51 protein-coding genes and 1 other annotated feature (1 of these 52 running past the window's edge) are annotated in these 57,671 nt (G+C 35.8%); of the genes, 13 read left to right on the top strand and 38 right to left on the bottom strand.

What is annotated here, in order from left to right; all coding sequences use genetic code 11:
- The 5 genes from D9842_RS25545 to D9842_RS25525 all read right to left on the bottom strand — a co-directional run.
- A protein-coding gene (locus D9842_RS25545) for a sensor histidine kinase (RefSeq protein ID WP_121664881.1) crosses the window boundary here: on the bottom strand, positions 1-346 show its 5' portion. The gene continues 1,427 nt to the left of window position 1, outside the view; the window shows 346 of its 1,773 coding nt (coding positions 1-346); its start codon is at positions 344-346; the stop codon falls past the left edge of the window.
- A 15-nt stretch (positions 347-361) separates the two neighbouring features.
- Positions 362-1,915: a response regulator transcription factor gene (locus tag D9842_RS25540; RefSeq protein ID WP_257535953.1), complete on the bottom strand. Its 1,554-nt coding sequence runs from the start codon at positions 1,913-1,915 to the stop codon at positions 362-364.
- A gap of 122 nt (positions 1,916-2,037) precedes the next feature.
- On the bottom strand, positions 2,038-3,297 hold the full coding sequence (ilvA, locus tag D9842_RS25535; protein WP_121664880.1) for a threonine ammonia-lyase: 1,260 nt from the start codon (positions 3,295-3,297) through the stop codon (positions 2,038-2,040).
- 1,344 nt (positions 3,298-4,641) lie between these two features.
- Positions 4,642-5,544: an acetamidase/formamidase family protein gene (locus tag D9842_RS25530; protein ID WP_121664879.1), complete on the bottom strand. Its 903-nt coding sequence runs from the start codon at positions 5,542-5,544 to the stop codon at positions 4,642-4,644.
- Between the two features lie 151 nt (positions 5,545-5,695).
- Entirely contained in the window at positions 5,696-6,058 is a 363-nt protein-coding gene (locus D9842_RS25525) for a transcriptional activator HxlR (protein WP_098796490.1), read from the bottom strand.
- 202 nt (positions 6,059-6,260) lie between these two features.
- Here D9842_RS25525 and hxlA point away from each other — a divergent pair, with 202 nt between their 5' ends.
- The 3 genes from hxlA (at position 6,261) to D9842_RS25510 (ending at position 8,264) form a co-directional block, all read left to right on the top strand.
- A complete protein-coding gene (hxlA, locus tag D9842_RS25520; protein WP_098796491.1) occupies positions 6,261-6,905 on the top strand; it encodes a 3-hexulose-6-phosphate synthase in 645 nt (214 codons plus the stop codon).
- A 7-nt stretch (positions 6,906-6,912) separates the two neighbouring features.
- On the top strand, positions 6,913-7,470 hold the full coding sequence (gene hxlB, locus D9842_RS25515) for a 6-phospho-3-hexuloisomerase (RefSeq protein ID WP_121664878.1): 558 nt from the start codon (positions 6,913-6,915) through the stop codon (positions 7,468-7,470).
- 77 nt (positions 7,471-7,547) lie between these two features.
- Entirely contained in the window at positions 7,548-8,264 is a 717-nt protein-coding gene (locus D9842_RS25510; RefSeq protein WP_121664877.1) for a 3-ketoacyl-ACP reductase, read from the top strand.
- Positions 8,265-8,339: 75 nt separating this feature from the next.
- On the opposite strand, the gene D9842_RS26460 is transcribed toward D9842_RS25510, so the two are convergent.
- From D9842_RS26460 to D9842_RS25475, 8 genes are all read right to left on the bottom strand, one after another.
- Positions 8,340-8,468, bottom strand: a complete 129-nt coding sequence (locus D9842_RS26460) for a hypothetical protein (RefSeq protein WP_257535952.1) — start codon at positions 8,466-8,468, stop codon at positions 8,340-8,342.
- Positions 8,469-8,813: 345 nt separating this feature from the next.
- Entirely contained in the window at positions 8,814-9,770 is a 957-nt protein-coding gene (gene manA, locus D9842_RS25505; protein ID WP_121664876.1) for a mannose-6-phosphate isomerase, class I, read from the bottom strand.
- Positions 9,771-9,797: 27 nt separating this feature from the next.
- Positions 9,798-11,708 (bottom strand): PTS fructose transporter subunit IIABC, encoded by a 1,911-nt coding sequence (locus tag D9842_RS25500; RefSeq protein ID WP_121664875.1) that lies wholly within the window; start codon positions 11,706-11,708, stop codon positions 9,798-9,800.
- Between the two features lie 138 nt (positions 11,709-11,846).
- On the bottom strand, positions 11,847-13,772 hold the full coding sequence (locus tag D9842_RS25495) for a BglG family transcription antiterminator (RefSeq protein ID WP_257535951.1): 1,926 nt from the start codon (positions 13,770-13,772) through the stop codon (positions 11,847-11,849).
- A 165-nt stretch (positions 13,773-13,937) separates the two neighbouring features.
- On the bottom strand, positions 13,938-15,317 hold the full coding sequence (locus D9842_RS25490) for a VWA domain-containing protein (protein WP_121664874.1): 1,380 nt from the start codon (positions 15,315-15,317) through the stop codon (positions 13,938-13,940).
- A 235-nt stretch (positions 15,318-15,552) separates the two neighbouring features.
- On the bottom strand, positions 15,553-15,915 hold the full coding sequence (locus D9842_RS25485; protein WP_162987562.1) for a hypothetical protein: 363 nt from the start codon (positions 15,913-15,915) through the stop codon (positions 15,553-15,555).
- Positions 15,916-16,758: 843 nt separating this feature from the next.
- The gene (locus D9842_RS25480; protein ID WP_121664872.1) at positions 16,759-17,556 is read right to left on the bottom strand and encodes a fumarylacetoacetate hydrolase family protein; all 798 of its coding nucleotides are present in this window, start codon (positions 17,554-17,556) and stop codon (positions 16,759-16,761) included.
- A 211-nt stretch (positions 17,557-17,767) separates the two neighbouring features.
- Positions 17,768-19,720, bottom strand: coding sequence for a lipoteichoic acid synthase (locus tag D9842_RS25475; RefSeq protein ID WP_121664871.1), 1,953 nt, complete (start codon positions 19,718-19,720; stop codon positions 17,768-17,770).
- 265 nt (positions 19,721-19,985) lie between these two features.
- Between D9842_RS25475 and D9842_RS25470 the strand changes: the two genes are divergently transcribed.
- The 4 genes from D9842_RS25470 (at position 19,986) to sleB (ending at position 22,274) form a co-directional block, all read left to right on the top strand.
- Positions 19,986-20,411: an ASCH domain-containing protein gene (locus D9842_RS25470; protein ID WP_121664870.1), complete on the top strand. Its 426-nt coding sequence runs from the start codon at positions 19,986-19,988 to the stop codon at positions 20,409-20,411.
- 169 nt (positions 20,412-20,580) lie between these two features.
- Entirely contained in the window at positions 20,581-20,784 is a 204-nt protein-coding gene (locus D9842_RS25465) for a Spo0E family sporulation regulatory protein-aspartic acid phosphatase (RefSeq protein ID WP_373995085.1), read from the top strand.
- A gap of 291 nt (positions 20,785-21,075) precedes the next feature.
- Positions 21,076-21,360 carry a hypothetical protein gene (locus tag D9842_RS25460; RefSeq protein ID WP_121664869.1) on the top strand — a complete coding sequence of 95 codons (285 nt, stop codon included), beginning with the start codon at positions 21,076-21,078 and terminating at the stop codon, positions 21,358-21,360.
- A 230-nt stretch (positions 21,361-21,590) separates the two neighbouring features.
- A complete protein-coding gene (gene sleB / locus D9842_RS25455; protein ID WP_121665187.1) occupies positions 21,591-22,274 on the top strand; it encodes a spore cortex-lytic enzyme in 684 nt (227 codons plus the stop codon).
- A 115-nt stretch (positions 22,275-22,389) separates the two neighbouring features.
- On the opposite strand, the gene D9842_RS25450 is transcribed toward sleB, so the two are convergent.
- The 4 genes from D9842_RS25450 to proV all read right to left on the bottom strand — a co-directional run bounded on the left by D9842_RS25450 (position 22,390) and on the right by proV (position 27,328).
- Positions 22,390-24,024, bottom strand: a complete 1,635-nt coding sequence (locus D9842_RS25450; protein ID WP_121664868.1) for a Na/Pi cotransporter family protein — start codon at positions 24,022-24,024, stop codon at positions 22,390-22,392.
- A gap of 301 nt (positions 24,025-24,325) precedes the next feature.
- The gene (locus D9842_RS25445) at positions 24,326-25,237 is read right to left on the bottom strand and encodes a glycine betaine ABC transporter substrate-binding protein (RefSeq protein WP_121664867.1); all 912 of its coding nucleotides are present in this window, start codon (positions 25,235-25,237) and stop codon (positions 24,326-24,328) included.
- Positions 25,237-26,085 carry an ABC transporter permease gene (locus D9842_RS25440; RefSeq protein WP_121664866.1) on the bottom strand — a complete coding sequence of 283 codons (849 nt, stop codon included), beginning with the start codon at positions 26,083-26,085 and terminating at the stop codon, positions 25,237-25,239. The genes D9842_RS25445 and D9842_RS25440 overlap by 1 nt, the downstream gene beginning before the upstream one ends.
- Position 26,086: 1 nt before the next feature.
- Positions 26,087-27,328 (bottom strand): glycine betaine/L-proline ABC transporter ATP-binding protein ProV, encoded by a 1,242-nt coding sequence (gene proV / locus D9842_RS25435; protein ID WP_121664865.1) that lies wholly within the window; start codon positions 27,326-27,328, stop codon positions 26,087-26,089.
- 256 nt (positions 27,329-27,584) lie between these two features.
- On the opposite strand from proV, the gene D9842_RS25430 reads away from it, so the two are divergent.
- From D9842_RS25430 to D9842_RS25420, 3 genes are all read left to right on the top strand, one after another.
- Entirely contained in the window at positions 27,585-28,127 is a 543-nt protein-coding gene (locus tag D9842_RS25430; protein ID WP_285843010.1) for a GbsR/MarR family transcriptional regulator, read from the top strand.
- A gap of 296 nt (positions 28,128-28,423) precedes the next feature.
- Positions 28,424-28,579, top strand: a complete 156-nt coding sequence (locus tag D9842_RS25425; protein WP_098799364.1) for a YpzG family protein — start codon at positions 28,424-28,426, stop codon at positions 28,577-28,579.
- A gap of 293 nt (positions 28,580-28,872) precedes the next feature.
- Entirely contained in the window at positions 28,873-29,598 is a 726-nt protein-coding gene (locus D9842_RS25420; protein ID WP_121664863.1) for a MurR/RpiR family transcriptional regulator, read from the top strand.
- 139 nt (positions 29,599-29,737) lie between these two features.
- Here D9842_RS25420 and D9842_RS25415 read toward each other — a convergent pair whose 3' ends face one another.
- Positions 29,738-30,667 carry an LCP family protein gene (locus tag D9842_RS25415; protein WP_121664862.1) on the bottom strand — a complete coding sequence of 310 codons (930 nt, stop codon included), beginning with the start codon at positions 30,665-30,667 and terminating at the stop codon, positions 29,738-29,740.
- A gap of 121 nt (positions 30,668-30,788) precedes the next feature.
- Positions 30,789-31,436, bottom strand: coding sequence for a helix-turn-helix domain-containing protein (locus D9842_RS25410; RefSeq protein WP_121664861.1), 648 nt, complete (start codon positions 31,434-31,436; stop codon positions 30,789-30,791).
- Positions 31,437-31,841: 405 nt separating this feature from the next.
- Here D9842_RS25410 and rodA point away from each other — a divergent pair, with 405 nt between their 5' ends.
- Both rodA and ftsW read left to right on the top strand, forming a co-directional pair.
- Positions 31,842-32,987, top strand: a complete 1,146-nt coding sequence (rodA, locus tag D9842_RS25405) for a rod shape-determining protein RodA (RefSeq protein WP_121664860.1) — start codon at positions 31,842-31,844, stop codon at positions 32,985-32,987.
- A gap of 40 nt (positions 32,988-33,027) precedes the next feature.
- Positions 33,028-34,152 (top strand): putative lipid II flippase FtsW, encoded by a 1,125-nt coding sequence (gene ftsW / locus D9842_RS25400; RefSeq protein WP_121664859.1) that lies wholly within the window; start codon positions 33,028-33,030, stop codon positions 34,150-34,152.
- Positions 34,153-34,317: 165 nt separating this feature from the next.
- On the opposite strand, the gene D9842_RS25395 is transcribed toward ftsW, so the two are convergent.
- The 13 genes from D9842_RS25395 to D9842_RS25335 all read right to left on the bottom strand — a co-directional run bounded on the left by D9842_RS25395 (position 34,318) and on the right by D9842_RS25335 (position 50,135).
- Entirely contained in the window at positions 34,318-35,856 is a 1,539-nt protein-coding gene (locus D9842_RS25395) for a glycine betaine uptake BCCT transporter (RefSeq protein ID WP_121664858.1), read from the bottom strand.
- Between the two features lie 549 nt (positions 35,857-36,405).
- Positions 36,406-36,807: a type VII toxin-antitoxin system HepT family RNase toxin gene (gene hepT, locus D9842_RS25390; protein WP_121664857.1), complete on the bottom strand. Its 402-nt coding sequence runs from the start codon at positions 36,805-36,807 to the stop codon at positions 36,406-36,408.
- A complete protein-coding gene (mntA, locus tag D9842_RS25385) occupies positions 36,797-37,204 on the bottom strand; it encodes a type VII toxin-antitoxin system MntA family adenylyltransferase antitoxin (RefSeq protein WP_218975597.1) in 408 nt (135 codons plus the stop codon). The genes hepT and mntA overlap by 11 nt, the downstream gene beginning before the upstream one ends.
- 160 nt (positions 37,205-37,364) lie before the next feature.
- Positions 37,365-38,693, bottom strand: coding sequence for a pectate lyase family protein (locus tag D9842_RS25380; protein ID WP_121664855.1), 1,329 nt, complete (start codon positions 38,691-38,693; stop codon positions 37,365-37,367).
- A 28-nt stretch (positions 38,694-38,721) separates the two neighbouring features.
- Positions 38,722-39,054 carry a cupin domain-containing protein gene (locus D9842_RS25375; RefSeq protein ID WP_121664854.1) on the bottom strand — a complete coding sequence of 111 codons (333 nt, stop codon included), beginning with the start codon at positions 39,052-39,054 and terminating at the stop codon, positions 38,722-38,724.
- 15 nt (positions 39,055-39,069) lie between these two features.
- Entirely contained in the window at positions 39,070-40,227 is a 1,158-nt protein-coding gene (locus D9842_RS25370; RefSeq protein ID WP_121664853.1) for an oligogalacturonate lyase family protein, read from the bottom strand.
- A gap of 316 nt (positions 40,228-40,543) precedes the next feature.
- Positions 40,544-42,088: a response regulator gene (locus D9842_RS25365; protein WP_121664852.1), complete on the bottom strand. Its 1,545-nt coding sequence runs from the start codon at positions 42,086-42,088 to the stop codon at positions 40,544-40,546.
- Positions 42,081-43,874 carry a sensor histidine kinase gene (locus D9842_RS25360; protein WP_257535950.1) on the bottom strand — a complete coding sequence of 598 codons (1,794 nt, stop codon included), beginning with the start codon at positions 43,872-43,874 and terminating at the stop codon, positions 42,081-42,083. Before D9842_RS25360 ends, D9842_RS25365 begins: the two co-directional genes overlap by 8 nt.
- Positions 43,875-44,185: 311 nt before the next feature.
- The gene (locus tag D9842_RS25355; RefSeq protein ID WP_121664851.1) at positions 44,186-45,295 is read right to left on the bottom strand and encodes a glycoside hydrolase family 88/105 protein; all 1,110 of its coding nucleotides are present in this window, start codon (positions 45,293-45,295) and stop codon (positions 44,186-44,188) included.
- Positions 45,296-45,457: 162 nt separating this feature from the next.
- Positions 45,458-46,798 (bottom strand): ABC transporter substrate-binding protein, encoded by a 1,341-nt coding sequence (locus tag D9842_RS25350; protein WP_121664850.1) that lies wholly within the window; start codon positions 46,796-46,798, stop codon positions 45,458-45,460.
- A 45-nt stretch (positions 46,799-46,843) separates the two neighbouring features.
- On the bottom strand, positions 46,844-47,680 hold the full coding sequence (locus D9842_RS25345; RefSeq protein ID WP_121664849.1) for a carbohydrate ABC transporter permease: 837 nt from the start codon (positions 47,678-47,680) through the stop codon (positions 46,844-46,846).
- A gap of 8 nt (positions 47,681-47,688) precedes the next feature.
- A complete protein-coding gene (locus tag D9842_RS25340; RefSeq protein WP_121664848.1) occupies positions 47,689-48,630 on the bottom strand; it encodes a carbohydrate ABC transporter permease in 942 nt (313 codons plus the stop codon).
- A 203-nt stretch (positions 48,631-48,833) separates the two neighbouring features.
- A complete protein-coding gene (locus tag D9842_RS25335) occupies positions 48,834-50,135 on the bottom strand; it encodes a Gfo/Idh/MocA family protein (protein ID WP_121664847.1) in 1,302 nt (433 codons plus the stop codon).
- A gap of 268 nt (positions 50,136-50,403) precedes the next feature.
- On the opposite strand from D9842_RS25335, the gene D9842_RS25330 reads away from it, so the two are divergent.
- Positions 50,404-51,192: an alpha/beta hydrolase gene (locus D9842_RS25330; RefSeq protein WP_121664846.1), complete on the top strand. Its 789-nt coding sequence runs from the start codon at positions 50,404-50,406 to the stop codon at positions 51,190-51,192.
- Positions 51,193-51,233: 41 nt separating this feature from the next.
- On the opposite strand, the gene D9842_RS25325 is transcribed toward D9842_RS25330, so the two are convergent.
- From D9842_RS25325 to D9842_RS25300, 6 genes are all read right to left on the bottom strand, one after another.
- Positions 51,234-52,625 (bottom strand): ABC transporter substrate-binding protein, encoded by a 1,392-nt coding sequence (locus D9842_RS25325; RefSeq protein WP_257535949.1) that lies wholly within the window; start codon positions 52,623-52,625, stop codon positions 51,234-51,236.
- Between the two features lie 177 nt (positions 52,626-52,802).
- Complete coding sequence (tyrS, locus tag D9842_RS25320; protein ID WP_121664845.1) at positions 52,803-54,047, bottom strand: tyrosine--tRNA ligase; 1,245 nt, start codon at positions 54,045-54,047, stop codon at positions 52,803-52,805.
- Positions 54,048-54,094: 47 nt separating this feature from the next.
- Positions 54,095-54,319: a binding site (T-box leader), on the bottom strand.
- An 11-nt stretch (positions 54,320-54,330) separates the two neighbouring features.
- Complete coding sequence (locus D9842_RS25315; RefSeq protein ID WP_162987587.1) at positions 54,331-54,843, bottom strand: MarR family winged helix-turn-helix transcriptional regulator; 513 nt, start codon at positions 54,841-54,843, stop codon at positions 54,331-54,333.
- Between the two features lie 189 nt (positions 54,844-55,032).
- Entirely contained in the window at positions 55,033-55,578 is a 546-nt protein-coding gene (locus D9842_RS25310) for a DUF3156 family protein (protein WP_121664844.1), read from the bottom strand.
- Between the two features lie 27 nt (positions 55,579-55,605).
- Positions 55,606-57,012, bottom strand: a complete 1,407-nt coding sequence (locus D9842_RS25305; RefSeq protein WP_121664843.1) for an APC family permease — start codon at positions 57,010-57,012, stop codon at positions 55,606-55,608.
- Between the two features lie 47 nt (positions 57,013-57,059).
- Positions 57,060-57,653 (bottom strand): hypothetical protein, encoded by a 594-nt coding sequence (locus D9842_RS25300; RefSeq protein WP_121664842.1) that lies wholly within the window; start codon positions 57,651-57,653, stop codon positions 57,060-57,062.
- Between the last annotated feature and the right edge of the window lie 18 nt (positions 57,654-57,671).

Genomic DNA, 57,671 nt, shown 5'->3' with positions numbered 1-57,671 from the left:
CATCAACATTTGATTTTATTCGTTTCATTTGCTCACTCATTTGATAAAATGAATTCATTTTCTGACGATTTGATTGCTCTTCCGTCATAATCCTTCTAATTGTTCCACTTTGCAAAATGTTATTAGATGCAAGAACAATCGAATAGTTATAAGATTCAAAGCTGTCCTTAATCTGATCCATAACCTTTGCATTTGTAATACTGAATTTATCAATAAAAAACTGCTCAGACATCCGAAACGTTGTCCACGTAATAATAATTGAAACACTTATAATGCTAATAACACTTATCGAAAACATAATGAAAAATAACCCGTTATGTTTAAAATACTTTTTAAATATATTCATACTGATTACCATCACTTATTTCAATTTTTGATTTCTACGATATTGACTAGGTGACAGACCTTTTTGTTTCTTAAACACCTTACAAAAATAACTATGATCAGAATATCCGACAAGTCCACTGATCTCCGAGATTGGAGTGGTTGTATTCAGTAACAGCTTCACAGCTTCCTCAATTCGAATTTTGTTGAGATATTCATTAAACCCTTCTTTATTATGCGTTGCAAAATAGCTTGATAGATAAGAAGGATTAAAATGAAAAGTAGTAGCAACATCGCTCAAACTAAGTGGTTCGGCATAGTGGTCTTCGATATAATCAAGAATGAGTTGAAAACTAGAAAAACCTGATTGAGTTTTCTTTGTCGTAATCACTTCTTTTGCTTTTGTAAGAAATAGTTGTAGCTGATTAACAACACCACTTGCTGTTTTCGCACCATCTATTTTATTAAAAAAACTGAACTTTTCATTTTCTAAATTCTTCACATCATACTCTAAATTGCTTAACAAAACAGAAATCGTAAAAATAACATTTCCAAAAAATGATTTGTACTCAAAAATATCTGTCGTAAAGCTCGAAGATAACTCCGTTACATGTTCTTCTAAATAAGAAAATGCCAAATCAAACCGTTCATGTTTAAAGTCATTTGTAAATTTATCAAGGTTAAATGAAGCGATCTTAGGTGTTTCTTTTAGAAGATTCTTTTCTACTACTATAGTAGTCTCGGGAAAATAAAATCGATATTGAAGCATCTTTTTAATCACTTCGTTGTATTTCATCCAAATTTGTGAAAAGCTCATAAAAGCCTCTGAGATAAGGATGGAAAGTTGAGAATGACGTTCCAGTATTTTAGAAGCAAGTTCTGAAATTCCAGTAAAAAGATCCCTACTACTATTAATCAGGAATACGCTTACATTATCATCTATTTCGAAAATCTCCAGCTTGACCTCTTTTGAACATGCTGTGATAAGTACTTGAATTTCAGAATTTATCGAATGAATATCCTCTAAACTTTTACCTTCTATCAACCTATAATCAATCGTAACTAAACGAAAGCTAGAATAAGGAAATGCCTCTAAAATGAGATTTTCGTCATATTGTGTGTCATATCCTGAAATAAATTTTTCAATGATATGTCCAATATTCACATCAACATTCGCTTCATCATTTCCCCCTTGTAACGAAGGAATTCGGCTCACTGCCGTTTTTAACACGGTAAGCAATGACTCTGTATCAAGCTTAGGCTTTAAAATATAGTCAACTGCCCCATTTTGAAAAGTAGATCTTACATATTCAAAATCACCATAGCTACTTAAAATAATAATTTCAATATGCGGATATTTACTTTTAACAATTCGAGTTAACTCTTCACCATCCATAATTGGCATCACAATATCTGTTAACACAATATGAGGCTTCGTTTTTTCTATTAACTCAAGAGCCTCCTGACCATTTGAAGCTTCGCCGACAATTTGAAACCCTTCCTGCTCCCACTGCATATAATGCTTAATTCCTTGCCTGATTAACTGCTCATCATCAACAATGACTACTCTACACCCTTCACTAGATCTCAACAAAATCCCCCCAGGCTTTGTAGACTTAACGATTATTTTATCTTTTTCTTTCATTATACACTTGAATAATTTTATTAACATCGGTTTGTCAAAAAGCCCCCATTTGTTTGGGGGCTAAACAATCATACACGGTACTCTAAAGGTGTTCCAAATCCCGCAGGATACTGATCGAAAAGTGTTTCATCCATCTGCACATTATAGCCTTTATCTTTTAACACCTTATGAAGCTCTTCAATATGATCATGGTTTTTTGTTTCAACTGACATTTCGAGCTGAGCAAATCCTGGATAAATATGTTTTCCTATATGCTGGAGATTAACATATTGAACATTTGCGTTTAAATCGGTTATAGCGCTTAATACTTTCTGAAGCTCACCTGGTTTATCTTTTAACGTTATGGAAAAATGAGCATACCTACCTGATTCAACTAATCCGCGCTCAATAATCCTAGCAATAAAATTAACATCCACATTTCCGCCACTTAATACTGCTATTACTTTTTTATCTTTTAATTCAAGCTTTTTATAAAGAAGTGCTGCTAACGAACTAGCACCAGAGCCTTCGACTAACAGTTTACTTCTTTCTAAAACCATAAGCATTGTTCGGGCAATTTCCATTTCATCCACACAAACAATATCATCAACATACTCTTTAATAATGTCAAACGTCTTCTGTCCTGGTTTTTTAACAGCAATTCCATCTGCCATCGTCGGGGTCGCTTCAATCATTACCGGCCTTTTTTCCAAAAGTGACTGCTTCATGCTTGGACAGGCAAGAGTTTGAACACCATAAACTGAAACATTTGGATTGCTTTCTTTCACGGCCTTAGCAACACCAGCAATGAGCCCTCCTCCACCAACTGGGCAAACAATCGCATCAACGTCTGGAAGCTGTTCCATAATCTCCACTCCAACCGTACCTTGTCCGATGATAACCTCTTCATCATCAAAAGCATGAATAAACGTGCCACCTATTGAATCACAATATTCTAATGCGTAAGCAAGAGCCTCATCAAAGACAGCTCCCTCTAAAATAACCTTTGCACCATATTGCTTTGTTGCTAGCACTTTACTTAACGGCGCTCCCTTCGGCATCACGATCGTACAAGGAATCCCAAGCATTTGACTTGAGTACGCAACACCTTGAGCATGATTACCAGCTGATGCAGCAACGACCCCTTTATTTAGTTCTTCTTTTGTAAGAGAAATAAGCTTATTATAAGACCCCCTTACTTTAAAGGAACCTGTTTTTTGTAGATTCTCCAGCTTTAAATACACATCATTTTGTGCAAGCTGGCTAAAAGTTTTCGAATGATCTAACGGAGTGGTATGAACAATTCCTTTAAACTTTTCCCTAGCATTGAAAAAATCATTTAGGTTCAAACATAACTCCTCCTATATTTAATGATACATCTAGGGTGCTCTTTCGTGGTAGGAAGTATGTTTTTTATAGGGTAGTTTTCTGGTTTAAGAGGTGGAGGTTAGTTGTGGTTTAGTTATTGAGAGGAATATTTGAGTTGTTTATACAAGAGCGTGTTTTGCTGTGTTTTATGTAGCTGTATTGGGACATGGTTTCGCTTTCCCTCGGGTATCGGGACTCATTCTCGCTTTGCTTCCTCGGGTGTGTCCCGATTCCACGGGTATCGGGACTCATTCTCGTTTTTCTTCCTCTGGTGTGTCCCGATTCTCCGAGTATCGGGACTCATTCTCGCTTTGCTTCCTCGGGTGTGTCCCGATTCCACGGGTATCGGGACTCATTCTCGCTTTGCTTCCTCGGGTGTGTCTCGATTCTCCGAGTATCGGGACTCATTCTCGCTTTGCTTCCTCGGGTGTGTCCTGATTCCTCGGGTATCGGGACTCATTCTCGCTTTGCTTCCTCGGGTGTGTCCTGATTCCTCGGGTATCGGGACTCATTCTCGTTTTTCTTCCTCGGGTGTGTCCCGATTCTACGAGTATCGGGACTCATTCTCGCTTTGCTTCCTCGGGTGTGTCCCGATTCCACGGGTATCGGGACTCATTCTCGCTTTGCTTCCTCTGGTGTGTCCCGATTCCACGGGTATCGGGACTCATTCTCGCTTTGCTTCCTCGGGTGTGTCCTGATTCCTCGGGTATCGGGACTCATTCTCGCTTTGCTTCCTCTGATGTGTCCCGATTCCACGGGTATCGGGACTCATTCTCGTTTTTCTTCCTCTGGTGTGTCCCGATTCTCCGAGTATCGGGACTCATTCTCGCTTTGCTTCCTCGGGTGTGTCCCGATTCTACGGGTATTGGGACTCATTCTCGCTTTGCTTCCTCGGGTGTGTCCCGATTCTCCGAGTATTGGGACTCATTCTCGCTTTGCTTCCTCGGGTGTGTCCCGATTCTCCGAGTATCGGGACTCATTCTCGCTTTGCTTCCTCGGGTGTGTCCCGATTCCACGGGTATCGGGACTCATTCTCGCTTTGCTTCCTCGGGTGTGTCCCGATTCTCCAGGTATCGAGACAAGAACCCCATTCTCTTCCTCATCTTGTCTCGATTCTGAACTAAGACGTATTAGCTATTTCCATTCCAGGGAACAACATGTTTTCCAATGCTCTTGTTCCAAAATTAAAACTAACAAAAGCAACTACTTTTCCAATAAAACACACTCACCTTAGTAAACATCTTCAACTTATAACATCTTTCATAAATTCATAAATGGAATCACAGGTTGTACCTGAAACCAAAAAAAGAACAACACCCCCCTTATTAGAATAAGGAGACTTTGTTCTTTTCCAGAACCCATTTTGGAACTAAGAATCTCGTTGTCACTAGTGGATCAACAACCTGACAAATTTCAGTTTGTCCCACAGCACTTAATAGCATCGTTAATTCACTAAGTGGTAAGTTTAGTTTATCCTGAAGTAATTCAACCATATCTTCTACGGACAATTTAACGGCTTCATCTAGTGTTTTTGCTGATACAATTGTACCGATAAATTCATCTGTTTCTAAAACTGGATTGTATAGTGATTTTCCTTTTATCACCTTTAAAGTGACAGTAACCTGTCCAGCTATCTCAATACCAGTTACACAAATCTCTCCATCCCCCATTGCAGCATGAAGATCCCCTAATGCAAAGAGCGCACCTTGTTGAAACACTGGAAAATATAGCGTTGTTCCTTTTGTAATCATTTTATTATCCATATTTCCACCGTGAGAGCCTGGTGTGCCGCAAGAGATTGGTTCACCTTGTGGAGCGACTCCAATTACACCAATCATTGGATTTAATGGAATGTGAATGTTTTCATTAAAGATAGCTTTTCCGTTTTCAATTGGAATAAGTTTTGCTTCAAAATTAGTGATCTTTTCACCTAAAACGCCCATTCCTGGACTAACGGCCATCACACCTTGATCTTCTAATTTTATATCATCAATTGTCACTTCAAGAATATCTCCCACTTCTGCCCCTTCCACATAAACAGGACCTGTTGCAGGATTGACCTTACTCCAGTCTAGGCTTTCATATGTAGAATCAGCTGAGGTGATTTGGTTTTCAAAGCAATCATAGGTTTCAATGATCACTGTTTCTCCAGAATTGATATTCGAAATTGGAGAATGCTCTTTACTAAAAGCGTAAATTGGTTGTGAACGGTTAATGATGTGTGTCATATTATCCTCCCTTACTGTTTTATTCGATCTAAGTGCATTTATCCTCCTTTAATTTAAACAAAGCCGACCTAGATTCCTTCCTAAAAGCTGAATTTCTTTTCTCACGTAAAAACCCCGAGTAGTAGTCTCCTATCACTTGGGGTTTATATTATTATTTTACCGATACATTTTTATCTTCAGGATCAATAACATTATTCATATAGTTCTTTCCCCATTCGTACATAGAATCGAGGATCGGCATTAGTGTTTCTCCTTGTTTCGTCAATGAATATTCAACCTTCGGAGGCACAACAGGATACACTTTTCTCTCTACAATAAGGTCTTCTTCTAACTCGCGTAATTGATTAACAAGCATTCTTTGAGTAATGCCCGGCATAAGTGCTTTTAGCTCACCAAAACGCTTTGTACCCTCTTTGCCTAAATGCCATAAAATAAGCATTTTCCATTTACCACCGATAACCGAGAGGGTTAATTCTTTTTCACAGTTAAACGTCTTATCATTCATACGTGACACTTAACCACCTCCAATTTTTACATAGAATAGCACATAGTATACTTTTTGTCACTATGTAAGAAAAAAGTGCGTACTTCATAAAAAAATTAATACCTATTAGACTAATAGAGTACCGCTATTGATGAAAACTTGGATAGGACTACATTATCTTCTTTAGAATCATTAGTGCGGTTCGTTATAATTCAAATGAGGAGTGACAAATATGGAATTACAATTAGCACTTGATTTAGTCAATATCCCAGAAGCAATTGAATTGATAAAAGAAGTTGAGGATCATATTGATATCGTTGAAATTGGAACACCAGTTGTGATCAATGAGGGCCTTCGTGCTGTGAAGGAAGTTAAAGCAGCATACCCTAACTTAAAGGTTCTAGCTGACCTTAAAATTATGGATGCAGCTGGTTATGAAGTGATGAAAGCTTCTGAAGCAGGAGCAGATATTGTAACAATTCTTGGCGCAGCTGAAGATATGTCAATTAAAGGTGCGGTTGAAGAAGCGAAAAAGCAAGGGAAAAAGATTCTTGTTGACATGATTGCTGTAAAAGATCTTGCTGGCCGTGCAAAGGAAGTAGACGCTTTAGGTGTTGACTATATTTGTGTACACACAGGTTATGACCTTCAAGCAGTTGGTAAAAATTCATTTGAAGATCTTCAAACAATTAAAAGTGTTGTAAAGAACGCAAAAACTGCTATCGCAGGCGGAATTAAATTAGATACTCTTGCTGAAGTAATTAACGTACAACCAGATCTTGTTATTGTTGGTGGCGGAATTACTGGTCAAGAAGATAAAAAGGCTGCAGCGGCAAAAATGCAACAAATGATTAAAGAAAATGTATCAGTAGGGTAACGCAGGAATGCAAACGACTCAATATCTAACTAAAATTCTAAATGAACTTCAGCAATCTTCAAGCCTTATTTTAGATGAAGATGCTGAAAAATTGGTTAATGGGATTTTAGAAGCCAAGAAGGTTTTTGTCGCAGGTGCTGGTAGGTCAGGATTCATGGGAAAATCCTTTGCTATGCGGATGATGCATATGGGAATTGATGCATATGTTCTCGGTGAAACCACCACACCTAATTTTGAAAAAGATGATATTTTAATCATCGGGTCTGGCTCAGGAGAAACGAAAAGCTTAGTTTCGATGGCTGAAAAGGCCCACAACATAGGCGGTAAAATTGCTGCTGTTACGATATTCCCAGAATCTACAATTGGACAATTAGCTAATTTTACAATAAAAATGCCTGGATCGCCGAAAGACCAATCTGAAGGCGATTATCAAACGATTCAACCTATGGGATCCCTTTTTGAACAAACTTTGTTACTTTTCTATGATGCTATTATCTTGAGGTTCATGGAGAAAAAGGGGTATGATACAAATAAGATGTATGGCAAACATGCCAATCTTGAATAATAGGTATGTGAAGACCGCAATCTTTTACTTGCGGTCTTCAGTATGACTACATAAAAATTTGTATAAGGAATGATGATATGACTTCATTAAAAGGAAAAAATGCTGTAATTACAGGAGCAGGTAGAGGAATTGGACGAGCAACTGCCATTGCTTTAGCAAAAGAAGGAGTTAACCTTGGTTTAATCGGATTAACCATGTCAAATCTTGAAAAACTAACTTCTGAATTAGAACAATACGATATTACAATTTCTGCTGCAACAGCTGATGTATCTGACCTTGAAGCAGTTACTCATGCTGTAGAGCATATCAAATCGGAACTAGGTTCTATTGATATACTCGTTAATAATGCTGGTATTGCTAAATTTGGTGGCTTCCTTGACTTATCTCCTGAAGAGTGGGAAAACATTATTCGAGTTAATTTAATGGGTGTTTATAATGTAACAAGAGCTGTGTTACCTGATATGCTTGAGAAAAACTCCGGAGATATTGTTAATATTTCTTCAACAGCTGGCCAAAAAGGAGCTCCTGTAACAAGTGCATACAGTGCATCTAAATTTGCTGTGTTGGGGTTAACAGAATCACTCATGCTTGAAGTTAGAAAGAAAAACATTCGTGTAACAGCTTTAACACCAAGTACTGTTGCAACAGACTTAGCAGTAGAAACAAATTTAATAAGTGGAAATCCAGAGAATGTAATGCAGCCTGAAGATCTGGCAGAACTACTGGTAGCTGGATTAAAGCTTAATCCAAGAGTCGTTCTTAAGGGCGCTGGATTATGGTCAACAAATCCTTAAAAATAGGAAGTTAAACGAAAAAGGATCTATTTCTAAATGGAAATAGATCCTTTACATATTATTGGGTTAACAAATTTATTGCAGGTCATGAAGGCCACTTCCATGACCATCTCCGACTAAATTTCTGACACGTTGGTCTTCATTAATCTCATGATGACCATTTTCAAGCAAAATTTCTGCCGTAATGGTCTTCATTAATCTCATGATGACCATTTCCAAGCAAAATTTCTGCTGTGATGGTCTTCATTACTCCTATGATGACCATTTCCAAGCAAAATTATTGCCACGTTGGTCTTCATTACTCTCATGATGACCATTTCCAAGCAAAATTTCTGCCACGTTGGTCTTCATTACTCTCATGATGACCATTTCCGAGCAAAATTTCTCCCACGTTGGTCTTCATTACTCCCATGAAGACCATTTCCGACTAAATTTACTGCAACTGTGGTCTTCATTCCGCCAGTGAAGACCATCTCCAAGGAAGATAGTTGAAACCGCGGTGTCTTTTAATAAGAAAAGCCAAATCAAAATGATTTGGCTTTTCTCATATTAAACATGTGATACAACAAACTCCGCTTCACCCGACAGCTGGTATTCACCAACTCCATGTGGAAGAACAAAATGTGTTCCTTTTTCAATTAGGAAAACATGATCATCTACTGTAATTGTGCCTTTTCCTGCCGTTACACTAACCTGTAAGAAATCATGCTGGAGTGTCAATGAAGCATCACCACTTAACTGCCAATGATAGACAGTGAAATATTCAGCTTCAACTAATTTTTTCTCAGTAAGACCACCTACTATTCTCTCACTTTGTTCGGTTTCTACATCCTGGTGTGGCACAGTTGTTACATCTATTGAACGATCTAAATGTAGGTCACGCTTTTGACCATTAGCATCCTTACGGTCATAATCATAGACACGATAAGTAATATCGGAGCTTTGCTGTGTTTCTAAAATGACAATTCCTTTACCGATTGCATGAATGGTGCCACTTGGAACATAAACAAAGTCACCCGCTTTTACTTTTTTACGACGTAAAAATGATTCCCATTCTTGATTTTGAAGCATTTTCTCAAGTTCATCTTTAGTTTTTGCATGGTGTCCTAAAACAAGCTCGGCACCTTCCTCTGCACTGAGAACATACCAGCACTCTGTTTTTCCATAAGGAACACCTTCTACTTCTCGTGCATAATGATCATCTGGATGAACTTGAACAGATAAATCTGCATTCGCATCTAAAATTTTAACAAGCAAAGGATATTCTTCATTATTAGATGCATTTTTATTAAATAGCTCTCCGTGTTCTTTCCAAGCTTCCTCTAATGTTTTTCCTGCTAAAGGTCCATTCTTGATAACACTTGGACCATTTGGATGTGCAGAGATTACCCAAGCTTCCCCAGTTTTTTCATTGGGAATTCTATACCCAAATTCAGTTTGCAGCTTTTGGCCACCCCAAATTCTTTCTTGAAAAACAGGCTCTAAAAATATTGGCTCTTTATACATACACTACCTCCAATATGGTATTCTACTTTATTTGATTTCCTCTAATACAGCCATTGCTTCGTTCTTAGAAGCTACTTTTAATAGTTGATTTCTAAACTCTTCATCCATTAACTTACGAGAAAGCATTTGTAAAATTTTTAGATGCGCATCTCCAGCATTTTCTTCAGGTACAGCTATCATAAAAATAAGTTTCGCATCCGTACCGTCAAGGCTGCTCCAATCAACACCCTCACGCTTGATTCCAAAAGCAACAGCAGGTCGTTTTACCGCCTTTGACTTACCATGTGGAATCGCAATATTCATGCCAAGACCAGTTGAGCTTTGAGCTTCACGATTTAGAATTGCCTGTTTAAAAGCTTCCTTAGAATCTAAGATTCCTTGTGAATCGAATGTTTCAATTAATTCATCAATAACATCATTACGAGTTGTTCCAGCGAGATTGATATGAATCAAATCTGCACTTGTAATATCTACTAGTTTGTTAATTTCTAGTTCCTCAGCTTCTTCGGGAGCACGTTCTACTTTTCCGTTGCTACTAGTTGCACTTTCGACATCTTTTTTCAAAAAGTTAACCATAAATGCCGTAACAAGAACACCTACAATGGCTGCGATAAAGAACATCACAACATGATCCACTGCTCCTAAAACCGCAACGATAGGACCACCGTGTGCTACTTTATCACCTACATTCCCAATCATTGCGATAACAGATCCAACAACTGAACCTGCAACAATACTAGGAATAACACGAAGTGGATCTTGCGCTGCAAACGGAATTGCACCTTCTGTAATTCCAAAAAGACCCATTGTAAATGATGCTTTACCAGCTTCCCTTTCATTAGGAAGATATTTTTTCTTATTGATTAATGTTGCAAGACCCATACCGATTGGTGGAATACAAATCGCTACTGCAATTGGTCCCATAATTTCATAGTTTCCTTCAGCAATCATGGCAGAGCCGAATAAGAATGCTACTTTGTTAAAAGGTCCACCCATATCAACTGCAATCATCGCACCAAGGATAACAGCTAATAAAATAGAGCTAGCTCCTTGCATACCAGCAAGCATTGATGTTAAGCCTTCAAAGATTTGCGCCACTGGGGCACCGATTACGAAAATAAATAAAAGTCCAACGATAACAGATGAAATAATCGGGATAAATATAATCGGCATAACTGGCTGTACCGCTTTCGGAACCTTGATTTTCTTAATAGCGAGTGCAATATAACCTGCTAAGAAACCTGCGATGATGCCTCCAATAAAACCAGCACCAGCTTCACTTCCATAAAAACTTCCATTCGCTGCAATATACCCACCAATCATACCTGGTACTAAACCTGGGCGGTCAGCTATACTGACAGCGATAAAACCAGCTAATATTGGGATCATGAACATAAATGATGTTGCACCAAGTGTTTCAATTTGCTTCCAAATGGAATCTTCAGGAATCACAATTCCACCTGGAGTTTGTTCACCACCAAGAGTTAAAGCCAATGCAATTAATAATCCCCCTACAACGATGAATGGCACCATGTACGATACACCGTTCATTAAATGCTTATAGATTGGATTTTCTTTTTGTTTACTTTTTTGCTTAACTTCATCTACTGATTTCAAGTCTGGTCTGTATAATGGCACATCACCACTTTGAATTTTTTCAATCAGTTCTTTTGGCTTACGAATACCATCTTGTACGCCTGTAACGATTACTTTCTTACCAACAAAGCGATCCTTTGATACCTCTTTATCAGCAGCAATAATAATTCCGTCTGCTTCTGCAATATCTTGATCTGTTAAGGCATTTTCAACACCAATTGATCCTTGTGTTTCAACCTTTATATCAACACCTAATTCTTCGCCAGCTTTTTGTAGATTTTCAGCAGCCATATATGTATGAGCAATACCGACCGGGCATGCTGTGACAGCTAAGATCTTCATGGACCTTTCCTCCTAAGAATGTTATTTGTAATTGCTTACATTCATTGTAATGGGAATTCAGTCATGAATTGATTTTTGTTTTTACCACAACTTCCGGTAAAAATAAATTATTACCGGAAGTTTATTAAAGAAAGTTGTTTATTTTAACTTCTCCAAGAACTCTTTTACATTCTTTGATTCTTTTAATGATTGGATAAACGACGGAGTTTCACTATAACCTACAATTTGTCCAACAGCATGGCGATTTAGTTTTGGATCCCCAGTTGTAATGGCTAGCATGAACACGATGGAAACTTGTTCATTACCCCAATCTAAAGGCTCCTTTAACAGAGCAATGGCTATAGCCGATCTATTAACCATTGTTGGACTACCATGTGGAATAGCTATAGATCCACCAATGGAGGTTGAAGATTTTCTTTCTCTTAGGAGCGCACTATGAATAAAATCTTTACGAACGAAACCTTTCTCATATAGTACATTTCCTAGCATTTCAATTACTTGAAAAGGATGTTCCTTATCCACATGTAAATGAACTAAATCACCTCTAACTAATTGTGTTAGAACTTTTTCTTTACTTCCCGCTTGCTGGTGATTTTCCATTTCAGTTAAAAAAGTATTTAGCTTGTCCTTATCCTTTGCTTCCAATAAAGGTGAAATCGTGATATAAGGAATCCCTACCTTTTCTAACTCTACTGTAGAAATGATAAAATCAACTTCATTATTCTGCAAATAATCACGTAATTCCGCTTTTCCAATGCAAGCGGATACTTGTATATCCTGGTAATGTTGCTCAATCTTAGCCTGCAATAAATGAGACATCCCAACACCCATATGACAAACAATTAATGTTCTTCGTTGCTTCTCTCGACTTTCTTTTAATCGCTCGATTGAAGCTTGAAAATGAAGAACCAAGTAAGCTGCCTCATCCTCAGGAACTTCCAATTCATAAGTTTCTTTAATTTCATTCAAAGCTAGTAACACCATATTAAATAAATAAGGATACATTTTTTTGATATTCGGTAAAAGGGGATTAGTAATAGGAAACCCGTACTTAATTCGGTTAATAACCGAATGTACATGTACAATTAACCCACTTTTTAAAATTTCATCCTTTTCAAATGGAAATAAAGTAATACTACTAAGCTTTGTTGTTAAGTCAGAAATGATATTTAATAAGTATTCACTTTTTATAAACGGATCCTCTATGATGTCATTTTTCCTTTTTCCACTAATTAAATGCCATGTAAAATAGATTCGCTCGTCTTCAGGAAATTTAACTGCAAAAACATCTTCTAATTGTTCAAAAAAGGATAACGCATATTTGTATTCTTTATAAGAATATACAGCCTGCTTTTCCTTATCAGGAACAGTTACTGGCGATTTTTGCCTTGTTCTTTTCATCATTATTAGGGCATGAACAAGTAAACTTTCCATCGCAGCATCGGTAAAGGCAATGGAATATTTCTGCTGCAATTCGTTTAGTGCTTTTTTTACGGTTGCTATTTCATAAGGTAAAAAAAGCTCAAGAACGTAATTTTTATTATCTGATAAAGAAGAAAGAAGCTGTGATAAATGCGCCAAAGCACTACGTTTTTGCAGTTCAGACCCTTGAACAATATTACCTAACCTTGGTTTAGAGATAAGCTCTAATTGATAGTTTGTAAGCCAATCCGCAATGGTATCTAATTCTTTTTTTATGGTTACTTTTGGAACAAAATACTTCTTAGATAGCTCTTGCAATGTTATCGCTTTATTACTTACTAATAAATGATAGGCCATTTCGATAAAACGATCTTCCTGAGATTTCGGTTCAGTTGATAGCAGCTTTTGAAAAATCTCAGACATCTCGCTTTCTTCCGCTTCAAGGGTAATTCCAATCCCTGGTTGCCGTTTTAAATAAGTATCAGGGTATTCAGCTAGAAGATCTTCAATTATACTCAAGTCATTACGAACCGTTTTTTCCGAACATCCTAATTGACCTGTCAAATCTACTATATTTAAGGTTTGTCCATTTTGTACTAAAAGCGTTCTTAGTAATTCCTTTTGTCGATCGTTCACGTTCATGGTTGCACCTCGCTCAGATATTCAATCAGTAGTGTAGCTTATTGCGACCAGTAATTCAATCATTCGTAAACTCTGAAAAAAAATGAAAACAAAAGAGTTGCCTTCAAAAATGAAAGCAACCCTTTGATTCTTATAGTGAACATATGCTAAGAATAAACAAAACTACTAATTCCCATTCTTCTTATCAATGGTTTCCCTAATTTTTTCATTTCCTTCGTCCACGTATTCACGATACTCCTGATTTCCACTGTCAACACTTTCTCTGTATAGCCTATTTCCTGTATCCACAGCATAACGCCATTTTTTATTTCCATAATCTACAATCGCTGAAAACATTTTTGATGCAGGGTGGTCATAATCCTCAAATCTCTCTTTTAAATAAGCTTGCGCTTCCTTCAATCGTTCTTTCTCACGATTGCTTTTTTCTTTCATGCTCTCTTTTGTGTCAAAAGCTAGCTTCTTTTTTTCTTCCTTCAGTTTGAAAGCCTGCTCTTTGCCAGCTTCTTTCCACTCAAGCCATTTTTTCTGAATTTGTTCATACTGAGCCCTCATATATTTCTTCAGCTCTTGCTCTGAATTAACATATGTAAACTCACCATTCCCTGCAGCAGCCACTTCTTTTAAAAGAGTTTGACCTTCATTATCAACATCAAAGCCAATAATATTAACGACTGTTTGAATATCTGCTGAAACTAGATTTTTAGCTTCTTGTACTGGATCGCCACCACATGTTTCAATTCCATCACTTACAACGTATACAACTACATCATCTGTATTCTCAGGAATATCGGACTTCACAGATTCCAACCCAAGTGCAATTGGTGTCCATCCTACAGGCTTTACCTGACTCAGTGCTTGTTGAAAGGCATTTTCATCAAAACTGGCATTATATACGTTTTCAGTACTACTACACGAAGCTTTTTTATCAGCTTCACTATTTGATCCTTCATGACCGTATACACGTAACGAAATCGTTGCATTCTCCGGTACTTGCTTAGCAAATTCCAAAACAGCTTCCTTTGCTGCATCCATTCTCGTTTTACTTCCTACTTTTGCTGCCATACTCCCACTTGCATCTACTAAAATAGCGTAATGGGCTGTTTTTAAAGTAGGAGCATCTACAGTTTCGTCTGGACGTTCAATTGAAACATCAACCGTTGAATCAAAGGTAAGCATTGTTTGCATTTCTTCATGATAATCTTCAGCTAATAAATATAAAAGCTCCTCCATATATTGCTCTTCTGTGAGATCATCAGGTAATTGATCCAGCGCTTCCTTCACTTTCGCTTCATCATATTGTTCACCACTAAAAACGCCAGGTTTTCGGAACATTTCCTTTTCTATGTCTGTTAATTCTCGATCAAAATCTTCCATTTCATAATAACTTGCTTCCTTAGGAGTATATGTTTCTTCTTTTTTGCTGTTATTTTTTTGTTCTGTTTCCTTTGGTTCAGCATCTGTTTGTGCCGGTTGGCTACCATCACCAGAAGAACAAGCTGTCAGCATGAACGATAACATCGCTAAACCCAGCAAAAGCCTCTTCATTTTTCTCTCTCCTTCCACCCTGTAACAAAATAACAATGATTACATATTACTGTATTTTTGGGTGGAATTTTCCTATCTTTAGAAAAAGAGGAAATAAGTATGATATGTAAGTTTTTAGGGAATTAGGATTAGGTCTTAGGAAGCAAATATTTCATAACATTTTGCTATAAAAAAACAGAAAACAGCCACAACCTCTTAATTCCCAAGAGATTGTGGCTGTGCTACAACTAATTCATCACTTTAAACGAACATGCTTAACCCAAGTGGCAGCCAATAGCATATCTACGACGTCTGTCCTAATTAAGCTTGTAAGTAAAATAAGATGCAATGTCGTAAACACTCCTGATGTTAACTGCTCTTTAAAAGAATTAAGTCTAAGGTGTTCACTTAAACTTTCTTTTTTAACAGCGATTTTCCTGCTTTCTCCAGCTGATAAGTCAAAATAATTAAAGTTGCAATCTGCAGATACTAAATCCAATTCACCGAGGTTTGTACCGATTCTTCTTGTATCGACAGGATCTTGCTCATAACACCGGGGTTTGTACCGATTCTTCTTGTATCGAGACAGTAGCTTGCTCATACTACCGGGGTTTGTCACGATTCCGCTTGTATCGAGACAGAAACTTGCTCGTTACACCGGGGTTTGTCACGATTCTCCCTGTATTGGGACATAAATTTGCTCATACCATCGAGGATTGTCCCGATACCCCCTGTATCGAGACAGAAACTTGCTCGTTACACCGGGGTTTGTCACGATTCTCCCTGTATTGGGACATAAATTTGCTCATACCATCGAGGATTGTCCCGATACCCCCTGTATCGAGACAGAAGCTTGCTCATAACACCGGGGTTTGTCCCGATTCTCCTTGTATCGAGACATAAACTTGCTCATACCACCAAGGTTTGTCCCGATTCCCCTTGTATTGGGACATAAATTTGCTCATAACACCGTGATTTGTCCCAATTCCCCCTGTATCGAGACAGAAACTTGCTCATAACACCAAGGTTTGTCCCGATTCTTCTTTTATCGAGACAGAAACTTCCTCATAACACCGGGGTTTGTCCCGATTCTCCTTGTATCGAGACATAAACTTGCTCCTACCACCAAGGTTTGTCCCGATTCCCCTTGTATTGGGACATAAACTTGCTCCTACCACCGGGGTTTGTCCCGATTCCCCTTGTATTGGGACATAAATTTGCTCATAACACCGTGATTTGTCCCGATACCCCCTGTATCGAGACAGAAACTTGCTCCTACCACCAAGTTATGCCCCGATTCCCCTAATATCCGGACATAACTTTGCTCCTAGCACCGAGTAATATCCCGATTCCACTTGGATCGAGACTAAAATTTGCTCCTAGCACCCAGATGCTCTATTTCACACACCAACCTGCTATGAACACAGTGTGATGGACTTCCGTTAGAATATAAGAAGTGTATCTACTTCACATAATTACAAAGCTTACCAATCTTCTCTACTTCTACAGTCACCACATCTCCAGACTTCATAGGACAACTCCCTGATGGAGAGCCTGTAGCTAAAACATCGCCTGGCTCTAATGTCATGACCTGTGAAATCCAGCTAATAAGAAATGGGATGGAAAAGGACATTTGATTTGTGTTGCCATTTTGAACAACTTGATCATTTAATGTTGTAACGATTTGCAAATTAGTTGGATCTAAACCTGTAACAACCCACGGACCTAGAGGACCAAAAGTATCAAAGCCTTTTGCACGTGTAAATTGGGGATCTGTTTTTGTAAGATCTCTTGCGGTAACATCATTAAATATTGTACAGCCGAAAACATAATCCAGTGCTTCTTCTTCTTTTATGTTTTTTCCACGTTTTCCAATGATTAGAGCCACTTCGCCTTCCAATTCTACTTGGTTGGTTAATTTGGTAGAAGGAAGAATGATATCTCCTCCGTTAGGAATTAAGGAAGAAGCAGGCTTTAAGAACAAAAATGGCTCTTTGAGGTTAGCCTGTCCCCCAGTTTCTTTTGCATGTTCCGTATAAGTCCAGCCGAAATTAATCACTTTTTGTGGTACAACTGGCTCTAAAATTTTCACATCACCAATGTTAAGCCTTACACCATCAAATGTTATTTCGTCATTTATTATTTCAGTGAATGAACTGGTTAATTGTAAGATCTCTCCATCTTCAATAATCCCATAATATACTTTCTCATCAGCACTAAGGTAACGTACTATTGTTTGTGTTTTTTGTTGTAGCTTCATTCTTGTACCAGCTCCAGTTATTAAATGTAAGTTTTATCTTTCTTGGTAGAACATATTTGACTACACTCTGATTTCATTTTAGGCATAGTCTTATTATGTAATGATCTTCTTTGAAAAACTCTATGTACAATTTCTTATTCAATAAAAAAGAGCATTAACCCCTTCTTGGATTAATACTCTTTCGTTTATTCCACCCGAGCTTATTCGTATATTATTCAGTCTCCGTTTCAGTACTATCCTGTTCAGTTACAATCGGATTTCGATTAATATAATCATACTGTGAACGATCAACAGGGACAAACCCTTCAGGAGTATAGAAGCGTAAAAGATCACCTTCGACAACTTTATCAGAATAACCTAGTTTCGTTTCAGTGATTTCCTTCAGTTGTTTTGCTTGTTCTGTTGCTTCAATCTCAATACCAGTAGTTGAGTCATAATATTTACCACCAGTGTAAGTGATTTCTGGACTTACGAAATCACCATTTCTAAATGGCACAAGCTCATCATGGTCTTTTGATAATAAGTCAGTACCGAATTGCATATATGGTTTTGATTCAATTCCTAGTAAGTGCATTAGAGTTGGAAGTAAGTCAATTTGCCCACCATATTGATGCATTGTACCGCCTTCTATGCCAGGTACGTGAATTAATAAAGGTACTCGTTGCAGTCCAGCACTTTCAAATGGTGTAATTTCTTTGTTTAATACTTTTGACATCGCATCATTATGATTTTCTGAAATACCATAATGATCACCGTACATGATAACAACAGTGTTTTCATATAAACCAGATTCCTTCAAATAGTCAAAGAACTCTTTTAAAGCCTCATCAGCATAACGTGCTGTCTGGAAATACTGATCAACAGACGCATCACCGGTTGTATGCTGTTCAATTGTTGCTAGTTCTTGATCCATCTTATAAGGGAAATGGTGAGTTACTGTTATAAACTTTGTATAAAATGGCTGTGGCAAAGATTCAAGCAAAGGCTGTGATTGTTCTAAAAACGGCTTATCCATTAATCCATACTCTGCAAGGTCCTCTGAATTTAATGAATAATAACTTGAATCAAAGAATTTGTCATAGCCAAATGATTTATAAATCTCATCGCGGTTCCAGAACGATCCTTTATTTCCGTGGAACACAGCTGATGTGTAGCCATTCTGACCTAAAATCGCAGGTGCAGCTTGATACGTGTTCATTCCTTTTAATGAAAATGCAGATCCTTGTGGTAATCCAAATAAGGAATTTTCTAACATAAATTCAGCATCAGCCGTTTTCCCTTGAGCTGTTTGATGAAAGAAATTATCAAAATACAGGATGTTTTCACTTCTAGATAAAGAGTTCAGGAATGGAGTTACTTCTTCACCATGAAGCTTATAATCAATTAAGAAATTCTGTATTGATTCAAGGTGAAAGTAAACAACGTTCATTCCTTTTGCAGCACCGAAATATTCTGGGTTAGGAGCTGCGTAATTTGTGCTTTTATAATTCAGAACCTCAGTAACATCATCTGAATCTGCCATTGCACGCTTTGCTGATACATTTGCACTTAGCACAGCATCATAAATCGTATAATTGTACATTCCAAGATATTTTACAATATAGTTACGATCGAAGGTTCTTGTTAATAATTGCGGACGATCTTTTTCAGCTAATCCAAGGTTTACTGAAATGATAAGAATAGCAGCTATAAATACAGTCGCAACACTTCTGCGTTTTATATTTGCCGCTGTAATCCCCTTCTTTTTACCATATAATCCTACGGCTAGTACAATAAGTGTGTCCATGAATAATAAGATATCATAAGGTTTTAAAAGAGAGGTTACACTACCACTAACATCACCAAAATTTTGTGTCTGCGTTAATGTTGGGATTGTAATAAAATCACTAAAGAATCGATAATACACAACATTTGCAAATAATAAAAAGCTCAAAATAAAATCAAAAACAACGAGCCATAAAAATTTTCTTTTTGTTGACAATAAAGATAAACCTAAGAATAAAAGGACTGAGCCTAGTGGATTTAAAAATAAAAGAAACTCTTGCAAACTATTATCTAAGCCTAATTTAAATTCTGAATGTTGTACGAAATATGTTTTTATCCATAATAAGACAACAGCTAAAAAGAAAAGGCTCAGATGACTTTTTTTAATTTTAGTAAACATCTTTACTTTCACCTCACGGTTGTCTACTTTTTTAAAATAAATTTTTTTGGGGTTTGCGTAACATTCAACTATTCTATAAAACATTGTAAAGAAAGTAAAGTAACTTTGGATTTATTGTAAATTAAATTTGTCTATTTTTTTACAAAGATTTAACTCTCATTATTATGATGACCAATGAAACTGATATAAGTAGCACATATTATAGGTATCTTTTGGAATACCTTTAAATGCTGTATTAGAGAATAAGGTTGGAGGCGCTATATAAGTGAAAGTTCTATCAATGATTCAGCCATGGGCTAGTCTTTTTACTCTCGGAGAGACCCAATATGAAACAAGATCATGGAACACGAAATATCGTGGGCCCCTAGCCATTCATACAAGCAAAAAAATAGATAAAACAGCAGCTAACCAAGATACAATTAAGGAATTGCTGAGTAAGCATGGATTAACAAATGATCTACTTCCAACTGGCTCTATTATCGCTGTCTGTATGCTTAAAAATTGTATAAAAGTAACTGAAAATAATCAGTCATGGGCCATTTTAGAAGATGGGACAATTATATCAGGTAATGACTATTTACTAGGCGACTATCGAGAGGGAAATTATGCTTGGATTGTTCAGAGTATGAAAATATTGAACCAATCTATCCCAGCTAAAGGACAGCTTGGATTATGGGAATATGATATATGACATAAAATCTAAACTAAAACATATGACGGCATTTTCTTCCTGGAATGTCGTTTTCTTCTATAAGAATACTTTTTTCTATGATTCAGTCATATAGTAATTTACAATTTTAGTATTTATTTGTAAAATAATATTTCGATACCATTTATTTTTAATTAAAGGAGTTATACTGTTGAATAGTTCAATCTCTAGATACTCTAATGAAAAAACTGAATTAATTAATAGAATTAGCTCCCACAAAAATGAACTAATTGCTATAGGTTTAGCCAAAGGCTTAAATCATCCTTTGACTATTTCTCAGAGTCAAAAGCTTGATAAATTGATCCTTCAATATCAAAAATTAATGGGTATGGATCATGAAACTAGCGATCAATAGGCTCTTAAGTATACCCCCAATACGTATCGCCGCTTTCCAAACTTCTACATTTCTAATACAAAAATATTTTTTCTACAAATACATATTATTTTTGCATCTCCCTACCACTTTCAATATATTCATTTTAACTAAAAGAAGTCTTATTTTATAATTATTATAAAATAAGTTTCATTAAAAAGTAATTTATGATAAAATTTTAAAGCAAGTACGATCAAGCATAATATGATGTAACAACCTATATAGTTGGTAATAAAAGAATGCTTTTTAATTAAGATATTGGAGGTTATATATATGAATGAAGCAATGGGATTTGCGGCAATTAGAGAAGTAACAAGAGATGAGTTTCTTGTCTTAGCTCAAGATGGGGCTCGTGAGTTGTTTGGACTAGAGCAATATAAAGTATTTGACGGAAAGAAAGGCGCAGAGCAATTTCACTTCGTCTATGACATGGGAACACACCGCTGCTATTTAATAGACAAAGATACGTGCTATGAATTGGTCACATCTTTCTATTGTGGTGAAAATAAACCATCTATCGTTGAAAACTTAAAAAACATTGCTTTATCAATTAAATAAATGGATTAACTATTTTAGGGGAACTCATAACGAGTTCCTCTTTTTTGGATTATATTTGTCCAAAATGCACTTTTACGATTCCTCACTTTTTGTAGCTGCTTGATCCTTATATTGTATAAAAATTTACTCCAAACAAAAAATAACAATATGTTGGTGATCAGGAGGAAAATATGAGCTATATAAAAAAGAAGAAACATACATCTATCCTTGTAGTTATTCTTATAAGTGCAATGATTTTAACACTTCAGGAAAGCAATACTAATGCCTTTACAAATCAAGCCATTCAACGGGGAGCAGTGGGTGATGATGTTATTGAATTACAATCTCGTCTAAAATATATTGGATTTTACAAAGGAGAAATTGATGGTGCTTTTGGTTGGGGAACCTACTGGGCGCTTCGAAATTTTCAGTCTGAATTCGGACTCACTGTCGATGGGGTAGCAGGTTTAAAAACGAGACAAAAACTTGTTAAAGTAACGAAATATGATTACTCTAAAGGAGCAGGACAAGGACAACGTCAAGGTCAAAAATCAACAGCCATAAATGTACCATCAGGATATTCCCAAAATGATATTCAACTTATGGCAAACGCTGTTCATGGAGAAGCACGCGGAGAACCATATATTGGACAAGTTGCTGTGGCAGCTGTTATTTTAAACCGTGTTGAGAGCCAGACATTCCCTAATACTGTTTCAGGTGTCATCTTTGAACCGTTAGCTTTTACCGCGGTGGCTGATGGACAGATATGGCTAACTCCTAATGAGACATCAAAAAAAGCTGTACTGGATGCTATTAATGGATGGGATCCTACATCCAATGCGGTTTATTATTTCAATCCTGATACAGCAACAAGTAAGTGGATTTGGGGTAGGCCGCAAATAAAACGAATTGGGAAACATATTTTCTGTAAATAATACTCAGATTAACGGTGCTACATATACTATTCTTCGCAAACTTTATTTATTTTTCTTAAACACAAAATAGGCTGATTCAGTTTGAATCAGCCTATTTCAGGGTATTAATGGTTATTTAGTTCGATTCAACAGTTAAAATAGTCTCTGCTATATTAACTGAATGATCCGCAATTCTTTCTAAGTTGCTTATTATATCAACGAACACTATCCCAGCATCACCGGAGCATTGTCTTTCGTTTAATCTCATAATGTGTTTTTTTCTAAGAACTCTCTCCATCTTGTCTATCTCATTTTCACGAGATAATACCTCTTTAGCCTTTTCTACATCATTTTCAAAGAATGCTGTATAAGCCGTTTCCAACGTTACTAACGTGAATTCATACATGTCCTTTAATTCATTTGTTGCATCGTTAGATAGGTTCACTTTTTTGTTAATTTTAAAATCAACAAGCTCAACGATGTTTTCCATGTGATCACCAATTCGTTCCATATCTCTTATAGAATCGGCTATGTTTGAAAATTCATCTCTTTCTTTGACTGAAAGAGGTTTTGCTGATATTTCAAGTAAATAACTTGTGATTTTTTTATCTAGATTGTTGATTCCTGTTTCATATTGAAGAGCATTCTCAGCATGTTTCTTCTCACCTAGATTTAAATATTGAAATGCCTCACCAAGACCATTAACTGTAAACTCTCCCATTCTTTTTAACTCTTCCTTAGCTTGTCCTAGAGCAATAGATGGTGAATGTTCAATCAAGGTTGGGTTTAAATGTTGCGGCTTCGTATCAATATATTTATCTTCACCAGGAATTAATTTTGTTACTAACCATGCTAAAGCAAAAATAAATGGAAACTGAATAATTGTATTCGATATATTGAATGTTCCATGAGCAAAAGCAATTGTCATCGCTGGATTTAAACTTAATGTATCTTGTAAATAAGTAATTAAATATGTGAAAGGAATTAATAGAATTAAAAAGATTACAGTTCCTATCAGGTTGAATAAAACGTGCACAAATGCAGCTCTTCTCGCAGCAATTGAAGCCCCAAGAGATGCAAGTACTGCTGTGATCGTAGTCCCAATATTATCTCCAAATAAAACAGGTAAAGCAGCATTTAAACTAATTGCATCCTGTGAGAATAATTCCTGTAAAATACCAATTGTTGCACTTGAACTCTGAACAATAACTGTAAAGATGGTACCAACTAGGACACCTAAAATTGGATTACTAGCCATACTTACTGTTAAATCATGAAAAGCTTCTAGTGACCTTAATGGTTTCATTCCTCCACTCATCAATTCTAAACCAAAGAAGAGGGCTCCAAAGCCAAAAGCAACTTGTCCAAACGAAGTAATTCCCTTCTTTTTAAAGAAGAAAATACAAAATGCACCAAGAGAAATGATAGGTAAAGCATAGGCACCAACATCAATACCGATGATAAAGGCTGTTACGGTTGTCCCAATATTTGCCCCCATAATGACACCTATTGCTTGTCTTAAAGTCATAAATCCAGCACTTACTAATCCAACAGTTAAAGCCGTTGTTCCAGAGCTAGATTGAATTAGAACTGTTACAAGTAAACCAGCTAACACACCCATAAAAGGATTTGTAGTGAAACGGTCAAGTATATCTTTTAAACGATCTCCTGCAGCTGACTGCAATCCGTCTCCCATGTACTTTATTCCGAAAAGGAAAATTCCAAGTCCTCCTAAAAACTGAAAGAGCATTTCCTGATAGTTAATCTCCAATTGATGTCACTCCTATATAGTAAAAATTAATAAAAATACTCATATATATTAACAATGTAAATATAAGTTGAAAATAACTTAACACTAAATTTACAATATATTAATCAAATCTTTACATTAAATTTACAAAAGGTTTATTAAGGAGCAGCATCCCTTCTTACTATTTCCAAATATTTTTAAAAATACCATATTAACCTGACTATACAACCACTTATATCTCAACTTTCTCTTAGATAAATGAACACTTTCAAATGGAAAAGAAGCACCCAAATATGAGTGCTTCCTTCTTAATCGTTAGTTTTTATTCTTTTAAATCTTCAATTGAATCAATATCCATATATGCAGGTACAACTAACCCTAGCTTTGTTCCAGAAAGGTTTGCACCTAGGTCTTCAAACTTACCTTCGTACTCAGCATAATAATCTGCGTGAGTCGTTGGTAGCCATGCACCTACCATTGCATCTCCACTTCCGTCAGCAATACCAGCCCACATTGGACCTGCATCAACTTGAACTAACTCTACTTCGTATCCAACACTTTCTAAGACATTTTCAACAACATGTGATCCTGCGATTACGTCATCCCATGCTACATAAAGAAGCTTTAACTCTTCACCGTCAACCTCGTTAACCCCTTCCGTCCATGAGCTAACTAACTCTTCATTTTCGCTTACCCATTGTTCAGCTGCTTCAGCCGGTTCGTTGCCTTCTTGAATTAAATTCATCACTGTTTCAATATGTTCTGGTTCCCAGTTAAATTGATCAAGAAGCTTATATGCATCAGGTTGGTCTTCTTTTAACCCAAGACGAACAATTGTGTTAACATCTTCAGCTCCACCATAAATACCTTTTGGATCTTCTAAGTATTTTAAGTCATAGCTTGCAAATTTCCAGTGTGGGCTCCAGCCTGTAACGATAATTGGCTCCTCATTATCGTATGCTTTTTTCAAAGCTGCAGTCATAGCCGCACCTGAACCCTCTACTACTTCCCAATCATCTAAACCATATTCAGGTAATACATCATTAATAGTCAATTTCATAAGTCCCGCACCTGGATCAATACCCACAATCTCATAGTCTACTTGTTCCCCTACCGATGCTGTTGAACCTTCTGACTCTGAAGATTCTGATCCACTCGTTTCATTTCCTCCACACGCTGCTAAACCTAGCGTTAGTGTTAATGCCGATGTAACTCCTAGTAATTTTTTAAACATTAAACTGTTCCCCCTTCTTTTTTCTTACCTATATTTTGAGTGATGCGGTCTAGCAAAATAGCAATAACAACTATTGCCAAACCAGCTTCAAACCCTACACCTGTTTTTATTTGTGTAACAGCACGATAAACCTCTGTACCAAGCCCTGGAGCACCAACCATGGATGCGATAACAACCATCGATAAAGCTAGCATGATACTTTGATTAATCCCGGCCATAATTGTTGGCATGGCCAATGGCAGTTGCACCTTTAAGAGTCTTTGCTTCGTTGTAGAACCAAATGCTTCTGTTGCTTCAATTAAATCTGCTGGTACCTGCTTGATTCCGAGGACCGTTAAACGAATTGTTGGCGGCATCGCGAAAATAACAGATGCCACAACCCCTGGGACTACGCCTATACTGAAGAAAAAGATGGCTGGTAGTAAATAAACGAAAGCTGGCATCGTCTGCATCAAATCAAGGATCGGTGTAACGAATTGTCTTACCCTTTCACTCTGTGATGCCCATATACCAACTGGAATTCCAATCACAACAGAAATCAGCACTGCTGTTAAAACAAGAGCGAGTGTTTCTAACATTTCTTCCCAGTACCCTAAATTATCAATAAGAAATAAGCCTAGTAATGCAAATAATGCAATTCTTATATTACAAACCTTCCAAGCTAGTAAACTCAAAAGAATAATTAATATAATAGAAGGAATAAAGCCTAATCCTGCAACAATACCTTCAACAAAAAAGTCTACCCCAGTAGAAATACCATCAAATAAACCACCAAAGGTATTTGTCATCCAATCAACTAAAGCATCAATCCAATCAGCTAAGGGAAGCTTCGGTAAAAGTCCTTCCATCTTACATCACCTCCTTAGCATGGGGTGCTTCAGGTTCAACAACCTCATTGATATATTGTTCGTTACCTGTTAGTGCACCAATTACAGCACCCTTAATCAGGATTCCTTTTAAGCGATTTTTTTCATCAGTAACCGCAACAGGAATGGTTGCAGTTGAAACCTTTTCAAACAAATCAATTAGTAACGTTTCCGTTTCAACAACCGTTATGTCTTTTTCTAGGAAGGATTCTATTGATTGATTTTGTTCAGCCGCTTTTGATGCATCATTTGCTGTAATCACACCAAGAAGTTTCTGCTGTTTATCTACAACATAAATAGATGAAATCCCTAAAGTCTTCATTAATTTAAGGGCTACACGTGGACCCTTATCGATTTGAACAGTTTCTGCCCGCTTCATAACATGTTGTGCTGTTAGTACCTTAGAAAGATCAACGTCTTCTACGAATCTCTCGACGTATTCGTTGGAAGGACTCATTAATATTTCTTCAGGTGTTCCTATTTGTACGATGTTACCATCCTTCATAAGGGCAATTCTGTCGCCGATACGAAGGGCCTCATCTAAATCATGGGTAATAAAGACAATTGTCTTTTCCATATTAGATTGTAACTCTAGCAACTCATCCTGCATGTCTTTTCGAATCAATGGATCCAATGCGCTAAAAGCTTCATCCATTAAAAGCACATCAGGATCATTTGCCAGTGCTCTCGCCAGTCCAACACGTTGCTGCATTCCACCACTTAGTTGACTAGGGTATTGATTTTCATAGCCCTTTAATCCAACTAATTCAAGTGCCTCTAAGGCTTTTTCACTTCTTTCTTCCTTGACTACACCTTGAATTTCTAATCCGTATTCTGTGTTTTCAAGGACTGTTTTATGTGGAAATAACGCAAACTTCTGAAAAACCATACTGATTTTCTTTCTTCGTACTTCTCTTAATTCTTCCTTATTCATCTTGACGACATCTTTACCGTCAATTTGAACCTGACCTAATGTTGGTTCAATCAGTCGGTTAAGCAATCGAACTAAGGTAGATTTACCACTTCCTGATAACCCCATAATGACGAAGATCTCACCTGATTTTACTTCAAAGGATGCTCGGTTAACTCCAACTGTTGAACCTGTTTCCTTTAAAATTTGTTCCTTTGATTTTCCTTCTTTAACTAATTGCAAAGCCTTTTTTGAAGATTTACCAAAGATCTTCGTAACCTCATTGACCTTAATCTTTATACTATTTTCTTCCATTCTTTCACCTCTTTTTATCTGTCTCTTAGGACTTCTTAATTATAAACTGAACATTCAGTATAGTTCAAACAGTATATATTATGTTTATTGTATGTATAGTACGTACAGAAATAACTGTATGTACTACACATACAGATTGCTTATAATTACTCCAAAATACTCCCTATTGTTCTGTAAAGGAACCCTTTACATTTTATTTATTAATGGGTAGTGTAGAATTAAAATATGAATAAAAACATTTTAGGATGTGAATCTTTTGAAAGATAGTGAATCATTAAACAAAACCCGAAATGTGGTTATAGATGCAATTGCTCAAAATATGAACCTTTACGGTATCACCCCTTCTGCCGGGCGGTTATACGGTCTCCTATTCTTTTCAGATAAACCGCTTACACTTGATGATATGAAGGAAGAACTCGGAATGAGTAAAACAAGTATGAGTAATTCAGTTAGAAGCTTACTCGATTTAAATATGGTGGAAAAGGTCTGGGTAAAAGGAGAAAGAAAGGATTTGTACACAATCAAAGAAGATTGGTATCAGTGCTTTTTTGACTTTTTTTCAATTAAATGGAGAACGGCCATTACGACGAATAGCAGTGCGATGGAAAAATCAATAGCTAACCTACAAGAACTCATTGCTGATCCAGATACTTCTGAAGACACCCGAGAGCATGCACAAAAAGATGTCAAAAAGCTCGAGGAGAGAATGGAATATTACGAATGGCAAAATAGACTCATTGACAGCTTTGAAACAAAGGAAATTTTGAACTTTATTCCTATTGAGAAGCACAAGGAGTAGAACTAATTACTTTCTTTGATTACTTTATAAAAACAGTATAGAAAAATCCAAAAGCCCACAATAAGAAAGAACAGGCATCAATTCCTCCAAGAATTGATGTTTTTTATATAAAAGAAATCCTGTAACCACTTTAGAAAAACGGAATTTTCAACCCATTTATATTATTAGCTTTATTTCTTGTCCTATCCAGAGGCTCGTTTTAAATAATAACTCATACATAATTTCTTCTCGTTTGGCGAAACATAACTAGTGATATTCCCTTGAATATCATTATCCTAATACGAGGTGATAAAATAATGAGCTACAAAGATCAATTAGATCAACAATCTCAGTTATTTCACCATAGATGGACAAGTCGTAAGCATTTAAATTCTCAAGTGAATGGTGAAACACAAGTTACACAAAATACCATTAGAGCAAGAGGAAATGCAAAGGCACATCGCATGTTTTAGGATAAATGACAATCAACTATAGGGATATTTAAGAGGCCTATGCTTGCGCATAGGCCTTTTCTTATACAACTGAAAAAACTTTGGTAAGTACTCTTATGCGCTTCAAGTACTTCATCCAAGCTTTTGTCCTACTTTATCAGAAGGAACGAAGTGTCATGGCAAACAAGTTCAATATAGTTTTGAAAGCGTTAGATTTGTTTTCAACTAAAGACATTTGTTTCATAAAAATAACACTGTGTTTCTCTTTTGAAGTATAATAGCTAATGAAAATTCACATGGAGGGAGAGAAATATTTGTTTACAAATGAGGTAATTGCAACATTCAATGAGCTAGAGATGTTGGTTTACAAATACGTTATGCATAATAAAGAAAAAGTCATTTATATGCGTATCCGTGACCTCGCTGATGAGACACACGTGTCCACTTCAACCATCATGCGTTTTTGCAGGAAGTTAAATTGCGAAGGCTTTTCAGAGTTTAAAGTAAAACTAAAGCTATTAATTGATGAAAAGAAAGAAACAACCATCAAAAGCGGCCAGTATGTGTTAGCTGAGTTTTTTGAGCGTACTCAAAATGATAATTTCACATCTAAGCTAGACGATGCCGCCGATTTTATTTTTCAAGCAAACCATGTATATTTCATTGGGATAGGCAGTTCAGGAACACTTGCCGAATACGGCGCTAGATATTTCTCGAGCTTAGGAAAGTTTTCTACATACTTAAAAGATTGGTACATGCCCATTCATGCTAACTTAACAAACAGTATTACCATTGCTTTGTCCGTGTCTGGAGAAAACGAGTATACGATCCCTCACATTCACAAGTTGAAAGAAAAAAATAGTGAAATTCTAAGCATTACCAACAACGAACAATCGACAATTGCCAAACTATCAGATAAAAATGTATCCTACTACGTAACTGAGGAATTTTATGATACTTCAAATATTACAACTCAAATTCCAGTTATTTATATTCTTGAGGAATTAGCGAGAAGGGTGTATAAAAAATCAAACGAATAAAATCCATATCATGTTTGACACACAATTAAGAGTCAAACATGTTCTATATGTAAAAAAACGAGGGAGTTCTGGCTCCTCTCCTTTTATGTAGTTGCAGAATCTTCTAATTCCTTTATAGCCTACACCGCGAGCTATTTGCTTATGATGATAAAAATTGATCAATAGCAGACTTATTTTCCTCAAGGTCAATATTTAAAACTGCACCTACATTATTATATCGCTCATTTGTATAGGAGCCGTCCACAGGAATTCGTAATGTTGTTAAGTCATTTGATTGATTTTTAATTAAGTCTTTTCCTAACATTAACAAGGTTATCGAATCCATATTCGTATCCACATAAGGATCAATTACACCCAAAAGCTTCGGAAGCTTTATTATCGTCCCAATGCTTAAAGATTCCTCTTTTAGTTTTCCAATTATTTCTTGCTGCCTTTGAACTCGACCAAAATCACTTAATCGGTCATGCCTAAACCTTACATATCCTAGCAGTTCTTTACCATGTAGAATTTGTGTCCCTGGCTCTATTGTTATCCCAATACCATGAGACATTTCATAAGGGACATCTACCTCAATCCCACCTGGCGCTAGAACATCTGCGATCTTAGAAAATCCCTCAAAATCAACCACAGCATAGTAGTTTATATCGATCTGAAAGTTTTCTTTTATTGTTTGTCTAAGAAGTTCTGGTCCTCCAAATGCATAAGCAGCATTTATTTTTTGCTTACCATGTCCTGGTATCGTTACATAAATGTCTCTCATAATAGAAATTAACTTTGATTCGTGTGCCTTTTGATCATATTGGGCAATCATGATTGTATCAGTTCTAGCATTTACTTCACCACGGGAATCACTCCCCAATAAGAGTACATTGATTTTTCCTAACTTTACATCTTCACCATGAAAAACTTGCTCAGCATCTTCGAGAAATTTCCCATCACTAGCAAGTGAAAGCCCTTGTTTATATTGATACGTTGCATAAGCACTTACACAACCAAACAATATAATAAAAATAATTAGAAATATCCTTTTCCCTCTCTTACGCGTCTTTCTTCGACTAGTCCTCTCCATCTTTCACACCTACTTCTGCGTTTTTACACCAATACACGTAAAAAAATATCAAAAGTTATTACTTAAAGTACCGATTATTCATTACTAGTAACAATCCGTTTTATATCTCTTGGACCGATACTTACGACTTTATCTTTAGGACGTTTGTGATGATCTGAATAGCCATTGCATCATCAATATATCCAAGCGGAAAAATATAATCCGGAATAACATCCACTGATACAATAAAGTAGATTAATGCACTCCCAATCATGACTAATTCCTTAGGTGTTCCCTTTTTAAACCGGAATTTTTCATACAAATCCTTTAGTTGATTTATGAAGGGACCAATGCTCCCAGTTTTTTTCAGCTTATCAGTAAAGCTCTCCAAAATATTTTCTTTCCCCTCTTCTGTCTGCACATATTTTTCAAAATTAGCTAATTGCTGTTCAACCTCACCAATACTAAACTTGTTCTCCATAACATTAGAGGACTCAAGTAAGCTTTGAATATTCTCAACAGACATAAAGATATCTGGCTGATCTAGTTCCTTTTTTTCTTCATTTTGGAACCCTGCAGCAATAAAAAAATCAGAGATAGGTACTCCAAAACATTCAGAAAACTTTTGTAAATGTTCAGGCTTTGCCTTCCGTTTACCATTAACAATCCTCGAAATTGTTGCTGTGTCAATTTCTGTAAGTTCACTAAGTTTTCTCATCGAAATCGATCTTTCTTTTAATAATTTCTTCAATAATAGTCCAAGTTCGTTTTCTATATTTTTATCTGACATTTTTTCTATCCTTTCAATCAGGGTTATGTAGAAGCAATGGACAATGTTTGTCAACAAATCTATAAGCAATATATATATTATTTGACAAATTGTCAACATATAATCCAGGTTTTTTTATAGTGCACTCTAAATAATGATCGTTAAGATGCTCATGTTAACCTTTACTCAATTAATTCAAAAAGGTTTGTTGACAAAAGTAAATCTATTTCGTTGACATTTTGTCAACACTCTTTTATAGTGAAACGTGCTTATAGTCTATTATTTCCTATGATCATCACTTACTTGCATTTTGTGATCAACTTTATGAATCTACATTAATTACTAGTCTAGCGTTACTTATTGTTTGGCGATCTACTTTCAAGAAAAAATATTGTAATAGTTTAATGAAAAAAGGGCTGAATAGTTTTGAAACAACAAGAAAACCAGATTGATTACTACTTATTATTTATCTTATTTGGATTATTTATTTTTAGTTTGTTGGCAGTGTATAGTGGCTCGGGTCAGTATCAAACACATGATCCCTTTTACTTTGTGAAGAGACAGGCAATATGGTATGTCATTGGAATAATTGTCATGGTAAGTGTGGCTTCATTTGATTTTGAACTTCTTGAACGAATGGCTAAACCTTTATATGTATTTTGTATCTTTTTGTTAATTATCGTCCATTTTTTCGGTACATACAAAAATGGTTCACAACGTTGGATCAATTTAGGGCTTTTTGAGTTACAGCCCTCTGAATTTATGAAGGTGTTCTTAATCATATTCTCTGCAGCGATCTTAAATAAATCCGATAACGAAAGACTTTCATTTAAGGCTAGTATACCGATCACCTTAAAGTTAATTCTCATTACTATTATCCCCTTCTATTTAATTCTAGTTCAGCCTGATTTAGGGTCTGCTCTAGTCATCGGAGCCGTATTCTATACTTTACTAATTGTTTCACGAATTTCCTATCTCATGATCCTTTTTTTATCTGCTAATATTATGGGATTCATTTTTTTGTTAGTTTACCTACACAATCATTTTTTTAGTGTATTTATCAAAATTATAAAACCTCACCAATTAGATCGGATATATGGCTGGTTAAGTCCCTATGAATATGCATCTAGTTTTGGTTATCAATTGATACAAGCAATTCAAGGTATAGGGTCAGGTCAGCTTACCGGAACAGGGTATAACCAAGGAATACAAGTACAAAGTGGAAGAATACCTGAAGCACATACAGACTTCATTTTTTCTGTTATCGGGGAAGAATTTGGATTTATTGGAGCTAGTATTTTTATTAGCTTGTACTTCTTATTAATGTATCGAATTATCAAGATTGCTATCCATTCAAATAGTGTTTATGGATTTTATATATGTATAGGAACTGTTGGGCTATTAAGCTTTCAAACATTTCAAAATATAGCAATGACTATTGGTATGATGCCGATTACCGGATTAGCCCTGCCGTTTGTGAGTTATGGAGGAAGTGCACTGCTAACCAATATGATTGCGATTGGATTAGTTTTAAGTGTCAATATTCGAACAAGAAATTATATGTTTAGTTAAGCATGAATTCATATTAAAACCGATACAAGTAGGTGGTTAAATGGTCTTAAAATATTTTAGAAAAGTAGATTTTCCATTATTTTTTGCTTTTCTTATGTTATGTATGTTCGGGCTCATCATGGTTTATAGTGCGAGTTACCCAATAGGAATAATTAAATATCAAGATCCTACCTATTTCTTTTCAAAACAACTTCGGTGGTTTTTGATAGGTTCTATTGTTTTTATTATTAATTCAATCTTACCCTATCGATTGTATGGAAAACTTAGCCCTTTATTCGTCATGCTCTCAATTATGTTGTTATTGTTAGTGTTATTTCCAGGTATTGGAGTGGAGCGAAATAACTCTCAGAGATGGATTCAGCTTGGGATATTCGTTATACAGCCCTCTGAAGCTGTCAAACTACTAATGGCTATCTACTTCGCCTACATTTATGCTAAAAAACAAACTTACCTGCATGACTTTAATAGAGGTGTTTTACCTCCGCTTTTTGTTTTGGCATCTGTTTTTCTATTAATACTAAAGCAACCGGATTTAGGAACAGCTACTTCCATTCTTCTCACCTGTGGTATTATTCTTTTATGTTCTGGTGTGAGGAAAATACACTTGTTTATTTTAGGCAGTTCAGCACTAGTAGGTGTGAGTTTTTTTGCTATAACAGCACCATATCGTTTACGAAGACTAATGTCCTTCCTAAACCCTTTTGATGACCCACTAGGTGATGGATACCAATTAATACAGTCCTTTTATGCAATTGAATCCGGAGGGGTGTTGGGAAGAGGTTTAGGTAATAGTATCCAAAAGCTAGGATATCTTCCTGAAGCTCATACAGACTTTATTATGGCTGTTATCTTGGAGGAACTAGGCATATTTGGATTATTATTCGTAACGATTTTATATTTATTTATCATGCTTCGTGGGGTATCTACTGCAAGGAAACATACAAACGCTTTTCCTAAATTATTAGCTATTGGTCTTACTTTTCAAATCATGATTCAAGTAATTTTCAATTTAGGTGCTGTTTCAGGGTTAATCCCTATTACAGGGATAACTCTACCTTTTATCAGTTATGGTGGTTCCTCACTAGTATTCATGTTATTTTCAGCAGGCATATTGGTGAATTTATCTTCAAGTGCAAGAGACAGTAAAGGTCAATTTTCTTTATAAGTTTACTTATCTCATACAATAAAAAAGCTTCAATTCTTTTAAACTGAGAATTGAAGCTTTCTACTTTATACCCTATAGAATTAAGAATGTAACTTGAAATTATGTTTATTTTAGCTAACAGCTGATCAAAGTAGCCTTCTTAAGGTGGTACATTATTAGACAACATTAACTTATTATTTGACTACTCGTTGGTTCTCTTTTCTTCTTTTCCTTTATTTTTACTCTTTTTTCAATTTCCTGATGGGCTGCCTTATAAAAGGAAGCACACATCAGGATCATCACGACAGAAAACGGAAGAGCAGCAATAATTAGCATATTCTGCAGCCCCTGCGTGCCGCCAAAGTAAACAATTATAGCTGCCATCGCAGACATTGCAAGTCCCCAAGTGACCTTAACCGGATTTGCCGGATTAATTGATCCCCCTGTACTTAACACCCCTAGAACAAATGTTGCTGAATCAGCTGATGTGATAAAAAAGATCGCAATAACGACTATTGTTAAGAATGCCATAAAATCTCCAAGTGGGTAATGCTGGAGAACCCCAAATGTGGTGGTTTCAAGAGAATACTTAGAAATAGCATCAATTCCATTTTGCTCGATATTCAAGGCGGATACACCGAATACAGCAAAAAAGATAAAGCAAACGAGTGCCGGGACAATAAGAACACCTAATAAAAATTCCTTAACAGTTCTTCCCTTAGACACACGGGCGATAAAGATCCCTACAAAAGGTGCCCATGAAACCCACCATGCCCAATAAAAAATCGTCCAGCCATCAATCCACGAACGACCATCTTCATTTAGTGGAGAAAGACGGAAACTCATATCAAAGAAATTGGTAATATATCCACCAAGTGTTGTTGTAAACATATTCAGGATATATAGTGTTGGACCTACAATGAACAGGATTAACAGAAGAGCAAACCCCAGACCCATATTGATATTACTCAAATATTTTATCCCTTTTCCAATTCCTGACCATGCTGAGAAGATAAACAGTACGGTTGAAATGGCAAGAATTAATAACTGCATCCCATAATTGTTTGGCGTATCAAATAGATAAGCTAATCCACCGTTAATTTGCGCTGAACCGAAACCAAGAGTGGAAGCGACACCTACGACTGTAGCGAAGATTGCAAGAGTATCAATTAATTTCCCCAGCATACCACGCATTCTTCTTTCGCCGAATATAGGTATAAGTGTTGCACTTATTAATCCAGGATATCCTTTACGAAACTTAAAGTAAGCTAAAACTAACGCAACAACGCCATATACTGCCCAGGCGTGAACTCCCCAATGAAAAAAGGAATATTGCAGCGATTGTTTGATCGCCTCATCAGAACCAGGTTCAAATCTCGGCGGACTTTTAAACGCATGAGAAATAGGTTCAGCAGTCGTCCAAAAAACCAATCCCATCCCCATTCCTGCACTAAATAACATCGCGAACCATGAAAGTTTACTAAATTCCGGTTTTTCATCTTCTTTACCCAATTTGATTTTTCCAAACCTGGAAAACATTAAATATATACAGAAAGCTAGTAACAACATGATGAGTAATAAATAGTACCACCCAAAGGCTTCTGATATATACGACGTTAGATTTGACGTCAAAGTCTGTAAATGCTCTGGAGACACCGCTCCCCAAACAACTAGTACAACACAAATCGCGAGTGCGTACCAAAAAACTGAACTAACTTTGTTCACAAATTTTCACCTCATATGATATTTTCAACTATTAATTATGTCCTAGCTTAAGATATATCGCAAATTTTTCTAGATTAAGATGTTTATAAATAAACATAAATCAGTATGTTTATTACAATTTTCTTGTTGAACTCCAGCTCTCTATAGAATTTTTCTATCCTTACCGCTCATATTGACTGCATATTAATACAAATTGCAATAAAATTTCTAATCGTGGTAGAAAAGCTTAATTTGGAGAGACATATTTGCAAAAGCTTCCTTATCAGGAGGGAAATCAAATGAAAAATTGATATGATAACTCTTACCCTTTCTTAGTTATATTCAAACTACATATATTGAAAAATAGATTTAGAGTAGCCTTTAAAAAAATGATAAGTTTTTTGTAAAGAGATCATAATAGTATGCACCAACATTCGCACTGTGCATAAATCCATTCCAATTACTATAGGTTCATAGATAAAAAAATAAAAACGTCTCACCTACTTTTGTAAAAAGGAGGTTTATGACGTTTCATTTGCATCCGTTTTCTCAAAATAATAACAGTACTATTTATCGTAATAAGGTTTTAGTATAGTCCGTGAAATCTAGTAGATGTTCTTCTACAATTTTTTGTAAGATAACTAAGTTTATCTCTTGGTAATCATGGACAGCAATATTTCTAAATCCTACCATTGCTTTCATTCTTTGTTCAAGGGAGGGAGTAATGATATTTGCCTTTTCCAGTAATGTAAAAGCTTCTCGACTGCTTTGTGGTAAACCAAGTTTCTTTTCAGCAACTATATGCATTGCCAAATCAATACTTGCTTCACATGCACGTTGCAGGTTGAGTATAATAGAGTCTTGTTTTGTAAAATTTTTTAGATTTTCTGGGTTATTTTCATATTCTTGACAAACTCTCTTTACACATCGTTCAATTATACTTATCTTATTCAAAACAACGTCATTCTTCATGGAAAACAGACCCACTTTCCTCTACTTTATCAATAATACTTTGCCGTTCTTCATTTAATTTTGCATACATTTTTAAGGTCATCATTTCAAAATTCATTCTAACTTCATCATTTAAACAGTAGATAACCTTACCTGTACTAACAACTTGACTTTGAAATACAGTTGAAGCTTTCCTTAAATCAATTAAATCTACATCAATATTTATTTTACTAGCTAGTTCTTGAGCTAACATAAAGGTCTCGTATTCATCCATCTTTTGGTTAGAAAGATATGCTATATCAATATCACTTTTCTTACTCGCTGTTCCTTTTACTGTCGAACCAAATATGTAAATTAAATTTGGAGAAATCTTTTCTACTAGAAAATTTCTTATTTTTTCCTGAATTTTACTATCCAATTCAAATACCTCCAATATTTGGCTTGACTTTATTATAACAAACATCTATATCCTTATGTATATCCAACACAACAGAGATAGAACTACCATTAATTAAATATTCTTCCAAGCACTCAAAAAACCCGTCAGCATAGCTGTACGGGTCTTCTAATTTAGGATATTAATCTACTTTCCCTACACCCGCTTTTGCCTTTACAAGGGCAGGAACAGCCTGGGTTGGATGAAACTTCGTGTATAAGGATGGTTTCCAGCCTACATTTTCATTTAATTGCACTTCATTTCCTTGATTATGGGCTTTAACTAGGTCTACCCTATTTGTCTTGCTAGTTCCATTTATGAATGTACCTTCTTCATAGATAGATGTTCCTTTCCAATAGTGAATAATACTAGCAGGATCTACATCATAATCAAAGTTGAAGAAATTGTTTTCTGCATAAATTTTCGATTCAACTCCTACGCCTAGTGCATAATCGAATTTGTAGTCAGAGTTATTTGTAAACTCATAATAGTTGTTATAAACGTGTACCTCCCCATATCGTACTCGGGGTAAACGCTGAGTTAGATTTTTGAAATAATTATGGTGGATTGTTACTTTTAACTTTTCCTTGTCTGTCGTTCGGCTGTCACTCGACCCAATTAACATCACTTTATCGTGATCTTCAAACTTGTTATACGATATAGTCACATAGTTTGAACCGTTCGTTACATCTAACAATCCATCATGCTGTTGGTAGGTACGGCCAAAATATTTTCCAAAAGAAGCGTCTGTATGTTCTCCGTCAGTAAATGTATTATGATCGATCCATACGTTTTCAGTTCCATTGGTGATCGATACATTATCATACTCAGAATTCCACTCACCATATGTTCCATCTGTTGGATCCCATTGTGGAAAGAAGTCACGCGGTGCTTCAAACTCTATGTTGCGTATAATGATGTTTTCCACTCTACTTAAGATAAGACTTCCCCCAATTATCTTGGCATCATTGCCAATTCCGATGATCGATGTATTTGAACCAACATTAATAACAATTTGTTCCTTTTGTTTTTGTTGAGCCCCAGCACGTGCATCCTCAAGATTACCTTCTACTTCCTCTTCATAACCCCATGTTTCAGGATGATAAGCCTCAAGGTAATCATTAAAATCATACCCTGTCCCATTAGCATAGTATTCTGGTCCAACTAAATTATTATGTTCATCTACATTAAGCTCGATTGTTCCTTTTACATAGATGATCTTCGGTGTAAGATTCTGACCGTTCGTCTTATTGTCACCGCCTAGTGCTCGAATCAATTCTTCTCTATTTGTTACAGTATAAATATGATGTTCATCAGCTTGACTTCCACCTGTTGTCCCATTTCCATAAGAGGCCCAGCCATCCTTTGATTGCAAAACTTCTTTTCCTAAATCGTTTGAAGCAGCCGACACGGAAGAAAGACCAAAACTGAATAAAGATGCTGCTAACATTGTACTAATTGCCTTTTTCATAGATTACACCTATCCCCTCTGGTTTCGTTTACTTTTCTTCTAAAAAGTCTTCGCGCTGTGGTGTAAAAACGTCTAAAATAATGCAATCGTCCTCAAGAGCTTTTACACCGTGAAGTGTGTTTGCTGGGATGTAGACACTGTCTCCCTTTTCAACAATTTGGACATTTCCATTCAGATTAAACTCAAAACTTCCCTGAATGATATAACTCACCTGTTCATGAGGATGAGAATGGTTGCTTCCAACAGCATCTTTTTTAAAGGCTACCTCTGTCATCATCAGGCTTCCTCCGTAGCCTAAAAGCTTCCGTTGTACCCCTTCATCTACAGAAATAGCCTCAATGCTTTTTCCATATTTAAACATAGTATCACTCCTTATTTACTTAGGTAATTCAATTAAGTAAAGATTACATGCTCCTTCGCGGTCAGAAGTAAATAAAATCAATTCATTGTTCCAGCTGAAGGTAGGATGGCAGTGAGTTTTTTGAGTGTTCCAACTCGTATTGTGAGAAAATAACGTTTTAATGGTCGCCTTCTCTCCTGATAAATCTATTAAAACTAAATCATCGACTTCATCACCAATTAACAGGGTATTGTTATAATTGCTATGATAGTGATTGCAGTAAAAAGGCAAATCTATTTGTTTAATTAAGTTTCCTTTATCATCGGCTAATCCCACAAATGGAATCTGACCCGATAAAGGTGCATTCTGAATGGTTGCCTGTGTTTTATGAATCGTAATCGTACCATCATGACCTTTACGGCGATTATCAAAAAAGATTTTCCCATCACTGGTCCAGAATTCATGGCCGATACAATCATCTTCCCCTTGCCTATAAAGGGGCTTAGGTGAACGTGAACGAAGATCTAATAGCCAAATCCGTTGATGAACAAGATTCCACGGTCCCTCATGACAAAATATTGCCAAGCTACTATTTATTGGAGAAAACTGAAAATGCCCAAGCCAATGGGTATCTTCAAAAACATCAAAAACCTCTTTCCCATCCATGCTGATCAATGTAATCCAACCTTTTTTTATTCCATACATTGTTTCTTTAAAGCCCTTATAATTAGCCCCTCTTTCTATCGGAACAACTTCATTCCGAGCCATACCAACATACCTTTTATCCGCAGAAATATGAGGGTGTCCTAATTGAATACCTAGTTTTTCTTCATAAAGCACTGTGGTTTTGAGTGTTGAAATCTCTATCTTTTTAAGTGAATTTCCTGTTACATATACGACTATGTCACCATCAGGAGTTTTCGTATGAAAGCTGGGGGTGATGCCCTTTAATTCATCCGTTAACTGCTGCATTTTCCCATTACTTAAGTTCATTTTAAAAAGATTATAGACTTCAGGCCATTCAGATGAACGATCCGATAAAAAATAGATTTCTTGATCACCCTTACAAAAAGAGTTATCAGTAAAATAAAAATGGAAGTTATTAGAGCCATCAGATGTTAACTGTTTAACAATGTTTCCTGTCTTTTCATCAAAAAACTCCTTGATTTCTGAAGAAAACTCCTTGCCAATCATTTTATTCCCCCTTCCGTTATGGTTAGAGTTTAATCTGGCTTAGAGAAAAAGAAAGTCCGAAAGAGTTACAATCGCATCACCTCTGCTTTCCATCAGTAAACTTCATTTTAAAGGAAAACGCTTACATTTTATATTCAATATTTTAAGATGATTGTTTAGTATTTTTATATATTCTTTAAAAATAAACAGCGAATTATGTTTGATTACCTTAAGGTTGAAAAGCTTCTTCTAAACTAAAAAAACATCAGCAGGAAAGACTAATTGGTTTACATTGACCAACTTCTCTTTCATAGCTAATGTTCTTTACTTAGTCATTTTATTTAAACTGCTTTTTATACTCGGCAGGAGTATAACCAGTGAATTTTTTAAAACAAATACTAAAATATTGTGGGTTGTTATAGCCGACTTTTTCACATACTTCATACGTTTTTATATCAGCTTCTCGCAATTCTTCCATCGCTTTCTTCATCCTTATTTCCAACAAATAGTCTCCAAAATTAAACCCTTTTTCGAGTTTAAATAAATTGCTTAAATATGGAGTGCTAACATGGATATACTCAGCAACTTTTTTTAGTGTTAACGTACTATCATGGAAATGTTGCTTGATATATTTAATCGCTTGGTCAACATGGCTAAAGTGATTTTTATCATCTTTTTTATTCATTTCTTTGCGCCATTGAAAAATAAGGCTGTTAAGAATTTTCATCATTTCTGAAAGGGTTTCCATTTTGAGGATATCTTGATAAACGTCAGATGTGTTAAAGCTCTTTAGCTCCTCTTGTTTCCACTTCTCAACTTCAAAAAAGAGCATCGTACTAAACTTTAAAGCAAGGATTTTTAAATCAGTTAATGGCAATGACTTCCTTTCAACAATTGCTTTATTTAGTTGATCAAGTGCCTCACTTACCTTATCAGGTATACCTAATTTAATCTGACTTTCTAACTCTGATTCTAGCTCTTTTAAGCACTCTTTTTCTTCTTTACTTGATACGGTATCTTCAAAAGAAAAAACCTTACCTTTTCCCATAATATGTTTTAAATCCATCGCTAATCGGGTTTCTACTAGAGACTTTCCGATTTCAAATACATTTGGGTATGATCGACCAAGCGTAATTGTGACAGCATCTTCTACAAAATTTAAGGACTCAATTATCTTTTGAGCTAACTGTCCTTTCCTTACATCACCTTCATCTTTTAGTGATAAAAAAACAGTACACTCATTTGAATCAATTCTTACTACACTAAAACTTCCATTTGAGAAAAGAGAGGAACTGATATCTATGAGGCTTTTTTTCCTTTCTTCATCTAAACGAATAGAAGAATGAATAAGAATAGCAGCATAATATGGTCCCTCTAGTTCAACTCCTAACTCAGCTAATTCTTTCTCCACGTCTATTCGCTGATCTCCATCATTTATCAGCCTTTGAAAAAATTTTTGTTGAAGATATGGCAAGGATTCTTTGATTTTCATTTCTTCTCTCGTCGCCATTTCCCAATCTGACGCTGCTTCTTTGGCTTTGTTAAGCAATTGCTCTGAATCGACTGGCTTTAATAAATAATCAAACGCTTTGAGTTTTATAGCTTGTTGAGCATATTTGAAATCTTCATATCCTGATAGAAAAATAATTCTTGTTTTCGGACTAATTTCTTTTATTTTGTTCCCCATTTCTAATCCATCCATAAATGGCATATTAATATCAGATATGACAACTTGCGGCTGCTCTTTTCTTATTAAATCGAGTGCTACCTCGCCATCTCCTGCTTCCCCTGCAACAATAAAACCATGGTCTTCCCATTTGATTGACTGACAAATTCCCCGCCGAATAATGCGATCATCTTCAACAACAATCAACTTATACATTCTCGTTCATCTCCCCTTTTGTTTTGGGAATAATAATACTCACCACTGTCCCTTTAGCAGGCTCACTGGAAATCGATAAACCGTACTCTTTTCCAAAGTGAATTTTAATACGTTCATTCACACTTTTTAGTCCTATCCCAATATAACTCTTTTTTTCTTGAAAGGAAGCTTCCATTTCTCTTGAAATTTCTATTAATTTTTCTTTATTGATTCCATTTCCATTATCAGCAACCTCTAAGCAAATCGTTTCATCTGTTTGAAAACCCCTAATTATAATCTTACCTTGACCTCTTTTTTGTTTAACACCGTGGTAAATAGCATTTTCAATTAGCGGCTGCAATGAAAGTTTAATAATGTTATATGATTGAATTTCTTGATCAATGCTAACCTCGTAAGAGAAGTCATCACCATAACGCATTTCCTGAATGAATAAATAATGCTCAATATGTTCAATCTCTTCCTTAATAGAAATAATCTCTTTCCCCTTACTTATACCGATCCGGAAAAAGCTTGAGAGAGCACTTACCATTTGACTAGCATCCTTATTAAGACCCATATCACATAAACCTTTAATTGAATAAAGCGTATTATAAAGAAAATGTGGATTAATTTGGGCATGCATAACAGCAAATTCTAATTGCCGTTTTTCCTCCTGCTCTAATCGGATCTGATCCATTAATGTCTGAATTCGGTAAAACAATTCTTTAAAACCTTTATGAAGAATTTTCATTTCTTCCGGACCAGATGTTTCATCATAAAATTCTAGGTTTTTTTTATTAATTGTGCGCATGTGTTCAGCCATTTTTTCAAATGGTTTTGAGATATATTTACCAACTAAGCTTGTTAAAAATATTGCACTTACAACCATCATTAAGATAAAAAAAACAGTGGAATGTTTAATATAGTCTACTTTATTTAAAATTTCATTTTCAGGTACGACTGCTGCTAATTTCCAATTATTCGCCTCGATTGTATCATAAATCACAATTACATCTTCTCCGGTAGCGCTTTCATAAGTGAATTGCCCGCTCTCTTTTTTTGTATTCTGAAGAGAAGAAAGAGTTTCATGATCTAGTCGATATTCCTTTTGAACAACTTTAGATTCATAATTACCATTTGGACTGATAAGGGTGAGATAGCCATTTTTTCCAATTAATGATTTGTTCAACACCTGTTCAAAAAACTCGTCCCGTAAATTAAATAGTATGATTCCTTTATCTGCTGTTTCAATTAATCTAAATACTGACATCACTTGATCATTTGTATTAAATATTTGATCTTCATGGATATTTCTCCAATAAAACCCCTCTTTGCTTCCATTATATTGTTCAAAATATTGATCATATGGAACAAACGGGTTAGAGGAATGATCACTATGATAAAGCAAAAACTCACCTTGATTTAGATCTATTAGGACGGATTCAAGTATGACATTATAGCGGGAATATACAAGCTGTAAGCTCCTGTCAATCTCTACATAATACTCTGGTTTAATTTCTGACTCTATCATGCCAACTAAGTTTAAAATTCTTGGATCACTAGAAACAGAAACTAGTTGCTGAAAAACATCCGAAAGCATATAATCCAAATAATTTTTTGTTTGGAAAATCGTATCATTTACATTTTTATATGCATTTTCTTCAATTTGTGCGGTGGCAAGCATAGATGATACCCATCCCGAAACGGATATAAAAATAATAATGATAGGTAAATAGAGAGTGTTAATCGTGGATTTAATCGAGTATAAAAGATATTTTCGAATAAAATTCTTTATTTTTATAATCATCACATATGTTCTCCTATAAAAACAAAAATAGAAGTCAGACTCTCTTCTACTTCAACAATAACCGATAATATGTATGCGGTAAACAAAATTTTCTTAATTTTTAATATATAGTCCCTTCTAAATCTTCCTTCCTATAGTTGAAACAAAAGCTTCCATTGACGTGGTGTGGAAGCTTCTCTATTCGTTATGAGAAGTTAATATATCCAATAATGTTTTACCTTGATAATATAGAGAAAACTTTACTTATGCCTCATAAAGAAATAAGTAAAGTTTCATAACTTCCCTTGATATTAAAAATGTTTTGCCCAAAATCATTCCTTAATAAGATCGTAATACGCCATGCTTCCCAAAATAAACGCACCCATTCCATGTAAGTCATTTTCGGAAGTTGGACGTTCAACATAATAATCATACACCCCAGCAGAAGTTCCAATACAAATTCCACTTAACGTGAGTGTTGTTTCATTTTCTACCACCATGTGCTCTAATAATCCTTTATAAGCCTTATCTACTACTTGGCGATAGGAGTCATCAACATAGCCATGTTTAAGAGCTTTTGCTATAAAATAGATGAACAATGCAGAGCTAGAGGATTCTAACCAGTTGTCTTCAAGATCACCTTTATCAACAATTTGATACCATAAACCCGTTTTATCTTCTTGGAATTTTACTATTGCCGATATAAAATGTTGGAGAGATTGAATTAACTCTTCTTGTCCTCTCTTCCTATCAGCTAAGATCTCTAATAAGTCAATCAACGCCGTGCCGTACCAGCCAACGGAACGCCCCCAAAATTCTGGTGAACAACCTGTTTCAGAATTTGCCCATGGCTGAACCTTCTTCTCATCCCAGGCATGGTAAAGCAGACCCGTTTTTTCATCCATCATGTGCTTTCGCATCAGCTTTTCTTGTAAAAGTACCGTTTGAATTAGTTCTTCTTCATGAAAATGCTGGCTATAAAGAAGCATGAACGGTCCACCCATAAATAGTCCATCTAGCCACATTTGATAAGGATATTTTTCCTTGTGCCAGAATCCATTCTCAGAAGTTCTGTTAATTGTATCAAGTGCGCTTCTTAAACGTTTCGCTGCAATCATATATCTTTGATCTTTTGTTTCTTCATATAATGGAAACAAGAGAATTCCTGCCATTGTAGAGTCTAACTGGTCTCTTTCAAAACGGACATTTCCATACTCATCAATTAAGTGATCAAAGTAGCCTTTCACATAATTAAAGTATTCTTTTTTACCAGTAGCTTGATAGACTCTATACATTCCATACAGAAATACACCCTGATGATAATGGAATTCATTGACTGGTGGCAGTTCCTCTGGACGAAAGGTTTGCATTAAAGCTTGACATGCCTTTTCCGCCATTAATAAAGGAGTTTCCGTTACCATTTTTTCTTTTGTGTTTTTCATTACTCATTCCCCTTTGCTTGAAAATTTTCCTTGAAAAATAGTCAAAACCATTCATATGACCTAACACTAAAAACTTAAAGGTGGATTGATCTACCATCTCTACCAAAGTGATTCATTCAGTGAAGACAATGCCTCACTGAATGAATGTTTTGACGTTAACGATTATTTGTTAAACGTTTCATCATATTTTGTTTTTGAATCTTCAATTGCTTTTGCCCATTCATCCAGAAATTCTTGTGCAGATTTTTCTTTACTCATTACTTGTTGAATTCCAGGATCTACGATATTATCAAGAATCGAACGATAGTCTGGTAAATAGAAAGGTGGTTCGTAAAGTTTTGTGTCAGGATTTTCGTAAACTTCAAATGCTACCTTGATATGCTGTGCATTTTGTACCCATTCATCATCTAATACATCGGCATTTGTTGGGATTTGTCCTGTAGACTCATTCCATAAGCTTTGGGCTTCTACAGAGTTAACAAATTCAACAAACTTCCAAGCAGCATCAGGATGTTCTGTTTTCTTAAAGACCGCAACATTGACAGCGTTTCCACCTTCAGCTACGTATTTACCATCTTCTGTCTTAGGAAGGGGTATGGTCTTAAAAGTCCCTTCTTCCAATGACTTCTTATGCTCTCCATAAGAACCAACATTGTGGTGTACCATTGCGACTACACCAGTATCAAATCCAGCGATCATTTCCTTATAGCCATTTGTGATATCACTCTTCGGAGTATACTTTTCATAATAAGAGAGATATTTTTCAACGAATTCTACGTGTTTAGGGTCATTGATGTTTACAGTGCCATCCTCAGCAAAATAATCTAAGCCACTATAAGCAAACATTAAACGCTGTAGTTGAAAAGATCCTCCTGCCCCTCCACGGATTGTATATCCATAGCGTCCATTTTCTTTGTCCGTCATTTTTTCAACAGCTGTAAAAAACTCATCAAATGTTTCTGGTTCTTTTACTCCTGCTTCCTCAAACCAATCTGTACGAATCCAGATTGTATCTAAATTTTGAGCATATGGAATACCATAAAGTTTGCCATCTTGTGTGATTTTTTTATTAATATCAATTGCGTTTGAGTTAATTTTATCCTTTAATTCAGACTTACTAAAATACTCATCCAAAGGTAGTAATGCATCGCGAATGGCGAACTCTGGCAACCATGTTGTTTGAACAGATCCAACATCCGGTGTATCATTTGCTGCAATAGCTGCGTCATATTTAGACTTTGCCGACTTATTTGGAATTCCAACATACTCAACATCGATCGTTGGATTTGATTCCTCGAACTGTTTAATAACCTCTTCCCATAAAGGTGTACGTTCTGGACTTGCATTCTCATCCCAGAAGGTAATCTTCACAGGTTCATCTGAATTCCCCCCTGAATCCTTTGGTGTTGAAGCTTTTTCATCTCCACCGCTACAGCCCGCAAGTAGCATTCCTGAAGCAATCGAAAGTGCTAAAACAGAATTTGTCCATTTTTTCTTAAACATTATGTTGCCCCCCTTAAAATTTTACCCATAATAATTTTTATAAAATTAGCCTTTTACAGCTCCACCCATGCCATTAACAAGGTGCTTTTGTGCGTAGGCAAATAATATAACTGCAGGAATTAAAGCGATTACACTTCCAGCCGCCAAAGCTCCATAGTTCACGTTAAATTCACCCATCATTGAACTTAGTCCCACAGGAAGTGTGAACTTGGATTGTTGATTTGTCAGCATTAATGCTAATAAAAATTCGTTCCAAGTATAAATGAAAGTAAATACTCCTGTTGCTACAATCCCTGGTAGCAGTAATGGGAACACAACATGACGTAAGGATTGCATTTTTGAACAGCCGTCAATCATAGCAGCCTCTTCCAGTTCTTTTGGTACATTAGAAATAAATCCTGCCATTAGAATCGTAGTAAAAGGTATCTCAACTGCTGTATAAGTGATAATCAGTGATAAAGGATGACTAATTAATCCTAAATTCTTGAAAATGATAAACAATGGTATGATCATCATTGCCCGAGGGATAAATTGAGTACAGAGTAGCATCAGCATGAAGCTTTTTTTCCCTTTAAATTGATATCTAGAAAGAGCGTATCCAGATAAAGTTGAGCAAATGAGAACGATAATAACCGTAAAGAAACCAACGATTAAACTATTTTTGAAGAATGTTGCAAACCCAATATTAGTCCAGGCAAAGACAAAGTTTTCAACGGTTGGATTGGCCGGCAAATATTGCAGAGGACGCTGAATAATATCTCCTTCCGGCTTCAATGCTGTATTAATTGTCCAGTAGATTGGAAACATCGTAAAACTAAGCATCAACGCTAAAGGTAGATAAAGAGTTAAGAGTTTGTCTAATTTTTTATTTTTTGATAACATCCCTCAAATCACTCCTTTTCATAACGAGATAGTTTCAAATACAAGATGGCAAAGATTAATAGAATCCCAAATGATACAACAGTTAAGGCTGAGCCGTAACCGAAATTACTTCCATGTACTGCCAAATCAGCAATATACATCGTTAGTGTAGTGGTAGCATGTGCTGGACCACCGCCTGTTAAATTAAAAATTAAGTCAACATTATTAAATTCCCAAACAACTCTCAGTAAAGTTGTTAAGACAATTGTATTTTTTAATTGCGGCAGCGTAACATAAATAAATGTTTTCCATCTACTAGCACCATCTACCCTAGCTGCTTCATATAATTCGTTTGGTATGCTTTGCAAGGAAGCTAACAAAGTAATGGCAAAGAAAGGAATCCCTCTCCATAATTCGGCGATGACCACAGCTCCAAAAGCTGTTGATGTACTTGCTAGAAATGCCATTGGTTCATTAATTAGACCAACTTTCATAAGCATGTCATTAATAACACCCATATGTTCATTTAGCATCATTGACCACATAACCGAAGCAAGTACTCCAGAGATCGCCCATGGAATAAAGGCAACCGCTCGTGCAAGCCCTCTAAACTTAAAGGTTTGATTCAGTAGTAAAGCCAAAATCATCCCAAATGTTAATTGAAGGCCTACTTCTGTTACAACCCATTTCAAACTATTTATTAAACTCGGGACAAACATTTGATCTTGTGTAAAGATCTTGACGAAGTTATCAAAACCCGCAAACCCATTATAGTATGGTGCAGATACATCATAATTTTGAAGACTATAGTAGAATACAGTTGCAATAGGGTAAAAAAGAAAACTTACTATAATGAGGAATGATGGTAAAATAAAAAGATAAGGAATCCATTTTTCTTTCTTCATTTTCTTTTTATGAATCACCTTTTTACTATCGACAGCCGTTTCAGGAAACCCTTGTGAATAACTCATATCGTTTCCTCCTTTCTTGCTTTAATTGTAAATGTAAACGGTTTCTTTGGTAATTAAAGATTTTAAGATGATTGATTAAAATTTTAAGATATTTCCAATTTTAAAAATTTACTAGTCTGCCTTTTTATGAAACTATTTTACTTACATACAAAAAAACATACGAGTAGTCCTATTGAAAGGAATTCGTATGTTTTAAAAACTTCCTATTGATTGTTCATGACTTTCTTAGAAGGATACAAAAGTTCGTTAATATTAATTGGCTTTCTTTCCTTTACAGATCTCCATACCCCTTCTCCAACTGCAATCGAATAGGCACCTGCTTCTGAACCAGCTAAAATTGGATATGGACGTGTTGGGTCAGGTCCAAGAAAAAGATCTTCAAGCAATATTGGATCTCCTCCTCCATGACCTCCAGGATTTTTTACAAGCTCTATTGTTTCTTTTGCACCAAAAAGTGGAAAATAGTCAATTGTTTGTTCTGGATATTTAAAGTGGATTCTAGTTGGCTCATGGAATTCAGTCGTTTCAATCCTGCCTTTTGTTCCATTAATAGCAAGACGATATCCCTCATACGGAGCTGAAAAATTAATTGAATAACTTAGTAAACTTCCTCTATTATATTTAACCGTGGCCACATACGTATCTTCAATGCTAATTTCTTCGTCATAAATACAGGCATCAGGTCTATAATTCGTATAGGGAATTTTTTCATACACGCCTGCCAAAAGATGATCATCTCTATAACTGCTGGAACCACTACGTGGATTCCATCTTCTAAAATAAGCACAATTATTTTGATCATCACACGTTCCGCAAAAACGACTTGTTTCTTTTCGAGGATTCAACTCTCCCTCCTTACCAAAATAATGTAAGCCTCCATACGCAAACACTTCTTCTGGCTTTTGATCCAGCCACCAATTTACAAGATCGAAATGATGAGTTGATTTATGAACCGACAACCCACCTGAGATATCCCTATCTCGGTTCCACCTTCTAAAGTAGCTAGATCCATGAAAAGTATCAATAGACCAATTTAAATCAATAGATGTAATTCTTCCAACTTTTCCTTCAAGAATCATTTCTTTGATTTTACGGTGGTATGGACTGTAACGATAATTAAATGTGACAATCACTCTTGCATCACTTTCTGCTTCTGCCTGCATGACCTTATATGCATCTTGAGCATTTGTCACCATAGGCTTTTCTGTTATCACATCAACCTGCTTCCTTAACGCACTTAGAATATAATCAACATGAGTATCATCCCTACCGGCAACAATCACATAGTCCGGGTGTGTTTGGTCAATCATCTTGTCAAACTGTTCTGGGGAAAACGTAGGAATTTTTTCTAGGTTGGGGTATTTTTCTGCACATACAGTAAATCGGTAAGGGTCTGAGTCCAATAATCCAACAATCTCACTTTCTCTTGAAAATTCGTTTATAATTGGGCCGATAAACATTTGTAATGCCCGGTTACTAACTCCGCAGATGACATACTTCTTCATACTAATATCCCCCCACTTATAATTTGTTAACGTTATCATTTCAAAAAACTATTTAAGCTTTGAAGCAGTAACGATAGTTTAAATCAATCTTCATCCTCTCTCAACGAATAATTGAAAAACTGCCTACTTATCTTAAAATTTTACTCATTCATCTTAAAATCTTTTATTATTCCAGAATGCGCATTCATATAAAATAAAATAAATAAGTACATATAATGAGAAGGAAACAAATTTGAATAATAAGGTTTAATGTGAAGGGGGTTTCAGAATGGCATACTTTTTATGGTCAGGTTCACCACCCTTTTTTAAAGAAGAGGATGAGGAAACTCTTCCAAGTTTGACTCCCTATCTAGTTAAGGAATCCGTAAATCGTGGTGCTATCATTATTTGTCCTGGTGGAGGCTATCAACGCCGGGCAAACCATGAAGGGGAACCAGTTGCAAAATGGTTAAACACTCTAGGGATCTCAGCATTTGTAGTAAATTATCGAGTGTCTCCTAATAAACACCCTGCTCCACTGGCAGATGCCCAGCGTGCAATTCGTGTTGTACGTTTTTATTCTGAAGAATGGAGCCTCGATAAAGAGAAAATAGGGATTCTCGGCTTTTCAGCAGGAGGACATTTAGCAGCTTCCGTCTCAACACTATCTACTTTTTGTTCTTATGAGCCAAGTGATCAGATTGATCTTGAAAGCAGTCAACCTGATATCGCCATTCTTTGCTATCCGGTAATTTCTTTATTAGAAAATTATCATGAAGGATCCCTCCATAACTTACTTGGAGATCATTCCACTAAAAAGCTTAGAACTTTATTATCAGCAGAATTAAATGTCTCCTCTAAGACACCGCCGACATTTTTATGGCATACCTCAGATGATGCGTCTGTCTCTGTTGAAAATAGCCTTTTATATGCAAAAGCTTTATCAAAATCCAATATTCCTTACGAAATGCATATCTTCCCAAACGGCCGTCATGGATTAGGACTTGCAGAAGACGATCAAATCGTAGGACAATGGAAGAAGTTATGTGAAAAATGGTTAAAGAAACAAGGATATTAACAGGAAAGGGAAATTTCCCTTTCCTCCTTTTATAAGAGTAACTAATTTGTAAGTTTACCTTCGAACTGCTCTTGAGCTGTTTCCATCGCTTTTGCCCACTTATTTAAAAAGTCCTCAACAGTTGTCTTTTCACTTAATACCTCTTGGATACCAGGATCAACTATTGTATTGAGAATCGTTCGATATTCCGGTAAATAAAATGGTGGCTCATAAAGAATCGTTTCATGATCATTATAGACTAGGGCAGAAATCTGAATATGCGGAGAGTCTTTTATCCAATCCTCTTCCATTACACCTAAATGTGTCGGGATTTGACCTACACTTTGATTCCATAAATTTTGTGCAACTTTTGAATTAACGAACTGAACAAATTTCCATGCCTCATCTGGATGCTTTGTTTCTTTAAATATACTTATCCCGATTGTATTGCCCGCTTCAGCCACATAAGGACCGTTAATTGACTTCGGTAAAGGGACAGCCTGAAATTGATCAGTATTTAATCCTTCATGATGCTCAGCAAAAGAGCCAATATTATGCTGGACCATAGCGGAGACTCCCATATCAAAATTAGCAAGCATTGCCTTATAATCATTTGTAATATCACTCTTCGGAGTAAACTTTTGGTACAAACCAAAATATCTTTTTAAAAACTGAACATGCTTTGGATCATTAATCGTGCTTTTCCCATCCTTAAAATAATCCTCAATTCCTGAATAGGCATACATCATCCTTTGTAGTTGAAATGACCCACCTGCACCTCCCCGAATTGTAAAACCATACCGTCCACTTGATTTATCTGTTAATGTCTCAACAGCCAGGAAGAATTCCTCCCATGTTTGGGGAATCTTTAAATTAGCTTCTCTAAACCAATCTGACCGAATCCAAAGAATATCGAGATTTTGTGTATATGGAATTCCATATAACTTATGATCCTTTACAATTCTCCTATTAAACATGATCGCTTCTTTGTTTATTTGGTCCTTTTCACTCCAATTCTCAAAAAAGGAATCCAAGGGTAATAATGCATCGCGATGAGAAAACTCAGGAAGCCAACTGGTATAGACACTAGCTATATCAGGCATATCTTCAGCGGCAATCGCTGCGTCAAACTTTGACTTAGCATAATCTTTAGGTAAACCAACATACTCTACATCAATTGTGGGATTTTCTTGTTCAAACTTTCTAATTAATTCATTCCAAAGGGGTGTTCGCTGTGGACCAGCATTATCATCCCAAAAAGTAATCTTCACCTTTTCCGTTGCTTTTTCATTGGATTGGGATTCCTCTCCTTTACAACCTGATAAAAGTAAACTAATGATCATCATCAAGACTAGTATTGGAGATGTTACGATCCGCCACCTTAGCATCCCTTCTTTCTCCTCCCTATTTTTATATAATAATCTCATTGTGAGAATTTGAATTCCGTTGTTCATTAAAAAACTTCCTTTACAGTGCTTTAATAGAATTAACTTAAGCATACACCAAATTGCTCTTTGTAGCCCTATGTATCATCATAATAAACCTTTTCCACAAAAATAAAAAAGCTCGAATCTCTAAACTTGAGGAAATTCGAACTTTTTGCTATACAGCCAATTACTAGATTTCGAAAGTTACTTCTTTATCTTAATAAATTTACGTTTCCCCACCTGAACAACTAATTCGTCTGTGATTAAAACTTCCATTTGTGGATCTTCTACCTTTTCTCCATTTAATTTAATACCATTATTGTTAATCATTCTTCGTACTTCACTCTTTGAACTTAGTAGTTCTAACTTAACAACTAGATCTAAAATCGATAGCTCATCCTGTCCCTTCCAAGTTACAACAGGAATTTCATCAGGCATTGTTCCTTTCTGAAAAACAGTAACAAAATGTTCCTCTGCCTTTTCTGCTTCAGCTTTTCCGTGGTACATTCTCACAATCGTTTTAGCAAGTAACATTTTTGCATCTCTAGGATGAAGTATGTCACTTTTTAAATCTCCTTTTATTGTTTTTACTTTATCTGGTGTAAAATCAGTTACTAATTCAAAGTATTTACTCATCAATTCATCTGGAATTGACATTGCTTTTCCGTACATTTCTTGAGGACTTTCATCAATTCCAATGTAATTCTTCTTCGATTTAGACATTTTCTCCACACCATCAAGACCTTCTAATAACGGTATTAATAATGCAACTTGCTTTTCTTTTCCGTACTTTTCTTGGAAATGTCTGCCCATTAGAATATTAAAATGCTGGTCTGTTCCACCTAACTCAATATCACATTCCAACATCACTGAATCGTAGCCTTGCATTAATGGGTAGAAGAATTCGTGAAGAGAAATCGGCTTATTAAAAGCGATTCTTTCCTCAAAATCATCTCTTTCTAAAAGCCTGGCTACTGTTATTTTTCCTGCTAGTTGGATAACATCTTCAAAATTAAGCTGAGATAACCATTTAGAGTTATAGTGTAATTCAACTTTGTCCATATCAATCACTTTTGCAAACTGCTCAAAGTATGTTTTAGCATTATGTTTTACTTCTTCATCTGTTAGCTGTTTTCTTGCTACTGACTTTCCTGTCGGGTCACCTATTTTTCCAGTAAAGTCACCAATAATTAGCTGAATAACATGACCATTTTCTTGGAACTGTCTCATCTTGTTAAGAACAACCGTATGACCAAGATGAACATCCGGTGCTGAAGGGTCCAATCCTAGTTTTATCTTAAGTGGGCGATTTTCATATACTGATTTTGCTATTTTTGCTTCTAGCTCTTCAGTTGGAATAATTTCTTGTACGCCTTGAGAGTATATAGTAAGCTGCCTCTTTACTTCTTGTAATTGTTCTTCAGTTAACTTCTTATTTGATTCACTCATCATGATTTCCTCCTATTTTTTTTGTAAACAAAAAAACCACATCCCTAAAAAGGGACGTGGTTAGACTATTTCACGCGGTACCACCCTTATTGAAGAATAATAATATTCTTCCACTCAACGAATTAACGGATCGTCCGTTCTTTGCTATTGTTGTAACAAAGAAAAGCTCAAGGACTGTAATTCGCGTTATCTATGTGTCGATTCACACCAACCATCGACTCTCTGCAAACAGGGAGATAACTGCTACTCATGTTTCCTCTCATCACTTATTGACTATTCACTTTTAAAATTCATTTTCCCTAATGACTCTTCTTAGTAACGTAGCCAGTATTTTTTTCTCTGTTACATCAAGACTCGAAACAATATCAACCTCTCCCGAATGAAAACGGGGATAGAGCTCCTCAATGACTTGCTTTCCCTTATCAGTGAGTAAAACAAAGGTATTTCTTCGATCTCTGTGATCAACTTTTCGATAACAAAGGTCCTTTTTCTCTAATGTGTTTGTGATATTACTTATTGTCGCTTTTGAAACTCCCGCTGATTCAGCTAGTTTTTTTGTTTCAAGAGAGCCACCAATCCATAAATCATATAGAATCGAAAATGAAGTCCAAGATAGTCCGTATTCAGAAAGAACTTCTTGTTCCATTTTATTTCTTAACCCCTGAGCTACCCGATATATATTTGTCACAACAGCAATTGCATCTAAATTGAGTGAATTCAATGGTAGTTTCGTTAGTTGACTAATTGTATCAACCTCTTCAGGAAGCAATTCTCCATCTTCATTATTTATATGAATGTCAAACACCTTCTTGATTATTAATTTAATCGTTAGCTATGAAACGATTTTATCAAAAAAAAGGTTAAATGACAATGTATAATTAATTGCCATAAACCCAACTGGAATGATCCAAGGATTTTTAACAAAATGTTAAATGTGGTGGTTAGTTGTTTAGGTATATGGATTAGGAGGTAGCTAAAGCAAGACTTAACCTGCTGTCTTTTTCTGATAATCTATTATCGTCTCTTGAACCTTGTACGCTAGCTCTTTTATTTTTATCATCTCTTCATTTTTCATTTTAACAAAATATTGTAACGGAGGAAGCAAGATAAAAACATAGGAGCCAGGAATAGGAACCATTGTAATTTGATATTTTCCACCAACTTGCCCAATCTCTATCGATTCATAATCAACTGCCTGGACAATTTTCTTAAGTTGTTTATGCTGATTTAACAATTGACAATATGAGGTGCTCTGTCCTTTTGGCTGCCATTCTTTTTTCAGAAAATTCCATGAGATTGTTTCCGGGAAAATATTATCAGAAGACTCAGATATTTCGTAAGAGACTGATAGTTTATATACTCTTGATATAAAATTCCTGTTTATCAGAAACTTGAAACGCCATGTTGAATCATTAGCCTCTTCACTATGATACTCAAAATCACTTTCTTTAGTTGATTTTAGCTGAAACATTTTTACTGTCATAAGAAAATACTTATGTGCTCGTTCATGTATCCCTCCGAAGAACTTCATTAATGATCAACCACCTTATTTTCTTTGTTATTCTGCCTTTCTTGCTGGAATATAATCTTCTTTGTCTTCTTCGAGATCCATCATAATTCGTTTCTCAGATAAAGCAACGGGTTGAAATAGAGGTTGATTTTTAAATTTAAGCCAAAGGAAAGCATATATGCAAATTCCAATAAAGAAGCTACCTGCCAGCCCGTAAATTTGCATCTTCACTGCTGTTTCAGGATGGATCGTAATGATTAAATACACACATGCTAAAATGCCAATAATTTGTGTATATGGGTAGAATGGTGATTTAAAAGGACGCTCTATATTTGCATAACGTTTTCTTAAAATAATGACATCTAATTGAGCAATCATATATGAAATGATCCAAGTAATACATGCCGATAAGATTAATATGTTAAACATTTCCGGTGTCATTTTTAATAAGAAAAGTGGCAAGGCAAAGAGAAGGAATACAGCTATAATGCTTACCATTGGCGTTCTAAATCTAGGGTGTAGATAGGAAAATTGCTTCGGTAGTAATCCATCTCTGGCCATACCATAAAACATTCGAGGCACTGCAGCAAACATGGAATTAATTGAACTAGCAGCCGCAAATAAAGTGACAATCATCATCCATGTTGCACCTTTTTCACCTAGCATCGCTCCTGCTCCATCAATTTGCGGGATACTTGAACCTACTAAAATGCTTGGATCAATATAGCGGATAATCGCTAGTCCGAATAACATATCGGCCACGAAAATAGAAAGCAAGCCAAATATCATTGCTCTTGGTATATTTTTACTAGGATTTTTCACTTCTTCAACCATTGGTGCAACAAATTCAATCCCGATAAACAGCCAAATTCCTAAAGCAATTGATTGAAATACAGTTCCCCAGCCATTCAATGTAAAATCTACTGGTAGTTGAGCGGTTGCTGTAAAGACATCAAATAGTCCAAATAAGCCCATAACCGATAGAGTGATCATTAGTCCTAATGTCAAAACAACTTGAATTGAGCCAAAAATCTCAACTCCTAATACATTTATCACCAAAAATATGGTTAATAATAGGAGCGAAACAACTGTTACATTTATATTCGGAAAGAGAGATTGCGCTGCAAACCCTGCTGTCATAGTTTCTGCTGCTCCAACCATAACAGACAATACGAAATATCCACCAAGCACTGCAATAATAGACATAAATTTCCCCATCGCAACAGATGTATAGTCACCTACCATGCCAGAGCCAGGGATAATCGAGGCAAGCTCCGCATATGACAAAGCAATAATAATACTTATAATCATTGCAATTAATGCTGAAATAATAAATGCTGGACCTACTAGTCCCATACTGTAAGCAAGTGTCACCATTGTTGATCCAGATACTACTAACCCAGTAGCCGTTGCATATGCCTGCCAAAACCCTAACTTTTTCTTTAATTTTGCCATTTAACACCAACTCCATTTTCATCATATTTTAATGAAACATAAAAAGTTTAATGTTGATGTTCATTCGCATCATCATGATGATGTGTAATAGTTTCCTCTTCTGTAGAATCCCCATCACCTGTAGCTTGCAAGAAACCGATTGTGCAGATAACGCTAACACTTAAGACGAAGGTCATGTAATAGATTGCGGATTTTCTGTGCAAAACTCTTTCCTTCTTATCTACAAAGGATTTCATTAAAGCCCACGTTAGCAAATAAAAACTTACAAGATATACTAAATCCATTACAGCTAGCATGATAATCATTTCTTCGGGGGCCAGCATCACACCTAACATTGCGCCCATCATAGCTCCCATCATACTCGACGCTTGAGCTTCAATAATGCCATTTATGCCAAAACCTACACCAATAAATAAGGCAATAATCGCACTAAAAAGGATAGAGAGAATCGTAGAAAGAGCTAGCATCTGCGGAATCCAAGCTGCTATTACCAATCCAACTGTAACACTACTAGTCATCCCCAATGCCATCGGAACACATTTACTTAATGAGCTGACAATCTTGGTATTTCTTCCACGAGTTGTTTTATAAAAATAAGCGCTATATCCCAAGACCATGATTAAGCTAATAATTAGTAACATAAACTCCCTCCCAACTCT

Origin of the sequence: Metabacillus litoralis, assembly GCF_003667825.1 — a bacterium.
Taxonomy (GTDB): domain Bacteria; phylum Bacillota; class Bacilli; order Bacillales; family Bacillaceae; genus Metabacillus; species Metabacillus litoralis_B.
The sequence above is the reverse complement of the archived record's forward strand: the minus strand, read 5'-3'. Positions and strand labels throughout refer to the sequence as shown.

Bases quoted from the DNA above. Each gene is read 5' to 3' on its own strand.
- D9842_RS25375 (WP_121664854.1), bottom strand. From the start codon at position 39,054: ATGTTTAAATATGGAAAAAGCATTGAGGCTATTTCTGTAGATGAAGGG.
- D9842_RS25440 (WP_121664866.1), bottom strand. From the start codon at position 26,085: ATGGAAGGACTTTTACCGAAGCTTCCCTTAGCTGATTGGATTGATGCT.
- hxlA (WP_098796491.1), top strand. From the start codon at position 6,261: ATGGAATTACAATTAGCACTTGATTTAGTCAATATCCCAGAAGCAATT.
- D9842_RS25360 (WP_257535950.1), bottom strand. From the start codon at position 43,874: ATGATTATAAAAATAAAGAATTTTATTCGAAAATATCTTTTATACTCG.
- D9842_RS25490 (WP_121664874.1), bottom strand. From the start codon at position 15,317: ATGAAGAGGCTTTTGCTGGGTTTAGCGATGTTATCGTTCATGCTGACA.
- D9842_RS25340 (WP_121664848.1), bottom strand. From the start codon at position 48,630: ATGAGTTATTCACAAGGGTTTCCTGAAACGGCTGTCGATAGTAAAAAG.
- ftsW (WP_121664859.1), top strand. From the start codon at position 33,028: ATGGTCTTAAAATATTTTAGAAAAGTAGATTTTCCATTATTTTTTGCT.
- D9842_RS25510 (WP_121664877.1), top strand. From the start codon at position 7,548: ATGACTTCATTAAAAGGAAAAAATGCTGTAATTACAGGAGCAGGTAGA.
- hxlB (WP_121664878.1), top strand. From the start codon at position 6,913: ATGCAAACGACTCAATATCTAACTAAAATTCTAAATGAACTTCAGCAA.
- D9842_RS25345 (WP_121664849.1), bottom strand. From the start codon at position 47,680: ATGTTATCAAAAAATAAAAAATTAGACAAACTCTTAACTCTTTATCTA.
- D9842_RS25410 (WP_121664861.1), bottom strand. From the start codon at position 31,436: ATGTCAGATAAAAATATAGAAAACGAACTTGGACTATTATTGAAGAAA.
- D9842_RS25330 (WP_121664846.1), top strand. From the start codon at position 50,404: ATGGCATACTTTTTATGGTCAGGTTCACCACCCTTTTTTAAAGAAGAG.
- D9842_RS25500 (WP_121664875.1), bottom strand. From the start codon at position 11,708: ATGAAGATCTTAGCTGTCACAGCATGCCCGGTCGGTATTGCTCATACA.
- manA (WP_121664876.1), bottom strand. From the start codon at position 9,770: ATGTATAAAGAGCCAATATTTTTAGAGCCTGTTTTTCAAGAAAGAATT.
- D9842_RS25475 (WP_121664871.1), bottom strand. From the start codon at position 19,720: ATGTTTACTAAAATTAAAAAAAGTCATCTGAGCCTTTTCTTTTTAGCT.
- D9842_RS25415 (WP_121664862.1), bottom strand. From the start codon at position 30,667: ATGGAGAGGACTAGTCGAAGAAAGACGCGTAAGAGAGGGAAAAGGATA.
- sleB (WP_121665187.1), top strand. From the start codon at position 21,591: ATGATTTTAACACTTCAGGAAAGCAATACTAATGCCTTTACAAATCAA.
- D9842_RS25495 (WP_257535951.1), bottom strand. From the start codon at position 13,772: ATGAACGTGAACGATCGACAAAAGGAATTACTAAGAACGCTTTTAGTA.
- D9842_RS25335 (WP_121664847.1), bottom strand. From the start codon at position 50,135: ATGAAGAAGTATGTCATCTGCGGAGTTAGTAACCGGGCATTACAAATG.
- D9842_RS26460 (WP_257535952.1), bottom strand. From the start codon at position 8,468: ATGAGATTAATGAAGACCATTACGGCAGAAATTTTGCTTGAAAATGGT.
- D9842_RS25460 (WP_121664869.1), top strand. From the start codon at position 21,076: ATGAATGAAGCAATGGGATTTGCGGCAATTAGAGAAGTAACAAGAGAT.
- hepT (WP_121664857.1), bottom strand. From the start codon at position 36,807: ATGAAGAATGACGTTGTTTTGAATAAGATAAGTATAATTGAACGATGT.
- proV (WP_121664865.1), bottom strand. From the start codon at position 27,328: ATGGAAGAAAATAGTATAAAGATTAAGGTCAATGAGGTTACGAAGATC.
- D9842_RS25355 (WP_121664851.1), bottom strand. From the start codon at position 45,295: ATGAAAAACACAAAAGAAAAAATGGTAACGGAAACTCCTTTATTAATG.
- D9842_RS25365 (WP_121664852.1), bottom strand. From the start codon at position 42,088: ATGTATAAGTTGATTGTTGTTGAAGATGATCGCATTATTCGGCGGGGA.
- D9842_RS25530 (WP_121664879.1), bottom strand. From the start codon at position 5,544: ATGACACACATCATTAACCGTTCACAACCAATTTACGCTTTTAGTAAA.
- D9842_RS25425 (WP_098799364.1), top strand. From the start codon at position 28,424: ATGAGCTACAAAGATCAATTAGATCAACAATCTCAGTTATTTCACCAT.
- D9842_RS25350 (WP_121664850.1), bottom strand. From the start codon at position 46,798: ATGTTTAAGAAAAAATGGACAAATTCTGTTTTAGCACTTTCGATTGCT.
- D9842_RS25380 (WP_121664855.1), bottom strand. From the start codon at position 38,693: ATGAAAAAGGCAATTAGTACAATGTTAGCAGCATCTTTATTCAGTTTT.
- D9842_RS25305 (WP_121664843.1), bottom strand. From the start codon at position 57,012: ATGGCAAAATTAAAGAAAAAGTTAGGGTTTTGGCAGGCATATGCAACG.
- tyrS (WP_121664845.1), bottom strand. From the start codon at position 54,047: ATGAGTGAATCAAATAAGAAGTTAACTGAAGAACAATTACAAGAAGTA.
- D9842_RS25480 (WP_121664872.1), bottom strand. From the start codon at position 17,556: ATGAAGCTACAACAAAAAACACAAACAATAGTACGTTACCTTAGTGCT.
- D9842_RS25445 (WP_121664867.1), bottom strand. From the start codon at position 25,237: ATGTTTAAAAAATTACTAGGAGTTACATCGGCATTAACACTAACGCTA.
- D9842_RS25325 (WP_257535949.1), bottom strand. From the start codon at position 52,625: ATGAACAACGGAATTCAAATTCTCACAATGAGATTATTATATAAAAAT.
- D9842_RS25300 (WP_121664842.1), bottom strand. From the start codon at position 57,653: ATGTTACTAATTATTAGCTTAATCATGGTCTTGGGATATAGCGCTTAT.
- D9842_RS25310 (WP_121664844.1), bottom strand. From the start codon at position 55,578: ATGAAGTTCTTCGGAGGGATACATGAACGAGCACATAAGTATTTTCTT.
- D9842_RS25370 (WP_121664853.1), bottom strand. From the start codon at position 40,227: ATGATTGGCAAGGAGTTTTCTTCAGAAATCAAGGAGTTTTTTGATGAA.